The sequence below is a fragment of the Pseudoalteromonas sp. S4492 genome (assembly GCF_005886115.1).
GTDB lineage: Bacteria > Pseudomonadota > Gammaproteobacteria > Enterobacterales > Alteromonadaceae > Pseudoalteromonas > Pseudoalteromonas gelatinilytica.
This window is the reverse complement of the sequence record NZ_PNCP01000043.1, coordinates 57,672-115,342: the sequence shown is the minus strand read 5'-3', so window position 1 is coordinate 115,342 and position 57,671 is coordinate 57,672. Positions and strand designations below refer to the sequence as shown.

The 57,671-nt window shown below is 40.9% G+C and carries 53 protein-coding genes and 2 pseudogenes (2 of these 55 cut by a window edge); 30 read left to right on the top strand and 25 right to left on the bottom strand.

Going from position 1 to position 57,671, the window contains the following annotated elements:
• The 3 genes in view from CWC28_RS14885 to CWC28_RS14875 are tightly spaced (at most 9 nt apart) and all read right to left on the bottom strand, a layout consistent with a single transcriptional unit that may run on beyond the window.
• Positions 1-449 carry the 5' portion of a metallophosphoesterase gene (locus CWC28_RS14885; RefSeq protein WP_063702122.1) on the bottom strand. Its footprint begins 334 nt before the window's first position, so the window shows 449 of its 783 coding nt (coding positions 1-449); its start codon is at positions 447-449; its stop codon lies beyond the left edge, outside the window.
• Complete coding sequence (locus CWC28_RS14880) at positions 436-894, bottom strand: DUF1249 domain-containing protein (protein WP_063702119.1); 459 nt, start codon at positions 892-894, stop codon at positions 436-438. The genes CWC28_RS14885 and CWC28_RS14880 overlap by 14 nt, the downstream gene beginning before the upstream one ends.
• A 9-nt stretch (positions 895-903) precedes the next feature.
• Positions 904-1,536, bottom strand: coding sequence for an NUDIX domain-containing protein (locus CWC28_RS14875; RefSeq protein WP_138625349.1), 633 nt, complete (start codon positions 1,534-1,536; stop codon positions 904-906).
• Positions 1,537-1,686: 150 nt separating this feature from the next.
• On the opposite strand from CWC28_RS14875, the gene tolC reads away from it, so the two are divergent.
• From tolC to CWC28_RS14860, 3 genes are all read left to right on the top strand, one after another.
• Positions 1,687-3,027, top strand: a complete 1,341-nt coding sequence (gene tolC / locus CWC28_RS14870; protein ID WP_063702115.1) for an outer membrane channel protein TolC — start codon at positions 1,687-1,689, stop codon at positions 3,025-3,027.
• Between the two features lie 107 nt (positions 3,028-3,134).
• A complete protein-coding gene (lpxL, locus tag CWC28_RS14865) occupies positions 3,135-4,061 on the top strand; it encodes an LpxL/LpxP family Kdo(2)-lipid IV(A) lauroyl/palmitoleoyl acyltransferase (RefSeq protein WP_138625348.1) in 927 nt (308 codons plus the stop codon).
• A gap of 59 nt (positions 4,062-4,120) precedes the next feature.
• Positions 4,121-4,696 carry a TcpQ domain-containing protein gene (locus CWC28_RS14860; RefSeq protein ID WP_063702111.1) on the top strand — a complete coding sequence of 192 codons (576 nt, stop codon included), beginning with the start codon at positions 4,121-4,123 and terminating at the stop codon, positions 4,694-4,696.
• 7 nt (positions 4,697-4,703) lie between these two features.
• Here the strand turns inward: CWC28_RS14860 and glnE are convergent, their stop codons facing one another.
• A complete protein-coding gene (gene glnE / locus CWC28_RS14855; protein ID WP_063702108.1) occupies positions 4,704-7,490 on the bottom strand; it encodes a bifunctional [glutamate--ammonia ligase]-adenylyl-L-tyrosine phosphorylase/[glutamate--ammonia-ligase] adenylyltransferase in 2,787 nt (928 codons plus the stop codon).
• A 72-nt stretch (positions 7,491-7,562) separates the two neighbouring features.
• On the opposite strand from glnE, the gene CWC28_RS14850 reads away from it, so the two are divergent.
• From CWC28_RS14850 to ruvX, 6 genes are all read left to right on the top strand, one after another.
• Positions 7,563-8,456: a DUF350 domain-containing protein gene (locus CWC28_RS14850; protein ID WP_063702105.1), complete on the top strand. Its 894-nt coding sequence runs from the start codon at positions 7,563-7,565 to the stop codon at positions 8,454-8,456.
• Between the two features lie 28 nt (positions 8,457-8,484).
• The gene (locus CWC28_RS14845) at positions 8,485-8,946 is read left to right on the top strand and encodes a hypothetical protein (RefSeq protein WP_063702102.1); all 462 of its coding nucleotides are present in this window, start codon (positions 8,485-8,487) and stop codon (positions 8,944-8,946) included.
• 69 nt (positions 8,947-9,015) lie between these two features.
• Complete coding sequence (gene rsmE / locus CWC28_RS14840) at positions 9,016-9,750, top strand: 16S rRNA (uracil(1498)-N(3))-methyltransferase (RefSeq protein ID WP_063702100.1); 735 nt, start codon at positions 9,016-9,018, stop codon at positions 9,748-9,750.
• 68 nt (positions 9,751-9,818) lie between these two features.
• Complete coding sequence (gene gshB / locus CWC28_RS14835; RefSeq protein WP_063702098.1) at positions 9,819-10,772, top strand: glutathione synthase; 954 nt, start codon at positions 9,819-9,821, stop codon at positions 10,770-10,772.
• A gap of 24 nt (positions 10,773-10,796) precedes the next feature.
• Complete coding sequence (locus CWC28_RS14830; protein WP_063702096.1) at positions 10,797-11,354, top strand: YqgE/AlgH family protein; 558 nt, start codon at positions 10,797-10,799, stop codon at positions 11,352-11,354.
• A gap of 20 nt (positions 11,355-11,374) precedes the next feature.
• Positions 11,375-11,824 carry a Holliday junction resolvase RuvX gene (gene ruvX / locus CWC28_RS14825; RefSeq protein ID WP_063702093.1) on the top strand — a complete coding sequence of 150 codons (450 nt, stop codon included), beginning with the start codon at positions 11,375-11,377 and terminating at the stop codon, positions 11,822-11,824.
• Here the strand turns inward: ruvX and CWC28_RS14820 are convergent.
• Genes CWC28_RS14820 through CWC28_RS14810 form a run of 3 tightly spaced genes read right to left on the bottom strand, consistent with a single transcriptional unit; the run spans position 11,821 to position 14,882 of the window.
• Positions 11,821-12,693 (bottom strand): hypothetical protein, encoded by an 873-nt coding sequence (locus tag CWC28_RS14820; RefSeq protein WP_240494356.1) that lies wholly within the window; start codon positions 12,691-12,693, stop codon positions 11,821-11,823. The two genes, ruvX and CWC28_RS14820, sit on opposite strands and share 4 nt — an antisense overlap.
• Positions 12,694-13,827: a PilT/PilU family type 4a pilus ATPase gene (locus CWC28_RS14815; RefSeq protein WP_063702090.1), complete on the bottom strand. Its 1,134-nt coding sequence runs from the start codon at positions 13,825-13,827 to the stop codon at positions 12,694-12,696.
• Between the two features lie 14 nt (positions 13,828-13,841).
• Positions 13,842-14,882 (bottom strand): type IV pilus twitching motility protein PilT, encoded by a 1,041-nt coding sequence (locus CWC28_RS14810; protein ID WP_063702088.1) that lies wholly within the window; start codon positions 14,880-14,882, stop codon positions 13,842-13,844.
• Between the two features lie 2 nt (positions 14,883-14,884).
• On the opposite strand from CWC28_RS14810, the gene CWC28_RS14805 reads away from it, so the two are divergent.
• The 9 genes from CWC28_RS14805 (at position 14,885) to CWC28_RS14765 (ending at position 23,144) form a co-directional block, all read left to right on the top strand.
• The gene (locus CWC28_RS14805) at positions 14,885-15,598 is read left to right on the top strand and encodes a YggS family pyridoxal phosphate-dependent enzyme (RefSeq protein ID WP_063702086.1); all 714 of its coding nucleotides are present in this window, start codon (positions 14,885-14,887) and stop codon (positions 15,596-15,598) included.
• Positions 15,599-15,615: 17 nt separating this feature from the next.
• Complete coding sequence (gene proC, locus CWC28_RS14800) at positions 15,616-16,437, top strand: pyrroline-5-carboxylate reductase (RefSeq protein ID WP_063702084.1); 822 nt, start codon at positions 15,616-15,618, stop codon at positions 16,435-16,437.
• A gap of 23 nt (positions 16,438-16,460) precedes the next feature.
• Positions 16,461-16,994: a YggT family protein gene (locus tag CWC28_RS14795; RefSeq protein WP_063702082.1), complete on the top strand. Its 534-nt coding sequence runs from the start codon at positions 16,461-16,463 to the stop codon at positions 16,992-16,994.
• A gap of 58 nt (positions 16,995-17,052) precedes the next feature.
• Positions 17,053-17,493, top strand: a complete 441-nt coding sequence (locus CWC28_RS14790) for a DUF4426 domain-containing protein (protein ID WP_063702078.1) — start codon at positions 17,053-17,055, stop codon at positions 17,491-17,493.
• 7 nt (positions 17,494-17,500) lie between these two features.
• On the top strand, positions 17,501-18,100 hold the full coding sequence (locus CWC28_RS14785; protein WP_063702076.1) for an XTP/dITP diphosphatase: 600 nt from the start codon (positions 17,501-17,503) through the stop codon (positions 18,098-18,100).
• Positions 18,097-19,230 carry a radical SAM family heme chaperone HemW gene (hemW, locus tag CWC28_RS14780; RefSeq protein WP_063702074.1) on the top strand — a complete coding sequence of 378 codons (1,134 nt, stop codon included), beginning with the start codon at positions 18,097-18,099 and terminating at the stop codon, positions 19,228-19,230. Before CWC28_RS14785 ends, hemW begins: the two co-directional genes overlap by 4 nt.
• 34 nt (positions 19,231-19,264) lie before the next feature.
• Positions 19,265-21,100, top strand: a complete 1,836-nt coding sequence (locus CWC28_RS14775; RefSeq protein WP_063702072.1) for a DUF885 domain-containing protein — start codon at positions 19,265-19,267, stop codon at positions 21,098-21,100.
• 99 nt (positions 21,101-21,199) lie between these two features.
• On the top strand, positions 21,200-21,883 hold the full coding sequence (locus CWC28_RS14770; protein ID WP_105174527.1) for a hypothetical protein: 684 nt from the start codon (positions 21,200-21,202) through the stop codon (positions 21,881-21,883).
• A gap of 4 nt (positions 21,884-21,887) precedes the next feature.
• Positions 21,888-23,144, top strand: coding sequence for a lipopolysaccharide biosynthesis protein (locus tag CWC28_RS14765; RefSeq protein ID WP_105174526.1), 1,257 nt, complete (start codon positions 21,888-21,890; stop codon positions 23,142-23,144).
• Here CWC28_RS14765 and CWC28_RS14760 read toward each other — a convergent pair.
• Positions 23,133-23,849 carry an SIMPL domain-containing protein gene (locus CWC28_RS14760; RefSeq protein ID WP_063702066.1) on the bottom strand — a complete coding sequence of 239 codons (717 nt, stop codon included), beginning with the start codon at positions 23,847-23,849 and terminating at the stop codon, positions 23,133-23,135. The genes CWC28_RS14765 and CWC28_RS14760 overlap by 12 nt on opposite strands.
• Positions 23,850-24,018: 169 nt before the next feature.
• On the opposite strand from CWC28_RS14760, the gene CWC28_RS14755 reads away from it, so the two are divergent.
• Together CWC28_RS14755 and CWC28_RS14750 are read left to right on the top strand one after the other, a co-directional pair.
• Positions 24,019-26,688 carry a bifunctional acetate--CoA ligase family protein/GNAT family N-acetyltransferase gene (locus tag CWC28_RS14755; protein ID WP_058586644.1) on the top strand — a complete coding sequence of 890 codons (2,670 nt, stop codon included), beginning with the start codon at positions 24,019-24,021 and terminating at the stop codon, positions 26,686-26,688.
• A gap of 15 nt (positions 26,689-26,703) precedes the next feature.
• Positions 26,704-27,651: an ion transporter gene (locus CWC28_RS14750; protein ID WP_063702064.1), complete on the top strand. Its 948-nt coding sequence runs from the start codon at positions 26,704-26,706 to the stop codon at positions 27,649-27,651.
• Between the two features lie 22 nt (positions 27,652-27,673).
• Here the strand turns inward: CWC28_RS14750 and CWC28_RS14745 are convergent, their stop codons facing one another.
• The 3 genes from CWC28_RS14745 to CWC28_RS14735 are packed head-to-tail and all read right to left on the bottom strand — an operon-like array spanning position 27,674 to position 32,823.
• Entirely contained in the window at positions 27,674-32,179 is a 4,506-nt protein-coding gene (locus CWC28_RS14745; protein WP_138625347.1) for an EAL domain-containing protein, read from the bottom strand.
• Positions 32,180-32,194: 15 nt separating this feature from the next.
• Positions 32,195-32,620 (bottom strand): GNAT family N-acetyltransferase, encoded by a 426-nt coding sequence (locus CWC28_RS14740; protein ID WP_063702060.1) that lies wholly within the window; start codon positions 32,618-32,620, stop codon positions 32,195-32,197.
• A gap of 2 nt (positions 32,621-32,622) precedes the next feature.
• Entirely contained in the window at positions 32,623-32,823 is a 201-nt protein-coding gene (locus tag CWC28_RS14735; RefSeq protein WP_054562754.1) for a DUF3283 family protein, read from the bottom strand.
• 149 nt (positions 32,824-32,972) lie between these two features.
• Here CWC28_RS14735 and CWC28_RS14730 point away from each other — a divergent pair, with 149 nt between their 5' ends.
• Positions 32,973-33,677, top strand: coding sequence for a transporter substrate-binding domain-containing protein (locus tag CWC28_RS14730; RefSeq protein ID WP_063702058.1), 705 nt, complete (start codon positions 32,973-32,975; stop codon positions 33,675-33,677).
• On the opposite strand, the gene CWC28_RS14725 is transcribed toward CWC28_RS14730, so the two are convergent.
• The 4 genes from CWC28_RS14725 to zntR form a co-directional block, all read right to left on the bottom strand.
• Positions 33,674-33,919, bottom strand: a complete 246-nt coding sequence (locus tag CWC28_RS14725; protein WP_063702055.1) for a DUF1289 domain-containing protein — start codon at positions 33,917-33,919, stop codon at positions 33,674-33,676. The genes CWC28_RS14730 and CWC28_RS14725 overlap by 4 nt on opposite strands.
• A gap of 99 nt (positions 33,920-34,018) precedes the next feature.
• The gene (locus CWC28_RS14720) at positions 34,019-35,149 is read right to left on the bottom strand and encodes a 1-acyl-sn-glycerol-3-phosphate acyltransferase (RefSeq protein ID WP_063702052.1); all 1,131 of its coding nucleotides are present in this window, start codon (positions 35,147-35,149) and stop codon (positions 34,019-34,021) included.
• 154 nt (positions 35,150-35,303) lie between these two features.
• Complete coding sequence (locus CWC28_RS14715; protein ID WP_063702050.1) at positions 35,304-36,584, bottom strand: SO_0444 family Cu/Zn efflux transporter; 1,281 nt, start codon at positions 36,582-36,584, stop codon at positions 35,304-35,306.
• On the bottom strand, positions 36,568-36,981 hold the full coding sequence (gene zntR / locus CWC28_RS14710) for a Zn(2+)-responsive transcriptional regulator (RefSeq protein ID WP_082874003.1): 414 nt from the start codon (positions 36,979-36,981) through the stop codon (positions 36,568-36,570). Before zntR ends, CWC28_RS14715 begins: the two co-directional genes overlap by 17 nt.
• A 94-nt stretch (positions 36,982-37,075) precedes the next feature.
• On the opposite strand from zntR, the gene CWC28_RS14705 reads away from it, so the two are divergent.
• Positions 37,076-38,020: a D-2-hydroxyacid dehydrogenase gene (locus tag CWC28_RS14705; RefSeq protein WP_063702048.1), complete on the top strand. Its 945-nt coding sequence runs from the start codon at positions 37,076-37,078 to the stop codon at positions 38,018-38,020.
• Between the two features lie 163 nt (positions 38,021-38,183).
• The gene (locus CWC28_RS14700) at positions 38,184-38,564 is read left to right on the top strand and encodes a DUF3192 domain-containing protein (RefSeq protein WP_063702046.1); all 381 of its coding nucleotides are present in this window, start codon (positions 38,184-38,186) and stop codon (positions 38,562-38,564) included.
• A gap of 33 nt (positions 38,565-38,597) precedes the next feature.
• Here CWC28_RS14700 and CWC28_RS14695 read toward each other — a convergent pair whose 3' ends face one another.
• The 3 genes and pseudogenes from CWC28_RS14695 to CWC28_RS14685 all read right to left on the bottom strand — a co-directional run.
• Positions 38,598-39,521: a diguanylate cyclase gene (locus tag CWC28_RS14695; RefSeq protein WP_063702044.1), complete on the bottom strand. Its 924-nt coding sequence runs from the start codon at positions 39,519-39,521 to the stop codon at positions 38,598-38,600.
• Positions 39,490-42,918, bottom strand: coding sequence for a response regulator (locus CWC28_RS14690; RefSeq protein ID WP_063702042.1), 3,429 nt, complete (start codon positions 42,916-42,918; stop codon positions 39,490-39,492). Before CWC28_RS14690 ends, CWC28_RS14695 begins: the two co-directional genes overlap by 32 nt.
• A 62-nt stretch (positions 42,919-42,980) precedes the next feature.
• Positions 42,981-43,238 (bottom strand): annotated as a pseudogene (locus CWC28_RS14685) (PhoH family protein); the annotation flags it as partial.
• 85 nt (positions 43,239-43,323) lie between these two features.
• Between CWC28_RS14685 and CWC28_RS14680 the strand changes: the two are divergent.
• The 7 genes from CWC28_RS14680 to CWC28_RS14650 all read left to right on the top strand — a co-directional run bounded on the left by CWC28_RS14680 (position 43,324) and on the right by CWC28_RS14650 (position 51,367).
• Entirely contained in the window at positions 43,324-44,814 is a 1,491-nt protein-coding gene (locus CWC28_RS14680) for a tyrosine-type recombinase/integrase (RefSeq protein ID WP_075594024.1), read from the top strand.
• A complete protein-coding gene (locus CWC28_RS14675; protein ID WP_075594023.1) occupies positions 44,798-47,569 on the top strand; it encodes a hypothetical protein in 2,772 nt (923 codons plus the stop codon). Before CWC28_RS14680 ends, CWC28_RS14675 begins: the two co-directional genes overlap by 17 nt.
• Entirely contained in the window at positions 47,566-49,650 is a 2,085-nt protein-coding gene (locus CWC28_RS14670) for a site-specific integrase (RefSeq protein WP_075594022.1), read from the top strand. The genes CWC28_RS14675 and CWC28_RS14670 overlap by 4 nt, the downstream gene beginning before the upstream one ends.
• Positions 49,647-50,111, top strand: a complete 465-nt coding sequence (locus CWC28_RS14665; protein WP_075594021.1) for a hypothetical protein — start codon at positions 49,647-49,649, stop codon at positions 50,109-50,111. The genes CWC28_RS14670 and CWC28_RS14665 overlap by 4 nt, the downstream gene beginning before the upstream one ends.
• A gap of 222 nt (positions 50,112-50,333) precedes the next feature.
• Positions 50,334-50,711 carry a MerR family transcriptional regulator gene (locus CWC28_RS14660; protein WP_016708221.1) on the top strand — a complete coding sequence of 126 codons (378 nt, stop codon included), beginning with the start codon at positions 50,334-50,336 and terminating at the stop codon, positions 50,709-50,711.
• 60 nt (positions 50,712-50,771) lie between these two features.
• Complete coding sequence (gene merC, locus CWC28_RS14655) at positions 50,772-51,161, top strand: organomercurial transporter MerC (RefSeq protein WP_016708222.1); 390 nt, start codon at positions 50,772-50,774, stop codon at positions 51,159-51,161.
• Complete coding sequence (locus CWC28_RS14650; protein ID WP_062566147.1) at positions 51,149-51,367, top strand: GDCCVxC domain-containing (seleno)protein; 219 nt, start codon at positions 51,149-51,151, stop codon at positions 51,365-51,367. Before merC ends, CWC28_RS14650 begins: the two co-directional genes overlap by 13 nt.
• A gap of 1 nt (position 51,368) precedes the next feature.
• On the opposite strand, the pseudogene CWC28_RS14645 reads toward CWC28_RS14650, so the two are convergent.
• From CWC28_RS14645 to cadR, 7 genes and pseudogenes are all read right to left on the bottom strand, one after another.
• Positions 51,369-51,930 (bottom strand): annotated as a pseudogene (locus CWC28_RS14645) (manganese efflux pump MntP).
• A 51-nt stretch (positions 51,931-51,981) separates the two neighbouring features.
• Positions 51,982-52,713, bottom strand: coding sequence for a Qat anti-phage system TatD family nuclease QatD (gene qatD / locus CWC28_RS14640; protein ID WP_045979591.1), 732 nt, complete (start codon positions 52,711-52,713; stop codon positions 51,982-51,984).
• On the bottom strand, positions 52,710-54,044 hold the full coding sequence (qatC, locus tag CWC28_RS14635; RefSeq protein ID WP_045979592.1) for a Qat anti-phage system QueC-like protein QatC: 1,335 nt from the start codon (positions 54,042-54,044) through the stop codon (positions 52,710-52,712). The genes qatD and qatC overlap by 4 nt, the downstream gene beginning before the upstream one ends.
• The gene (locus CWC28_RS14630; protein WP_130244328.1) at positions 54,037-54,924 is read right to left on the bottom strand and encodes a Qat anti-phage system associated protein QatB; all 888 of its coding nucleotides are present in this window, start codon (positions 54,922-54,924) and stop codon (positions 54,037-54,039) included. Before CWC28_RS14630 ends, qatC begins: the two co-directional genes overlap by 8 nt.
• 1 nt (position 54,925) lies before the next feature.
• Positions 54,926-56,686 (bottom strand): KAP family P-loop NTPase fold protein, encoded by a 1,761-nt coding sequence (locus CWC28_RS14625; protein ID WP_138625346.1) that lies wholly within the window; start codon positions 56,684-56,686, stop codon positions 54,926-54,928.
• A gap of 18 nt (positions 56,687-56,704) precedes the next feature.
• Positions 56,705-57,274 carry a recombinase family protein gene (locus CWC28_RS14620; protein ID WP_138625345.1) on the bottom strand — a complete coding sequence of 190 codons (570 nt, stop codon included), beginning with the start codon at positions 57,272-57,274 and terminating at the stop codon, positions 56,705-56,707.
• Positions 57,275-57,405: 131 nt separating this feature from the next.
• A protein-coding gene (cadR, locus tag CWC28_RS14615; protein WP_138625344.1) for a Cd(II)/Pb(II)-responsive transcriptional regulator crosses the window boundary here: on the bottom strand, positions 57,406-57,671 show its 3' portion. The gene runs 124 nt beyond the window's last position; only the last 266 of its 390 coding nucleotides appear in the window; the start codon falls outside the window, past its right edge; the stop codon is at positions 57,406-57,408.

Here is a 57,671-nt window from a genome sequence, read left to right as displayed (position 1 = left end):
TGCCCTACCGTTTGGCTTAATTCATCTAAATGCGTGTGTGTTACCCAACCTGCTGGCGTCGGGCCTTTTGAGTTTGCCAACAGCAACTGCCCACCTAAAAAGGTAATGCGTTTATTGTTTAAAATTTGCGGGCTTGTAAGCTTTTCATATTCGGCAAGTTCATCATGATTGCCTGGCAGCCAAAACACCGGACAACTGAGCGCTGAGTTATCAATTAATTTAGCAAAAAGCTGGTAAGACTCAGTGCTGTGATCTTGTGTTAAATCACCACCAAACACCACACAATCCACATTTAGCTTAGCAATAGCTTGTAAGCAACGCGCAAAATACGCTGCCGTATTCACGCTAAAGTATTCACCCGTTGTGTCTTTTGATAAATGGCAGTCTGTGATGTGGGCAACTTTCAATGCTGTTTTATCAAAATGGTAGGCGTAACTAAACCAAGCCATTATTTACATCCCAATTTAAAACTGCACGGCCGTTTTCAACACAGGCCACCAGCCAGTCATATAAAAAGGCGTTAAGCTGATATTTTTCATCTTTTTGATGCATATTCGGATTGGGGTAAGCATAGGAAGGCTTGATGCGCTGATGAAAATCATGATGCACAATTTCAGCGACTTTCGCATCATGATACATGCGCACAGTTAAATACAATGGCTTAACCGAAGGTAAATTACCCGTCTCTTGGCTGATAGAAATATCTGTGGTGTATTTTGCTGTATCGTCAACTTTAACCGTAAAAGTACTGTGACCTAATTGCACTTTACGCTCCTGACCGACGCGGCGTTCATGAGGTAAGAGCTTAAGCGCACGCACGTAATTATGCTCACACAAAGTTAAGTACTTAGGTAAGCTTTGAATATAACGCTGCTGGGCACTGACGTACGACAAAATAATCCCCTATGAGTTTTTCCAATCAGACAGTATACGTTGCTTATTCAGTGCTAACCACTGTAATGAGATAACTGTCGCTGCATTGTCTATTTCACCCTGTTCTAAGCGCAGCATAGCTTCATCGTATGGCATTACATGGGTTTTGATATCTTCATCTTCATTATCTAAGCCAAAAATACCGCCTTGATACCCTGCTAAGTCAGTACGTGCTAAATATAAATACAAACGCTCAGTGGTGCCGCCGGGGCTTGAAAGATATGACATCATAAATTCCAGCTCATCAAGCTCAATACCCGCTTCTTCAAATGCTTCGCGCTTAGCAACCTCTTCGTAATCAGTGCTGCCATCTGCCATACCAGCAATACACTCAAGTAACCAAGGTGACTGCTTTGATGCGAGCGCCCCGATTCTAATTTGTTCGATTAACAAAACTTGGTCAGTCGCAGGGTCATAAGGAAGTACAGCAACAGCATGGCCGCGCTCTAAAATTTCGCGTTTAACTTCAACCGATTTACCACCTGCAAACAACGCATGATGAAAGCGATAGGTGTTAATTTTAAAGAAACCATCATAAACACGCTCAATTGGCTTTAACTCTATGTCATCATGGCTAAATTGTGAGATTGCTGATATTTTCATTCACTATTTCCTTCACGTTTTAAGTAAATGTTACGGCCAATTATATTCTGTTACACTTGGACATGCAGATTTACGTAATTTTTTTTTGGTTATTCATTAAAAAAGAGTACCATGGTCACAGTACAAAATTGTCTAAGGACTGAACGAACAATGAAAAAAACACTACTCGCTGCGCTGATTGGGTTTTCAAGCGCACTGACTGCAACAGCAAGTTACGCTGAAGACTTACTACAAGTTTACGAGATTGCGACAGCAAACGATCCTACCGTACTTAAAGCAAAAGCCCAAGCAGATGCGCAAGCCTTTGAGAGCGATCGCGCGTTAAGTGCACTATTACCACAAATTGGTTTAAGCCTTGGTTACCAATCAACCAAATCAGATCTTTATGACGGTACTGATGCAACGGGTTATACCGGTTATGACTATGACCCTGATGAATTCAGCCGTGGTATTAGCTTAAATCAAACACTGTTTGATTTAGGTGCATGGAATTCACTGGGTATTGCAGATAAACAAGCATTACAAGCAAATGCACAATATGATTATGCTCGCCAAGACCTAATTGTTCGTGTTGCTGATGGTTACTTCAACGTACTCAGTGCAATCGATAACCTTGAGTTTGTTCAAGCTGAAAAACGCGCTATCGAGCGTCAATTACAACAAACTAAAGAGCGTTATGCGGTAGGTTTAACTGCAATCACTGACGTACATGAAGCGCAAGCGCAGTACGATAACTCAGTAGCACAAGAAATCGTTGCTAAGAACAGCGTTGAAACAGCCCGTGAGCAACTTCGTGAAATCACAGGCAAATACCACGCAAAACTAGACATGTTGAATACAGATACGTTTTCAACGGTTGCACCTAACAAACAATCAACTGACTACATTGAAATTGCAAAAGACAACAACTTAAACCTGCAAGTTTCAAAAGTAACGGTTGATATTGCTAAAGATCAAATCGACTTAGCAAAAGCTGGCCACTATCCGAAGTTAACGTTAAGCGCTTCATACGGTGACAGCCTTACTGATCTAAACAGCAACTCACATCAGCCACGTGAAGACAGTGCGAGTATTGGTGTTAACTTCAGCCTACCTATCTACTCAGGTGGCGCGACTACAGCAGCGACTGATCAAGCTCGCGCATACTATGTTGCGGCAAGTGAAGATTTAGAAGCAAGCTTACGTGCAGTAACTCGCTCAGTGATCACATCGTATAACCAAGTGGTATCTGACATCGCGACTTATAAAGCGCTGCAACAAGCTGTTGTTTCTGCTGAAAGTGCACTTAAAGCAACTGAAGCTGGCTTTGAAGTTGGTACACGTACTATCGTTGACGTATTGATCAGCACGCAAAACCTTTACAATGCAAAAAGTAACTTAGCAAACGTTCGCTACCGCTATGTTGTTTCAACATTACGCTTGAAACAAGCTGCTGGTACGCTTACTAGCGAAGACCTTGTTGCAATTAACCAAGGTTTAAAAGAAATCTAAGTATTTCTTCTATATAGTCCTTACTCGAAAGCCAGCCTCGTGCTGGCTTTTTTGTATTTTTAAGGACATACAGTTAAACTAGCTTTTTTATTTTTAGAGATTTTTTTGTGGTTAGTTCATCTCCTTTTAAAGCGTCTTTTTTAGGCCCTCGTTACTGGTTAACTTGGATTGGCGTGTTCTTTTTATACCTTATCTCTTGGTTACCACATAAATTACAACTTGCACTTGGAAAACTGCTGGGCCGTTTAGTACATCGCTTTATGAAGCGCCGCCGTCATATTGCAGAGGTCAACATTCGCTTATGTTTTCCTGATATGCCTGAACATGAACAGCGCGAATTAGTTCGTAAAAATATGGAAAACACCGGTATTGCAATGATGGAAACCGGCATGGCTTGGTGGTGGCCAAATTGGCGTATCAATAAAGTATTTGGTTCTGTTAAAGGCTTGGAGCACTTTGAAAAAGCTCAGCAATCAGGTAAAGGCGTGCTGTTACTTGTGCCACACTTTTTACACTTAGAAATGGCGAGCCGTATTATGGGTGTAAAACACCAAGGCATTGGCTTTTATCGTCCTCATAACAACCCTTTGATGGAATATTTCACGACTAACGGTCGCCTTCGTTCAAACGAATATTTAATTGGCAAAAAGGATGTCAAAGGCTTATTGCAAGCACTTAAAAATAAAAAGGTTTGTTATTACCTGCCAGATCAAGATTACGGTCGTAACCGCTGTGAATTTGCCCCTTTTTATGCGGTAAAAGAAGCAGCCACAACAACGGGAACGCTGTTGTTTTCAAGTAGCCGTAACTGTGAAACGGTGAGCCTAACCAGTCGTCGTGATGAAGAGGGCCGCTACCACTTAGAAGTGTTACCTGCTCTTGAAAACTTCCCAAGTGGCGATGACCTTGCTGACGTGACCCGAGTAAATCAACGCATGGAACAAGCCATCGATTTAGCACCTGAGCAATATATGTGGCTTCACCGTCGCTTTAAAACTCGCCCTGACAAGAACGCACCTTCTTATTACAAGTAGAGTGACATTTTGCTGTTTATATGGTTTTATTAAGCTAATTAACAACAAGAGTATTAGAAATGTGGTTTTGGGTTAAGCATTTATCATTAGCTTTTATTTTGATTGCTGCTGCTATTTACTTTTTATTTGGTAGTGGTCCTGTATTGGACATGAAAGATACCAAAAATGCTGCAGCACAAGGTTTATCGCGCTTTTATGCAGCGCTACGTAACCAAGTGAATGACAAAAATAATGAGCGCGATAAATACGTTCTAAAATTGCCTACGCCTGAAACCAGCTTAGATGTCGCGCTTTTTGAACGCGAAAAAGTCGTCGAGCCTTCATCACCAAACTGGACTGGTGACATACAACCTCGCCGCTTTGAAAATGGCAATACTTTAAAAGATGTACTGTCTGACTATGCCCGTCACGAAGACATCGTGTTGTACTGGTATTTAAGCAAAGACTATGTTGTAAAAGATCATTTTCGCGTTGATAGTAACTTTGTTTCAACACTTTACCAAGTTGGTCGCGCCATCAACGATGATTTCGAAAATGAGGTTTACACCTATTTTTGCTTTAAGCAAAGAGCAGCGGTTATCACCGAGCTGCCCTCTGCTTATGTGCGCGAAAACTGCCGTCGCTTAAAAAGCTAGCTAATATCTAAAACACCTCTTGCCACGCCAGACTTACTAAGTCGATGTGCTGAGTTAACTCAGCACGTGGCGCACAACGTCCCTGCTGATTCAAACTCATTACGTGATAACGTGAACGATAGGCAATATACGCAGCCACTAACTCTTGCTGCATTTGCACAGTAATACAGCCTAAACGGGCAGCATCAGCTAAAATGCGCACATTATCAGACCATGTCGTTAGCTCAGGGTACTGCACTGCATTGTTCAACACCAAATATTGAGTGATAAATTCAATATCTGTGATACCACCTCTATCTTGTTTTAAATCAAACAGCTCATCATCACCTTTAGCAAGGTGTGCACGCATTTTTTCTCGCATTTCAACGACATCGGTTTTCAACTTTTCGTTATCGCGAGCTTGGCATAAAACGTCTTTGCGAATTTGAGCAAAGCGCTCACTCAACGAGTCTTGTCCGTAAATCATGCGCGAGCGAACCAAGGCTTGATGCTCCCAGGTCCATGCTTGAGTTTGCTGATAGTGGTAGTAACTTTCTAAATTAATAGCCAATAAGCCCGACGCCCCTTCAGGACGCAAGCGAGTATCAAGCTCATACAAAATACCTGACGCAGTACGGGTATTGAATAAGTGCATTAAACGCTGCGCAAGCTTTAAATAAAACTGCCTAGAATCAATCGACTTATCACCATCGGTATAACTACTGCCATCGTGGTTATGCACAAATACCAGATCAAGATCTGAATCATAACCTACTTCAAAGCCACCCGTTTTCCCGTAAGCAATAACCGCAAAGCCCTTTTCTTGCTCTGTCGTATTGGCAGGTTGACCAAAGCGCTCAACACACGCATGCCATGCAATATTGACCGCTTGCTCTACAATAGCCTCAGCAAGTGCAGTGAGGTGATCGCTTACCTTCATCACACTCAACACACCGGTTGCATCGGCTGCGGCAATGCGTAACTGATGCGTTTGTTTAAACTGACGAAGTGCTTCCATTTGCAGCTCTAAATCGCCATGTTCGATACGCAAGAAATACTGCCTGATTTCATCTTTGTAAGCGGATAAAGGTGTCGGTTTATAGAGCACCTGCGGATCAATCAGCTCATCAAGTAAAATTGGGTAACGAGAGATATGCTCGCCTATCCATTTACTATGACAACAAAGTGCAACCAGTTGATTTAAGGCCCCAGGATTTTCGTATAACAGCTCTAGGTAGGCGGTACGTGAAATGATTTTATTCAACACTTGGCAAATCATCGTAAAGGCATCACTGCTCGCTTTCGTCACGGTTAACTGTTTAAGTAAAAGTGGCATTAATTTATCGAGGATATCACGACCGCGGCTGCCAATTTTCGCTTTTGTTAGACGCGCTTTAAAGTCTTCAAGCGCCACTTGCCAATCAAGGTTAGGTTCACACATCAGGCTCACATCAGTCATTTCCCAAGCGCTAATGTACTCACTTTCACACGGATCCGCCGTTTCACTTTCAAAGCCAATCACTTGCTCGAATTCACCATGCACTTGCGCCATGGTCTGCTCAATACTTGTTAAACACTGTTTAAAGTCATCTTTGTTAAGCAAATAACATAAGCGTTGTTGGTTTAACTCATCATCAGGTAGGGTTTGCGTTTGTTTATCTGCAAAAATTTGTAAGTATTGCTCTATTTTACGAAGGTCTAAATAGTTCTGTGTTAATAAATCGGCCTCTTTACTCGACATCACTTGATTATTAACCAGCTCTTTTAAAGCAATTAGCAGTGACTGAGTTTGCAAGTTAGCTTCACGGCCGCCTCGAACCATTTGTAGCGCTTGCACCACAAACTCTACTTCTCGAATGCCACCTGCCCCTAATTTAATATTGTTTGTGAGGCGTTTTCGGCGTACCTCTTGGGCGATCATTTGCTTCATCTTACGTAGCGATTCAATCACCGAAAAATCAATATAACGTCGGTAAACAAACGGGCGTAGCAATTCATAAAACTCCTTCCAGTAAGGGTTTTCAGTGCCAATTAAGCGCCCTTTGAGCATCGCATAACGTTCCCATTCACGCCCTTGCTCTTGGTAATAATCTTCCATTGCATGAAAACTCATTACCAAGGGTCCGCTTTCACCAAACGGGCGCAAACGCATATCAACGCGAAATACTTGGCCATTCACTGTGGTTTGGTTAAGCGCCATTATGAGCTTTTGCGCCACTTTGGTATAAAACACTTGGGCTTCAACTGAGCGACGACCGCCTTGCGTTGCAACATCGCGAGGATAAGAAAAAATTAAATCAATGTCTGATGAGTAATTGAGCTCTCCCCCACCAAGTTTACCCATCCCTAGCACTAACATGGCAATTGCATTGCCTTCATTATCAAGTGGCATACCACTGACTTTTGCGACCTGCGCAAACGCCCACTGGTTTGCACTATCAATGAGCTGGCTTGCGAGGGCAGAGATATAAGCAATGCTATCGGCAATTGGGTTTGCACAACACAAGTCAAGGTAAGCCACTTTCAACCAATACTTTTCTCGATACAAGCGCAACTTTGCCATTGCGGCACTATCGTCCAGCTCGTTAATCTCAGTACTGTTTAGAGGCAGTTCAACAGTCCGATTAGCAAGTTCATTGTCATCAAGTAGCCAGTCTTTTAAGTCAGGTTGAGATTGTAAGCAATTCCACGCAAAGTCACTTAAAGACAACAAGTTAATAATTTTATGTTGTTCAGCTTGCCCCTCATACAAGCTCGCAAAGCGGGTTTGCCCTAATTGATAAAGGGACTCGGGAAGCGCGTGTAAATTACTCATTAAATACTCTCTTTTAACTTGCCAATAACCGTACTAGAATGATTATCAAAGAATTATTTAGCAGGGACCTGCATGTCATATTTATCATTATCTAACACTAGTTTAGTCGCGATTGCTATTAGTTTCGCTGTAATTTGCGTCACCATAGTGCTGCTACGTATTCTAACGCAAATTAAAGCAAAACAAGCGCTTAAAGAAGAGCTTGCGCAACATGATAATTTTGCCATGGGGATCAGCTTTGCTAGCGAAATCCTGGTGGTCATTACCACCATCGCCTATATTTTTGATGAAATCAGCTTAAGCGCCGCACAGTCTAATCCACTCAAAGTTCTTTTACTCATTGTACTTTTGTTTACCTTTATCAAGGTCGGTCACTTAATTCACCGTAAATGGATTTTGCATCGCTTTAACGAAGAAGCAGCCATACTCAAGCAAAATGTGTGTGCCGCTTTGGTCGATTCAGGTATGTTAATCGCGAACTGCATAATATCTTTAGGTCTTTATAACTGGTGTCATACCCAAGGCTACAGTAGCTTACTTATCGCCACAGTGAGCTTCTTTGTACTGCAAGGAATGTTTGCTCTTGATAGTAAAATTCGTGAGTATCGTTTTGCAAAAGCCAACCAAGGCGCATCACTGCAAAGTAATTTTAATCTCGAAAATACTTCTATTGGGATTCGCTATGCAGGTAAGTCTATTGGCCTAGCACTTGCGGGCTACGCTGGTCTTGCCAGTGCATCATTTATTAGTGGTAAGATGGTAGAAAATTTATTCACTCTCGTATCTCATTGCGGGGCGATGTGGGTATTGTTGTATGTTTTGAGCTACATTATTAAATATATCTCGCTACCTAATATAGACACATCCTTAGAAGTAGATCACCAAGATAACATTGGTATAGCTTGTATTGAGTTTGCCGTTTTCGGTGCAATAGGCTATTTACTAATAAGTATGTTTTCAATTTGATACGGAAGTATTTGAATCGTGAGGCATTATGCCCTTTAAAGTTAATAATTATTTATTAGTTGATATAGATGATGAGTTTAGCCGCGCATTTGCTCAGCACTACTTTACAAATGCCGAAAATTCGACTCTAGTAGTGGCTGGCGCTAATAGCCGCCACATGGTTAAACTCATGTTCGATCAACTCGTTAAAGATTATTGCTATTGCGATTTTAGTAACGAAATTAGCGTTTCAGAGCTCGCCAGTTATCTACACGAACATCATGATATTCAAGGTGTGCTGATCAATCAGACCGACTATCAACTGGCGAATGATGCACAAAAGTTTATTTATAATTCGCTGCATAAAATACGTTACTTAGTGCAACAAGATGGGCATAGCTTTAGTTTTATTCCCTGCCCTGATCCTGCTCATATTAATCACCTTTCGTGTCAATCTGAGATTGCTGAAACCACCGCTCATGCTTTAACTGCTAAAGACGAATTTAAATAACAAATAAATAATTGCACCTAAGCCGCTGTATACTTACCATATTGCTAAAATTATTGAAAAGTGACAGCCATGCGAGTTCCTCATATTTACCAACCTTCAGCGATTTCTTTAAACACCCCGATAGCACTTGATGATGATGCCGCAGGTCATGTGGGCCGTGTGTTGCGTATGCAAGTCGGTGATAAAGTTTCCATTTTTAATGGTGAAGGAGGTGAATACCTCAGTGAAATTATTGAAGTAAGCAAAAAAAATGTGCTGGTTGAGCCACAAGAGTTTATTGATCATGATGTGGAATCACCGTTAAAAATTCACTTAGGACAAGGTATATCACGCGGCGATAAAATGGATTTTACAATTCAGAAGTCAGTCGAGCTTGGTATCACTGAAATCACACCTATTTTTAGTCAGCGCTGTGGTGTCAAACTAAGCGGTGATCGATTACAGAAAAAACACCAACAATGGCAAAAAATTGCGATTGCAGCTGCAGAGCAATCAGGCCGTAACTTTGTGCCTGTTGTGCACCCGCCTATCGATATAAAAGAGTGGCTAGAGCAAGCAAGTGATGCGATTAAGCTTACTCTGCATCCACGTGCTGAGCACAGCATTAAAACGATTCAAGTACCCAGCGAAGGCGTGCGCTTTTTAGTTGGTCCTGAAGGTGGCTTTACCGATGAAGAAATTGACATTGCTAAACAGCAACACTTTGTTGATATTCGCTTAGGACCACGTGTTCTGCGAACAGAAACAGCCGCTCTAACAGTATTAAGTGCATTGCAATTGCAGTTTGGCGATTTAGCGAATTGAAAACCGTAAAAACACCCATATATCAAAGTAACAAAACACAGTATGGCATACGACTCTAAGGCAAAAACATGGCAATTAAGTTAGGCATAATCTCTGATCCAATTAGTGGCTTTAATATTAAAAAAGACACTGGTTTTGCAATGATGATGGAAGCACAAAAACGCGGCTACGAAATTTACTACATGGAAATGGATGACCTGTCTCTGCGTCAAGGTCAAAGCTATGCAACAGCTGCCAAAGCCCGTGTATTTGATGATGTAAATCACTGGTATGAATTAGAAGAAAAAGCCACCATTGCTTTAGCTGATTTAGACGTTATTTTAATGCGTAAAGATCCGCCTTTCGATACTGAGTATATCTACGCAACCTACATTTTAGAGCGAGCTGAGCAAGCAGGCACACTGGTAATCAATAAGCCACAGAGCTTACGTGATGCGAACGAAAAACTATTCACCGCTTGGTTTAGTGAACATACACCCGATACTTTGGTAACGCGCAGCCAAGCAGACATTCGTGCATTTTTAGCTGAGCATAAAGATATTATCTTAAAGCCGCTTGATGGTATGGGTGGAGCATCAATTTTCCGCATTAAAGAAGACGACGCAAATATCGGTGTGATCTGCGAAACATTAACCGAGCATGGTAGCCGCTTTGCGATGGCACAAAATTATATTCCTGAAATCAAACAAGGCGATAAACGCGTACTTGTGGTTGATGGTGAAGTAATGCCATATTGCCTAGCGCGTATCCCACAAAATGGCGAAACACGCGGTAACTTAGCAGCAGGTGGTCGTGGTGAAGCACGCCCAATTAGCGATTCAGACCGTAAAATTGCAGAGGCTGTTGCACCAACCCTTAAAGAAAAAGGCCTGATTTTTGTTGGCCTAGATATCATTGGTGACCGCTTAACTGAAATCAATGTGACTGCACCAACCTGCGTAAAAGAAATTGAAGCGGCATACGACATTTCAATCACTGGCCACTTATTTGATGCCATTGAAAGAAAACTGAGCCATACTTAATTTAAACAGTAAAAGGGGCGACCTATGCAGTCATTAGAGAATCATTTCTTAATCGCAATGCCGAGCATGCAAGACCCTTTTTTTAAACGTGCAGTCACTTATATTTGTGAGCACAATCAAGATGGTGCGATGGGCTTGGTGATCAACCAGCCTATCAACATCACTGTGGGCGAGCTACTCGATAAAATCGAAATTGATAACGACAAAAGCAAGCAAGCCGCGGGCTTTGCTGTGTATGCCGGCGGACCTGTAAAAACCGATCGTGGGTTTGTATTGCATTCGCCTAAGCCAGGTTATGCGTCAAGCCAAAAACTCAGCAGTGACATCATGATCACGACCTCAAAAGATGTGTTAGCAAGCCTAACCACTAATGAGGCGCCAGATCAGTTTATTATCACACTGGGCTATGCAGGTTGGGATCAAGGTCAATTAGAGCAAGAACTGTTAGAGAATTCGTGGTTAATTATTAAAGCAGACCCTGAGATCATCTTTAACACTCCCGTTGAAAAACGCTGGGAAAAAGCAGTCTCTATGCTGGGCTTTGATGTTAGCCAATTAAGCTCTGAAGCAGGCCACGCCTAACTTTATATATTTTTAAGACTATGACAAAACGTACTTTTAAGCCGCTCGGTGAACGCACCGTTATGGGCTTTGACTTTGGCACCAAAAGCATTGGTATTGCCATTGGTCAAGAACTCACAGGAACGGCTTCAAGCTTACACGCAGTGAAAGCGAAAGATGGTATTCCTGATTGGCAGCTGATTAAAAAGCAAGTTGACGAGTGGCAACCAGATTTAATGGTGGTTGGCTTACCGCTCAATATGGATGGCACCAATCAAGAAGTCACTTTCAAAGCCAAAAAATTCGCTAATCGCTTACACAATCACTTTGGTATCCCGGTTGAAACACAAGATGAGCGTTTGACGACTGCTGATGCCAAAGCTCGTTTATTCGAACAAGGTGGTTATCGAAACCTTGGCAAAGGTAACGTTGATAACATGTCTGCAGTAATCATTTTAGAAAGTTTCTTTGAGCAGTTTTATGGTGACTAACGGGCTTTGTTAATCACAGTATTGCTGTTTAAATCTGGAATAAAGCCTGCCTCTCGGTAGGCTTTTTCAATTGCGCCTGTTTTACGTAGTTGCGAAAGCCCCTTTTGAATTGCAGCAAAAGCCGCTTTGCCATCGGGGTGACTCTTCGAAATAATAAAATGACGGCTATCATTGAGCTGGAGTACAAGGTTTGGCACTGCAACCAGTTCAATATTTTCTAAACTATAACGGTTATTGAGACTCGGCATCAGGGGCATCATCATAAAATCAACCCACTGCATCGATACAGTGCGGACTTGCCCAAGCCACTCATCTTCTCTGAGCAGCTCTTTTAGTGGCAGAGCCGATAACGTTTGCCAATCAGTTTGCCAGCGTGGCGTTGATACCGCAGTTAATTGTTTAAAGTCAGCAAGCTGTTTTACTTTAAGCACTTTTTTATTGTTCGGCGAAGTAAATATGCCCGCAAAATACTCACCATTTCTAATGACTGGATCTGAGATATACACTGACTCTGCAAGCTGCTTTGCATCAACAGACCAAACACTATCGAAGCTTAATAGTAATTGGCCATCCTCTAACAACTTGGTATTACGGTAATTAACATTCCCTTTGTGGTAGCGAAATGGCTTAGTAAAACCACCTAAACTCAACGCTTGTTGAGCGATGATCATATCAACGACGTCGCGGCGAATGTAAGCACCACTAAAGTCTTTAACTTCAATGGGCTTACGACCATTCAAAAAGCGACTGTAATCGTCATAAACATCATCGCGAATAAAAATAACCACGCTTTTATTGTCATTACCGTATACGTGAAACGTACTCAATAATAAAAATAACCAGCCGATTAAATTTACTCGCAGCAGCATTTATATATCACTCTTACCATCAAGGCCATCGATAGTCACACCTTGTAAGAAACCAGCACCACTTTGTTCATTGTTTTGCAGCTTAATCATTAGGCGTAAGTCATTTGGCGAGTCAGCATGGTGCAGCGCATCAGCGTAGTTAATACGACGCTGTTTATAAAGCTCAAATAACGCTTGGTCAAAGGTCTGCATGCCCATTTCTTTCGATTTAGCCATGGTTTCTTTGATAGAGCCGATATCGCCACGCTTGATGAGCTCTGCCACCATCGGTGAATTTAGTAGAATTTCGATAGCAGCGACACGCCCTTCCCCATCAGCAGTTGGCACCAACTGCTGCGCAACAATGGCGCGAAGGTTCAGTGCAAGGTCGTACTTTAACTTATCGTGCTTTTCTTTAGGTACTAAGTGCATGATACGGTCAATAGCTTGGTTGGCATTATTTGCATGCAGTGTTGCCACACACAAGTGACCGGTTTCAGCAAAGCTAAGTGCGTATTCCATGGTCTCTTGTGAACGGATCTCACCAATTAAGATCACATCAGGTGCTTGACGCAGTGAACTTTTCAGGGCTGATTCAAAGCTTTCTGTATCTAAACCAACCTCGCGTTGAGTGATGATACTTTTACGATGTTCGTGGACAAACTCGATAGGATCTTCAATGGTAAGAATATGACCACGTTGATTGCGATTACGATAACCCAAAAGCGCTGCTAATGACGTAGATTTACCTGTGCCTGTACCACCCACAAACAGCACTAAACCACGTTTTGCCATGATCACATCGGTTAATGTTGATGGCAAACCAAGTTCATTCACATCAGGAATTTGCGTAACGATACGGCGAATAACCATACCCGCTCTATCACGTTGCCAAAAGGCTGAAACACGGAAACGGCCTTCATCGGTTGCAATCGCAAAGTTACATTCTTTAGTGTCATGAAACTCTTTGCGCTGTTTATCGTTCATTGCAGACTCAACTAAAGCGAGTGAATCTTCATCAGAGAGTTTTTCATCACTTAAAGGCAACAGTTCGCCGTTTACTTTTGCACTGACAGGAAGCTGGCTAGAAACAAACAAGTCAGAGCCTTTTTTGTCGATCATGACTTGTAAAAAATGATTTAAAGGTAAAGACATTTTAAATAGCTCCGTTAACCACCAAACTGGGTTTTATCTTGCGCTTTAGCTCGTGCATCATTGGTTGTAATAATGCCGTAGTTAACTAAGTTTGCTAAGCATTGATCCATGGTCTGCATACCATGCGATGCACCGGTTTGAATTGATGAATACATTTGTGCAATTTTATCTTCACGGATCAGATTTCGGATAGCCGGCACACCAATCATAATTTCGTGTGCTGCAACTCGCCCACCGCCCACTTTTTTAAGTAAGGTTTGCGAGATTACAGCGCGTAATGATTCAGATAACATTGAACGTACCATGTCTTTTTCTTCACCTGGGAAAACGTCAATAATACGGTCAATGGTTTTTGGTGCTGATGTGGTATGCAAGGTACCAAACACTAAGTGACCTGTTTCTGCTGCAGTCATCGCAAGACGGATTGTTTCAAGGTCACGAAGCTCACCTACTAAGATAACATCAGGGTCTTCACGAAGAGCGCTTCGAAGTGCATTGGAGAAGCTGTGCGTGTCACGATGAACTTCACGTTGGTTAATAAGGCTGAGCTTATTATCGTGCACGAATTCGATTGGATCTTCGATAGTTAAAATATGGTGATGTTTGGTTTGATTAATATAATCAACCATCGCCGCTAAGGTGGTTGATTTACCCGAACCCGTAGGGCCTGTAACCAACACTAAACCACGTGGGTTGTCGGCAATGGTTTTAAAAATATCTGGGGCACCTAAATCATCCAGTGTTAATACATCGCTTGGGATAGTACGAAACACCGCAGCCGGGCCACGGTTTGAGTTAAATGCATTAACACGGAAACGCGCAAGGTTTGGTACTTCAAATGAAAAATCCACTTCAAGATTTTGTTCGTAGTCCTTACGCTGATTATCGTTCATAATATCGTATACCAGACTATTTACATCTTTTTGTTCTAATGCTGGAATATTAATACGACGCACATCACCATCAACACGTATCATAGGTGATACGCCCGATGACAAGTGTAAATCCGAGGCTTTGTGTTGCACACTAAAGGCCAATAATTCGGTAATATCCATTTATGACTCCACAACCAACTGATAATTATATGGTTACAATAGCAGAACGACTTACATCCGCCTACGCAAGAATTGCTCAAGCTGCAAAAAATAATCATCGCGATGAGCAATCAATCAGCCTATTGGCTGTTTCAAAAACAAAACCTGCAGACGATGTGATTGCCGCCTATACGCATGGTCAACGCCAGTTTGGCGAATCATACGTTCAAGAAGCAGTCACAAAGGTCACAGCATTGGCTGATTACACAGACATTATTTGGCACTTTATTGGCCCTATTCAATCAAATAAAAGTGCACAAGTAGCCACACATTTCGATTGGGTACAAAGTGTTGACCGCACTAAAATTGCAAAACGTCTTAATGAGCAACGACCAGCCGACAAAGCCCCGCTCAATGTATTAATTCAAGTTAATATTAGTTTAGAAGAGGCGAAGTCAGGCTGCCACCCAGACGAGCTAATGGCATTGGCCGAATTCGTCAATCAATGCCCTAATTTGTGCCTGCGTGGTGTGATGGCGATTCCTGCCAAAACCGACGATGCCCAGCTACAATTACAATATTTTGAGCAATTAAGCGCTTGCTTTGATAAACTAAAGGCCCAATATCCCCAAGTAGACACCTTGTCGATGGGTATGAGTAACGATGTTGAAGCGGCGATTGCAGCAGGTTCAACCATGGTACGCATTGGCACGGATATATTTGGCCAACGAAATTAAAAGGTGATAACAGACATATGTCAGACAAAAAAATCGCATTTATAGGCACGGGTAACATGAGCTACGCCATCATTGGCGGCATGGTAAAGAACGGTTTTGCAGCTAAAAACATCATTGCAACCAATCGCAACCAAGACAAATTAGCTAAGGTTGCTGCTGATTTCGGGGTGCAAACTACCGCGGATAACAACGCGGCACTTCGCGATGCAGATGTGATTGTCTTATCTGTTAAACCACAAATGATGGGCGAGCTTTGTCAATCATTCCAAGATTCTGGCGTTGATTTTAGCAACAAACTATTTATTTCAGTGGCTGCCGGTCTTACCGTTAAACGATTACGTGAAATGCTAGGCCAAGATGTAAAAATGGTACGTTGCATGCCAAATACCCCTTCACTACTCGGTCGCGGTGTTTCTGGCCTTTATGGCGCGGGTGAAACCGCTGAAGAACACGAGTTTGTGCAACAAGTTTTTGAGTGTACAGGCATTGTTGTGTGGGTTGAGCAAGAGTCACAAATCAACGATATCATTGCTGTAACAGGCTCATCACCTGCTTACTTCTTCTTATTTATGGAAGCTATTGAAGAAAAAGCCAAAGCACTTGGTTTTAGCGATGAAGATGCACGCCGTTTAGTACAACAAACCGCACTGGGTGCAGCCGAAATGGCGCTGTCGCAACAAGACATCAGTATTTCTCAGCTACGTGCAAACGTAACCTCTAAAGGGGGTACAACTCACGAAGCGGTAGAACATCTGAAATCACAAGGTTTAGTCGGTACTGTTGCAGATGCAATGGATGCCTGTATTGCTCGCGCTGAAGCGATGGAAAAAGAACTTTAAGCTTACTTTTTGAAGGTAAAACTATGCAAGCCATGCACTTTTTAGTTGGGATTATTTTTGATCTCTTTTTAATGGTGGTCCTTTTACGCTTTTGGTTACAAGCGGCAAAAGCTGACTTTTACAATCCTATGAGCCAGTTTGTGGTGAAAGCCACTTCGTTCGCAGTGAACCCTCTACGTAAAATCATCCCTGGAGTGGGTGGCTTTGATATTGCTTCATTAGTGCTTGCTTATTTAGTTGCTGTAGCAAAACTCAGTGTTATTTTTCTGATGTTTTATAATGCTTGGGCGCCGGGTCCAGTATTCATTCAAGCATTTATGACAGTGATCAAAGAAGGTTTAAACTTATTATTTTGGGTATTAATTATTCGTGCTTTACTTAGTTGGGTAAGCCAAGGCTACAACCCAATTGAAGCTGTATTCCACCAGCTAACTGAGCCAATGTTACGCCCAATTCGTAAGGTTATTCCGCCACTCGGTGGTCTGGACTTATCAATCTTAGTGTTGATTATTGGTCTACAGTTTTTACAAATTCTATTAATGGATTTTATTGGCTAAGCGTTTAACGTGAAGCAGTAAGGGGCCGAAAGGCCTCTTTTGTTAAGTGAGATATACCATGAAGCAATTTATTTATTTTTCTTTGATTTTATTAAGTTTATTTACAAGCTATGCCAAAGCAGATGAACAAGCAGGCGCTCAGTACAAGGTACTTGGTCCTTGGGAAGTTCACTACATTGCATTTCCATCGACCTTCATTCAGCCAAATATCGCCAAAAACTACGACTTAGACCGTAGCCCTAATAAAGGGATTATCAATATTTCGGTATTAAAAAATAGCGACAAATCAGCACAAACAGCTAGCTTAACAGGCACAGCTCGTAACCTGCTTGGCAATAAAAAACAGCTTACATTTAAAGAAGTTGTTGAAGGTGATGCAATTTATTACCTTGCACAAATCGATTACAGCAACGAAGAAATTTACCGTTTTGATATCGAAATTAATCAAAATGGCCAAGTACAGACGCTGAAATTTCAGCAAAAATTTTACGTAGATTAATAGACCTATGAACAACACCTTGGTTTTAGCCACGGGTAATCCTGGCAAAGTAAAAGAGCTGGCAAGTATGCTCAGCCCACTTAATATTAACGTGGTTCCACAAAGTGATTTTCAAGTACCTGACGTACCAGAAACAGGCACCACATTTGTTGAAAACGCCATTATTAAAGCGCGTCATGCGGCAAAGATCACAGGTTTACCTGCGATTGCCGATGACTCAGGTCTGGAAGTCGACGGCCTAAATGGTGCGCCGGGTGTGTACTCTGCACGCTTTGCCGGAGCGGATGCGAGTGATCAAGATAATATCGACAAGCTATTAAAAGAGCTTGCTGATAACCCAGTTCGCAGTGCGCGTTTTTGGTGTGTGTTAGTACTAATGCGCCACGCCGACGACCCGACACCACTTATTTGTAGTGCCAGTTGGGAAGGCGAAATCACCCATAGCCAAGATGGTCAGGGTGGTTTTGGTTATGATCCGGTGTTTTATGTGCCGTCTGAGCAATGTACTAGCGCTCAGTTAACTAAAGAGCAAAAAAATGCCCTTAGCCATCGCGGCCAAGCTTTAAAACAACTACTTGCGCAATTGCAGCAAAAAGGCGGCCTGTGAGTTTACCGCCTTTGAGTTTATATGTGCACGTGCCTTGGTGCGTGCAAAAGTGCCCATACTGTGACTTTAATAGTCATGGCCAAAAAGGCACGATCCCCGAAAAAGAATACGTTCAGCATCTTATTGATGATCTCAAGGCCGATTTACACTTAGTACAAGGGCGTAAAATCCACAGCATCTTTATTGGTGGCGGTACCCCGAGCTTATTAACCGGGGACGCTTATACTCGCCTACTTGGCGAAGTCGACAGATTAATTGGCTTAAGCGATGACTGTGAAATTACCCTAGAGGCAAACCCAGGCACCGTCGAAACTGGTCGCTTTAAAGAATATGTTGCCGCTGGCATTAATCGTATTTCGATTGGTGTGCAAAGCATGCAAAACGACAAGCTAAAAGCCCTTGGCCGCATTCATGGTGCTGATGAAGCAAGCTACGCTGCTAAGCAAGCGCATCAAGCGGGACTAAACAGTTTTAACCTTGATTTAATGCATGGCTTACCCGGACAATCTCTTGAAGATGCCTTGGGTGACCTTGAAAAAATCATTGCCCTTAATCCTCCCCATATCTCTTGGTATCAGCTAACGATTGAGCCAAATACGCAATTTGCTTCAAAGCCACCGACCTTACCTCATGATGACATCCTTTGGGATATTCAAGAACAAGGTCAAGCTTTACTAGCCGCAGCAGGTTATGAGCAATACGAGATTTCAGGCTACGCCAAGCCCGGCTACCAATGCCGTCATAACTTGAATTATTGGCGATTTGGCGATTATCTCGGTATCGGCTGTGGTGCTCATGGTAAAATTACTGATGAAAATAAAGTCATCACCCGCACCGTGAAAGTTAAGCACCCGCGGGGTTATATGGACCTTGCCAAACCTTATTTATACGAACAATGGCAAGTAACCGAAGACGATTTAGCCTTTGAATTCTTTATGAATCGCTTTCGCTTAGTCGAACCTTGTCCGAAAGCAGATTTACCTTTGCTTACAAGTTTGTCACTGCAAAGTCAGGAACAAGCCTTGACCGAAGCAATTACAAAAGGCTTACTAATTGATGACAAAGATAACTGGCAGGTAAGCCAAAAAGGCCATCGTTTTTTGAATGACCTGCTAGAATTATTCGTTTAATAATTATATTTCTAACAACAACAAAGGAATTAAAATGCGTAAATTGACCTTCATCGCTGCGGCGGTAAGCGTTGCATTACTTGGTGGCTGCCAACAAATGCAAGAGCAACCAACGCCTGCGCCAAGCGTACAAAGCCAACCTGTTCAAAGTGAAATCGATAAAGCAAATGCTTTCTTCGAAGATACTTTTAACCGTGACGTAATGAAAAGCCCTGTCTACCAAACATACATGGGTATCAAAAAAGATTACGATAAATGGGATGATGGTAGCGAAGAGCGCGTTTTAGCTGACTTTGAACAAACTAAAGCTGACTTAGTTGCATTGAATGCAATTAATCGTGATTTATTAGATGACGCAACAAAAGTAAGCTACGACCTTAAAAAACAAGACTTAGAAAACGAAATTGCTGATTTCAAATGGCGTCATTACAACTACCCTGTGAACCAAATGTTTGGGGTTCACTCGATGATCCCTGCGTTTTTAATCAACCAACATCAGATTGCTGATGTATCTGATGCAAAAGCGTATATCTCGCGTTTAAATGGTGTACCAGCGGTCATTGATCAATTAATCACTGATTTAGAAGTACGTGCAGATGAAGGTATCATCGCGCCTAAGTTTGTATTCCCACACGTGATTGATTCAAGCAAAAACATCTTACGCGGCGCACCGTTTAATGATGGTGAAGATTCAACATTACTTGCTGACTTTAAACGTAAAGTTAACGCTCTAGAGATTGCAGATAACGAAAAATCAGCACTTATCAGCGATGCTGAAAAAGCCCTAAAAGCGGCTCTTAAACCTTCTTACACTAAGCTAATTAACTTTTTAGCTCAGTTAGAAAAACGCGCAGATGACCGTGACGGTGCTTGGAAATTCCCTGACGGTGAAGCGTTCTATAACAATGCGCTAGCACGTACCACAACAACTGATTTAACAGCGAAAGAAATTCACTCTATCGGGTTAGCTGAAGTTGCGCGTATTCACGACGAAATGCGTGCAATCAAAGACAAAGTTGGCTTTAAAGGTGACCTTAAAGCATTCATGCAATTCATGAAAACTGATAAGCAGTTCTACTACCCGAATACCGCTGAAGGTAAACAACGTTACCTTGATGAAGCTACGGCTCTTATCGATAACATGAAATCTCGCCTAGATGAGTTATTCATTGTTAAGCCCAAAGCTGACCTTAAAGTTAAAGCTGTAGAAGCATTCCGCGAAAAAGCTGCAGGTAAAGCGTTCTACCAACAACCTGCACCAGATGGTTCTCGCCCAGGTATTTATTACGCAAACCTATACGATATGGAAGCAATGCCAACATACCAAATGGAAGCACTTGCATACCACGAAGGTATTCCAGGTCACCACATGCAAATTGCTATCGCGCAAGAACTTGAAGGTGTGCCTAAGTTCCGTAAGTTTGGTGGCTACACCGCGTATGTTGAAGGCTGGGGTTTATACTCTGAGCTAGTACCAAAAGAAATGGGCTTATACGAAGACCCTTATTCAGATTTTGGTCGTCTTTCAATGGAGTTATGGCGTGCATGTCGCTTAGTTGTAGATACCGGTATCCACGCTATGAAGTGGACGCGTCAACAGGGTATCGACTACTACGTAAATAACACACCTAACGCAACCTCTGATGGCGTTAAAATGGTTGAGCGTCACATTGTAATGCCTTCACAAGCGACGGCATACAAAGTAGGTATGTTGAAAATTTTAGAGCTTCGTGAAGCGGCTAAAGAAAAACTAGGTGATAAATTCGATATTCGTGAATTCCACGACGTCGTACTTAAAAATGGTGCTGTACCATTAAACGTACTTGAGAAGTTTGTTGACCAATGGGTTGCTAAGAAACAAGCAGCTTAAACAATAAAGACTTGAAAAAGGCCGCTCAGCGGCCTTTTTTATTTATTTAAACAAGTAGTTGAGCTATAAATGTATAAATAATAAAAAACGAGTATTTTCATGCAAAGCGCTATAGAGCAATTGAACAGCCGACTTCAGCATCACCAATTAAAAGAACTCATTGCCGATTACCAAAGTGTTTCGGGGGTTTTGCAAGCGGCACAATTACAACACATCTATCAATTAGCGTGCAGTAGTGAAGTTAAATACTTGTTTTTACAAAATGTTGCAGCGCATTTACTCGAAGCCAGCCCGCTGCCAAGTGAAGCGGTTGCCTTGATTGATGATATCGATAAACTAAGCTTTTTTACTCCGGGGCTTAAGTTTCAAAATGCCTTTTGTATTACCGACAACCAAGGTAACACCCTACTACATCATTTATTTACGCAGTGCCAAGCAGATAAACTTCCCTTTAATTACTTGCGTTCGTTAATGTTATTTGAAAGCAACGAAAGCTTAGGTGTTGCGTTAAAAACATTAAATAAGCAGCAGCTCTCTCCAATTGGTTGTTTTATAGCACTAAACAGCACGACTCAAATGCTAGCCAAACATGAATTCTCTGCGTTATTAGCCATGATGGAAGTCGACCAAAGTCACAGCCCTAGTGCAGTCAGCGCCTTGGTAAATACCCTTAAGCAATTCTATGGTACCAATCAACCAACGAATGCCGACAGCAAAGTGCTGCTTTGCGCGGCCTATTTGCAAGTGCCAACGGCACAGTTATTAAACGCGCTTAATCAATAACCCGATGAATAAGGATGTTGTTAAAGCGTTTTTATCGCTCAGTAGTTTTACCGCTCTTAATCATGGTAGCCGTATTGTGCTCACCTTGTGCCTTGCAAGGTTATTAAGTAGTGATGAGTTTGGTACTTTTGCGGCGTTACTCGCACTTTGTGAAATTCTTTTGTTACCTGCGAGTATGGGCTTTGCATCGTCTTTAATGCGTATTAGCTATCCGCTCTACAAGGCTCAGCAACATGAGTTATTACGGGGCTTAAAACACGTATATTTAGCTGCATCGTGTTTATTCGGGGTGATTTTTGTCGCTGCGGTGGTGATTAGCTTTCAGGCTATTTCACCGCATCAAAGTGCCAAAGAGCATGTAGTTTATTTACTGTTACTGGTGCCGATTGGCGCTATTATGCAAAGCCAATCGGCTTTTTTAGTGGCGTTAAATAAACCTAAAATAGGCCTAATAACACAGCAATGTATCTTTGAATTATTAACCGCAGGGTTTTGTTTCTTAGTTTATTTGATACGTGGGGACTTATCGTTAGTCGAGATTTGTATCTTGTTGTTTTGTAGTATCTTGTGTGTAGTCAGCTATCAATATTGGCTAATCAAAAAAATGATCGTCGCAGGGACTGCCCGCTACCAAACTAAGCAATGGTGTAAAGACTCCTTGATCATGCTCGCCAGTGGCGCAGGCACCGTATTAGTAGCAAAACTCGATGTATTATTGGTGCATCACTGGTTTGGTGCACAAGGCGTGAGTATCTTCTTTCCTGCGGTAGTGATCGCCGGCTTACTGACGATTTTAGGCAATGCGGCCAACCAATATTTAAAACCCATTTTAATGGCTAACGAAAATACCGAACAGCAACTGAGCGAGTTAATGAAAGTAGTGTGGCGCTTTAACTTTGCCGCTATCTTGCTACTCGCCTTGCTCGCAAAACCACTACTCAGCCTCTATGGCGAAAGCCAATTACAAGAAGGGTTTTGGATTTTAATGCTGCTGTTACTCGGGCAATTGTTACTACCAGCGAGAATTTTAGCGAGTAGCATGATCAAATTAAAAGGCAACCCACTCATCAACTTGTACGTATTACTAGGCGCAACCAGTGTCACCGTATTGATGGCTATAATTTTAAAAGATCAGTTTGGCTTAATGGGCGTGGCTGTTGCGTTTAGTGGTGGCTTTATGCTTGGTGCGCTATGCCGCATGGTGATTGTGTGTACACGCATGCGGCTGCCTTTATCTGTGGTATTGGGTTTAGTCAGATAAATAATATTCGACACTGGTAACAACACGTACTTTTTTCAGCTGAGGTGTATTTGAGTCTCTATCAGAAATTGAAAACTGGCCTTGGTGGGCGGTTTTAATTTTACCCAGCTTAGACTGTGAATCTTTAGCAAATTTCATTGCTACTTCACGGGCTTTTTCGGTTGCCTCTTGAATCATATTTGGCTTGATTTCATTTAAGCCATTAAACAAATACTGAATACGCGTTTCGTAGTTATCTTGCACTATCGCGATACCTTGCTTGGCTAATTGGCTTACTTCGCCTAACGCATGCTGTACTTTTTCAATATCATTCGAATAAACAATCACATTGCTGCGAGCAATATAACGGAACTGCTGATTCTCGCCGCCATATTCACGGGCTTGTTTATCAATAATTGACTGACTACCCAGACTAATTTCTTCGTCGCTAAAGCCATGCAGCTTTAAAAAGGCAACGACTGCATCACTTTTCTCTTCAACCCGCCCCACTAATTTTTCAAGGTTGTTATCGGCATCAGAAAACTGCAGTGGCCAAATAACGGTGTCGGCTGGCACTTCCATTTCGGCTAACCCTTTAACATGAACAGTGCGCTCCATGCCTTTCACATCAAGGGCTGCACTTTTCAAAATAAAACCTAATCCAAGCAAACCAACCGCCAATGCACACGCTGCAATAACGATATTAAATGGTTGCGCTTTATTCATGCTTTTCTCCTTGATGTAGGTCACTGTTTTTGACTCGAAAAGTAGTTATAAACAGGTTATCTTATGAGTATAACTTTTAATACTTTAGAAGCGTGTCGGTTCTAGTTTGGGTGTATTAAACTTAACAGACCCTGAAGTTTTAACAAACAGCGCAAGCGAAGGAAACAGCATGAGCGTTAAACGTATTAGCCAATTTTTTAACCCTAAATCAGTCGCGGTCATTGGCGCCTCAAATTCCCCTAACCGAGCGGGCTTTGTGGTTATGCGCAACCTTTTACAAGGGGGCTTTAAAGGCCCAATCATGCCTGTTAGCTTAAATCACAGCGCTGTACACGGCGTATTAGCCTACCCGAGCATTGCTGCACTACCTAAAGTGCCTGATCTTGCGGTTATTTGTACTAATAAAAACACCTTAATCAACATCATTAATGAGCTTGGAGAGCTTGGCTGTAAACATGCAGTGGTGATTGCTGCGGGTTTAAACGCCGACCAAAAGCACGCACTGAAAGAAGCAGCTGCTGAGGCTAATGTGTCTTTACTTGGGCCTAATTGCTTGGGCTTGCTGATTCCTCACATTGGCTTAAATGCTAGTTTTTCGCACACAGTTGCAAGCCCAGGAAAGCTCGCTTTTGTGTCGCAATCGGCCGCGGTTTGCTCAACGATTCTTGATTGGGCGAAGAACAAAGAGATTGGCTTTTCATATTTTGTGTCTGTAGGTGATTGCCTTGATATCGACTTTGATGAGTTACTCGACTTTTTAGGCCGCGATGCAAAAACCAAGGCTATTTTGTTGTATATCGATAATATAGAAGATATTCGCAGCTTTATTTCTGCAGCGCGAGCCGCTGCGTTTAGTAAACCCGTAATTGCTATTAAAACCGGTAAAACCAGTGCCGGAGCCCTTGCTGCAGAAATACACACTGGTGGCAAACAAAGCTCAGATGCGGTCTATGATGCGCTATTCCAACGAGCGGGTATGTTAAGAGTAAACGACTTACGAGAGCTTTTTGCTGCTACACAAACGCTAGCAATGCACCCCAAACTACTTAAAGTCGAGCAACTGACTATTTTAACCAATGGCGGCGGCCCAGGTGTCATGGCTGTGGATACGCTCTTGCAAAGCTCAGGAAAGTTGGCAGAGCTTAGCGACGAGACCAGAGCTGCGCTTAATAAAGTGATTCCGCAATCAGAAATGACCTCGAATCCGGTGGATATTTTTGGTGACTCAGCGCCAAGACGCTATCAACAAGCGTTAGAAATCTTGCTGCAAGCCAAAGAAGTTAAAAACCTGCTGATCATTCACACCCCTTCTGCGCTTGCACCGAGTGAAGATTATGCAGAGATCATTGTTGAAACCTTAGAGAAAATCCCGAAGATGGCACGCCCTTATGTTATGACGAACTTTATGGGTGAAGATGCCGCGTATGCCGCGCGTAAGGTCTGCGCTAATAATGCCATTCCGACCTACCGTACACCTGAAGGTGCGGTTGGTGCGTTTATGCACTTGGTAAGTTATCGTCGTAACCAAAAACATTTAACGCAAACGCCAGAATCGAACACCGATGATGCAAAAATAAATAAAGACGCAGCACGCACTGTAGTGAATGAGTTTTTAGCCGAAGAGCAAAGCTATTTATCAACCCATGAAGCAAGCCAAATTCTCACTCATTATGGTATTGATTGTATTCAAACTGAGGTTGCTTACACACCAACAGAAGCCAAAGAGCAAGCTATCGAACTGGGTTTTCCGGTAGCGTTAAAATTAATTAGCCCAAGTATTCCTTCAAAATCAGAAGTCGGTGGTGTGGTCCTTAATTTAAATGATGCGCAAGAAGTTGAACAAACAGCCTTTGCCATGCTGCTACGAATCAAAAACACCTACCCTGATGCCCATATAGAAGGTTTTTCACTGCAAAAGATGGCGCCACGAGCGGGTGCTAATGAGCTACGTATCGCTATAAAAACAGAGCCTAATTTTGGCCCAGTGATCTTACTGGGTGAAGCAGGCACCGGACTTGAATTCGCTCAAGCTGCAGTGGCATTACCGCCACTGAATATGAACTTGGCAAAATACCTGATTGCTGCGGCGCACGATAAAGGCGTACTTAAAGACCGCGTACTACCAGAAAAAGTCGATAAATACCGTTTATGTGCCCTACTCACCCGCATTTCGCAGCTGGTTATCGACCAACCTGATATTACTAGTGTTGAGTTAAACCCTATTTTAGCCAGCAACGGTCAGTTTTTGGTACTTGATGCAACCATTGGCCTTAGCCGTTATAAAGCAAAAGCGAACCGTAAGCGCTTGTGTATTCGCCCCTACCCGATTGAATTGGTTAAAGAAGTAACCCTTAAAAACAATACCCAAGCACAGCTAAGACCTATCAAACCGGAAGATGAGCAAGCACACTTAGAGTTTGATCAATCATTGAGTAAAGAAGACAGATATAAGCGCTTCTTCGGTGAATTACCGCAATTCAACCATGATCAGCTCGCGAAAATGACGCAAATTGATTATGACCGAGAAATGGCGTTTATTGTCAGCCAAGAGCAAAATGGTTCAGCCTGTACATTAGGGGTATCTCGTGTATTGATGGATCCAGACAAGCTCGATGCGGAATTTGCAATTGTGGTGCGCTCTGATTGCCAAGGTTTAGGGCTTGGCACAATATTAATGAACGCGGCAATTGAGCATTGTAAAAACCAAGGCGTTAAACAAATTGCAGGTATCACCTTGCCAGAAAACACCGGCATGATTGAACTGGCACGAAAACTCGGGTTTAAGATCACCCGCGACTTTGAAGAAGGCAGCATAAATATGGTGCTAAAACTTAACTAAAACTGGATCACTATTTTGCATCGTTTAAGAAATTACACTGCACGAGTTTTTGAAGGTAACGGTAAATATCGACGTATAGGACGCGCACTCGACGTATTTTTGATGTCGCTGATCATGGTCAATGTGGTGGCAATTGTACTGGAGTCGGTTGGCCCTTTAGCAAAGCAATATCATCACGAATTTTTAATGATTGAGCTGATTTCTGTCGGTATCTTCACCTTAGAATATGTGCTCAGACTTTGGTCTTGTGTAGATAAAAGCGTGCATAAAGAAAGCCCATTAACAAACTCAAAAATTCGCATTAGATATTTCTTTTCGCCGTTGGCGCTGATTGATCTGATCGCGATTTTACCCACCATTCTGATGGTCTTTGTGAGTGTTGATTTACGCTTCTTACGAGTGCTTAGGTTAATGCGTATCTTTAAGCTGACCCGCTATTCAAGGGCGATGCAGCTATTATTAAATTCATTTAAAGAAGAAAGCAGCTCACTGCTTGCGGCATTTTTTATTATGGCTGTGGTCTTGATCATTGCCTCATGCGGTATTTATTTAATTGAACACGATGTGCAGCCCGATAAATTTGGCTCTATTCCTGCTGCGATGTGGTGGGCCATGGTGACATTAACAACCGTTGGTTATGGCGATGTCGTACCTGTGACTCCCCTTGGTCGCTTATTTGGTGGTGCCATCACACTAGTTAGTATGGGCATGGTGGCTATTCCAACTGGTTTGTTGGCCTCAAGCTTTTCTGAGCAGTTACGTAAACGCAGACAAGTGTTTACCGATGCAGTCCACGAAGCCGTTGAAGATGGGCATTTATCGCCGGTTGAAGAAGAACACTTAGAAAACTTACGGTATAAACTGGGTTTAAGTCAGCAAGAGGCGAATAAAGCGATTCATAACGAACTTAAAAACCGCAATCGTAACTTATATTGCCGCCACTGCGGAAAACGCCAAGATTAACGAAAAGGGTAAAGCTTTGGCTTTACCCTAAAAATTCCTCATCCCATTGAGTATCTAAAAGCGCTTTTACTTCATCACCTGCCACAGGTTTGCTAAACAGATAACCTTGGAAATATTCACAACCTAAAGTGCGTAAGAATTGCAATTGCGTGTGGTTTTCAACCCCTTCGGCTACACACTCTTTCCCTAAGCTTTTTGCCAAGGTAAGCGTTGAGTTGATAATCGCTTCATCACCTTTATCGACCCCGATGTCGTTGACAAAACTCTTGTCTATTTTCAGCACATCAACCGGAAAACGTTTCAAATAGGTCAGTGACGCATAGCCTGTACCAAAGTCATCCATATAAATACGACAGCCTAGGGCTTTGAGTTTTTCCATACTTTGCTGCGCTTTATCTGAATCATGCATCATTACTGATTCGGTGATCTCAAACACTAACGCGCTTGCAGGCACTTTAATTGCGCTTATTGATTGATGTATTTTCTCGACTAGATTCTCGCTTTCAAAATCGAGGGCAGAGAGATTTATAGAAACATATAAATCAGGATGCGTGATACGCCACTGGCGTAGCTCAATTAATGCCCTTGAAAGGGTTTGCAACATAATTTTGGTAATTAGCCCTGAGCTCTCCGCAGCATTTGCAAAGTCTTCTGGTTTATATTCATCATTACTAGGCCAACGTAGTAACACTTCAAGTCCTGCAACTTTACCTGTTTGTGCACTCACGATTGGCTGATAATAATTACAAAACTCGTGCTCTTGATAGGCTTTGCTTAGCTGAGATTCAAGATGCAAAGTACGCTGCACTTGCAAGTTCATTTCTTGCTTATAGAATTGATAACAACTCTCGACATGACTTTTCGCGTGATACAGTGCCACATTAGAGGCTTTCAGCAATGCTTTGGTATCCTTTGCATCATCTGGGTAAACAGCAACACCAACGCTAAGGTTCACTTTTACAGCTTGCTGGCTCAGTTCAATATGGGTATCGACACAATCCATTACTTTTGCACATAACAGCAGTAGCTCATCAAGCTGCTTAAAATCTTCAGCAAGGATCACAAACTCGTCACCATCGAAACGAGCCACGCTATCTTGTGGGCGCAATACGAGCTTTAAACGCTTAGCAACACGCTTAATTAATTCATCTGATTCCTCACGTCCGAGCGAATCATTAAAGTGCTTAAAGCGCTTAATATTAACGTTTAATAAGGCGACTTTTGTTTGATGGTAATCAGCTTGTTCAATGGCATGAATAACCCGATCATTGAATAAGGTTTTATTTGGTAGCCCCGTCAAAGCGTCGTAATTGGCCAGTAAATGCAGCTCGCTTTCAGCCAGCTTTTGCGCGCTAATATCGGTAACAATAATGACGTAACTATCAAGCTGGCGATTACTGCCCGCCACCGCGCTAATTTTTATTAATACTTGGCGTTTCTCACCGCTGGCAACTTCAACCACATCTTCGGCAGAGAAATGCTCGCCCGATTTCAACGTTTGCATAATACGCAGATAATGAATACGGGTAGAGATAGGCATACCAAGTGTGAGCGAGCGGCTAGAGCGAGGCTCTGCAGGGAAACCAAAGGCATCTTGGAATGACTTATTGGTAGCACGAATACGCAGGTTTTTATCTAAGATAAACACCCAGTCACGGGTTTGTTCAAATGCCGCACCAAACAAGCGGGCATTTTCTTCAAATACCAGTTCGCGAGTCATATTCGTGTAAGTGCCAGCAACTTTTTCAGGGGCGCTGTCTTGCCACTCAACCACTTTGCCAAAGTCTTTATACCAACGCCAATTGCCATCAGCATGACGTAATCTGTAAGTGCAATTGAAATAGCCTTTTTGCGTTGATAAAAATTCTAACCACTCTAAACGGAAAGTTTGTTTATCATGTGGGTGAATCTTGGCTAAATAATCATCTAAATTAACGCTGTCAGTTTCATAGCCTAACTCATTTTTAAGACGCGGCTGATAAATAATCGGGCTTTGCGATGACCAATCCCAAACCCCTGAATGACTGCCTTCAAGAGCAAGCTTCAATCGCGCTTCACTCTCTTTACTTTCTTTATGGGCAGCTAGCAGTATTTGTTGCATACGGTTACGTCTAAACACCCAAGCAGCAACAAACAGTGCAACCAAAATCACATATAAAACTATAAAGTGTGGCGCACGCCAAGGGGGGTATTTCACTTCGATATTTAAAATAGCGGGCGGCGTTAAATCTCCGGTTAATGGATCTTTTGCCCATACCTTAAGGTGGTATTTCCCTGCACTGAGTTTTGGGAAGAGCACCCGGTTGTTATTGCGGGTATAGGTTTTTTGACCATCACCCAGTTGGTATTCATAAATGATACGTTCTTGATAGTTAAATGCCATCGCCGAAAAGGCAACTTCGAGGCCTATATCATCATGCTCAAGGACAACACTGTCGATTGGCTGTTTTAGCTCAGCGGGTAAATCACGAGACATTAAATCAAGGTTGGTTATATTTACGTGATCAATCAAAGCTTGCTGATAGTGGTTATCCATAGGGTAAAAATAGGTAAATCCTTTTAGCGTACCATAGACAATTTGCCCCGACTCAAGCTTAGTAAATGCCCCACTATTAAACTCGGTTGAGAATAACCCTTCTGAGCCAGTAAATTGCTGAAAATGTAAATTATCTGGGTTCAGTCGCCAAAGTCCTTTGTGGCTACTCATCCAGATCATGCCTGCTTCATCAAGCACCATGTCGTATAACAAAGTACCTAACTTATTCTTCTCAAGGTCGATGGTATAAATATGTTCGTAGGTGCTGGCGTCTAAGCCGATTAATCCAAAGTTTGAAAGCGATAACCACAACACATTGTTGTTATCTATGATGTAAGACATCACATTCACAGCAACATTTTCATGCTGTTCAGGCACTTTGTAAATCGTCGAAAGCTCGTAAGTTTTGGGATCAACTTGATAAAGAATACCCGCATTATAAAATAATGGCGCATCAGGCTTTGAAGATAACGCTGGTAAAAACCCGTAGGCTAAAAACGGCTCAAATTCATCAAATTTACCGCCTAATCTGGTTACTTTTTGGCTATCAATATTATAAACAAACATGCCGTAATCAGGATGAACATAGTAAAGATCGCCCGATGGCATCAACAATATGCCGTGCACCCAATCGTTAATTAAAACCTGATTATCGGGGTTTGCCGCTTTGACAGGCGTGGCCTGCCCGGTTTTCGGATCAAAGCTTAAAATGCCGCGATTAGTATGCAACCATAACTTATCTTTGTAGGGCATAACTTGATAAACACTAAACTCAGTGGTTATTAAGTCAACCTGATAATCTTTCAAAAACACTTCACTTTCGTAGGTTTCTAAATCAACCGCTGTTAAGCCATTATGGGTGGCAAGCCAAAGACGATTTTGAAACTCAGTAATACTCCAAATTGAGTGATGAGATAGCCCATCGCCTTTTAATGAATTGGCGGTCACATTAATAAAATTGTAATTGTCGTATGACTGATAAAACGCCCCATCATTTTTAGTTGCCAGCCACATTCCACCAGAGCGGTCTTTCACAATATCAATAATGCTGGTGTCAGCTAGTGTGTAACCACTTTCTTTTAAGCGCATATTCTTAGCTAACTCACCTGTTTCAAGGTTATATTCAAATAACCCTTTGTCAGTGCCAAGCGTAATAGAGTTAGCCTCTGGAATAATCTTCCAAATATTTAATTCACTGATGAGTGTTTTATTTTTAAAGGCGATGTCTGGGGTATCAAACATTGCTTTTAAATTACTAATATCAACCTGATAAAGGCCTCTAACAGCACCCACTAGCAATGTTTGTTCATTGATAATAGCGAATGATTTGACATAATTTTGATAAATATGAGTTGGCTCATTTTGCAGATGATCAAGCTTACGGACTTTTCCTGATGCCAGCTCATAGACATAAGCACCATTACTGGTACCCATAAAAATATAACCTTGGTACGCGAAAAGCTCACGAATAACACTGCTTTTTACACGTTCAGGTATTTCAAAAATAGAGATGATTTTTTTCGTTTCTAAGTCTAGTTTGGCAAAATCCCAGCCACGCCCTAGCCATAGTGTTTTGTCATCAACAGCCACCATACTAAACACCGACTCAATAAAAATTTGCTCTTCAGTGGTTGGTTTAGCAATAAATTGCTGATAAGTATCAGAAGTGGGATCGTAACGGAATAAACCCGCTTGTAGCGAAGCTATCCAAATATAGCCTTGTGGATCTTGGTAAATACGGTCAATGATGGCATCTTCAAGCTCACCATTAGGGCCTTTAATATGGACCACCTGATAACCATCGTAGCGATTGAGGCCACCTTCAGTCGATAACCACAAGTAGCCACTGTTATCGATAAGCATGGTGTTTACATAACTTTGCGATAAGCCTTCACTGGTTGATAAACGTTTTACCTGCGAGATTGCGGGATGGCTAAACAAGCCACAGGTCAAAATAAAAATTAACGTTATACTGGAGAAGAACTTAGTCATTGACGTTCCAAATTGCTAACTTGGCACTGTGTCACGCGTAAAGTGCATCGCAACTACGTTTCGATGCGCATATACCTCAAACAACGATTGCAAAGAATTGGGTAATGTTAATGCATAGTTAAACCCATTTTGTAGATAAAAATCAATCAGATTTTGGTACACGAAGGTAAAAACCGTCCCTTTTTGTGATGCAGTTAGGGTAGCAAGTAATTGTGAAGCAATTTTTTGACCCCGCCACATTTCATCCACATAAAGGGTTGATAAAAATAACAGCCCAGCTTGGTTTTGAACTCGGCAAGCGGCAATTATTTCTGTCTCTTTGTAGGCAACCCATACTTGGTCAGCTTTGGTCGCTCGACCGCGTGTCTTGTGTTTATCATAAAATTTATTTACTAACGGCGTTTTAATTGGCTCAAGTAAACAAAATCTAAACGCAGTCATGGTTAGCTCATTAGCGAAAGGTAATGCTCAAACTGCTGCTTTAAGAACGCTTGCTCAGATATTGGACGACTATTTATTGCAGTATAAACACCTTCACGGGTGTTTTTACCACGCTTTATTTGGTAAGCCCAAAAAGACGCTTCGTAATCCAGTTGAATTTGATATTTTTGCTCTCGTGGCAATTTACATAGATTGAAACTCATACTTTCTCAGCAATAAAATTTTAATTTAGCAAGTATAACAAAATTAACAGGCTTTAATCCCTTTTATTAGTTTAAAAGCCCGCGTATAAACTTGATTTTGGAAACACATATCAGTAAATTAACGAGCAATTTATGTACGCAAGGAACGCATGTTGTCAAAATATCTGAGTCACAGATTCGCCTTATTTTTGCTGTTTTTTTGCTTCTCAAGTAGTGCCAGCACCAATTTACTGATCTTTAATCGCCCTGCCGATACACCACAAGCTCGCTATGTTATTGATTTAATGAAAATGGCATACAAAGAAATTGGCTATGAAATCCATATAATCGATTTTAATCATCAAAATGCACTGGTTGCCGCAAACCAAGGAGTGCTTGATGGACAGCTAGGCCGTATTGCTGATGTTAAAGATGATTATCCTAATTTATTGAAGGTGGACTACCCACTTTTTGATTTTAATTTAGTGCTACTGAAAAATTGCCGACAATGTCAATATGAAGAACTTAAATCGTTAGCAATTCAGTCAAGCTACCCGGCGGCTCAGAGTTATATCGATAACCACCCATTTGAAGGCGATGTGATCAAGGTTAGAAATGTCACTGCGCAGCTTAACTTACTGACGCAAAAACGTGTTGAAGGGACCATCTTGTTAGACTTTTTATTGTCGACTAAGCACCCTGGCTTTGACCAAACAGCCTTCCATAAACAAGTTTTAATGCCGATGAAGAGCTTTCATTTTGTTCATAAGCGTCATGCGGCAATAATACCGCAACTGACCAAAGTACTTAAAAAGCTTGATGAAAACGGCACGGTGCAATTTTTAAAATCGAAATACAACCTCAGTAAATTTTAAAAATCAAAGCCACCTTGCTCAGGGTTTGTGTGTTGTTGCTCTGCCTGCTGTTTTTTCTGAAGGTAACGTTTATAACGCTGTTGGCATAAGCTAATGACTTTACGTTTTTCTGCATTGGTAAACTTATTCCAATAAAAACGCTCGTCACGACTACGGTAGCAACCTTTACAATAGCCCCGGTTATTAACTTGGCATATCCCTTTGCAAGGGCTTGGAATTTCAAATATTTCAATTTGTTGCATCACAAATGCCGGTTAATAAGTAATAGTAAAAGTATAGCCTGAAAATTAACCATAAAAAAAGCCACTTTAAAAAGTGGCTTCTTAAACTATCTGTTTCGCTTACTCAGATTCGCTTGTGGCAAGTTCTGCTTTACGATGAAAAGGCTTAGCATACATAGCTAATACCAAAGGTTTTAACTCCTCTGGCACTTTCGCGATGCGCTCGTTAAAAGCTGCTGCATCTTTTTCATCAATCACAGCTTGCGTACAACCACCCGCTATATAGTTACCTGGGTGTAAGAAAAACGAATCAACAATTTGCTGATCAATGGTTTTTGCCAGCTCTTCAGGCGATTCACAGCCAGACTCAATTGGCTCACCAAACGCTAAATGTACATGCCCTTTTGCTGTACTAAAACCTTCAACAATACTAGCAATGTCTTCACCCTGCTGTTTCACATACTGACCATGTTGCTGTTTGTGATAAAGCTCTTTCGCTTTAGCAATCGCGCAAGGCTCGTATTGATAAGAAATAGACACTGGTACAATTTTTAACTCGCGAACGTACTCAGCAAATTCTTTCTTCTGCTTGCGACCTTGTAACTGCAACATTTTAAGTAAGGCTGGATCTGTTTGGTCAAAACCGTCTTTTGCTCGGCCTTCTTTTTGCGCTATCCAAATTGAGTGGCCTTCAGCAAGTGAGTCATAGATATAAGCAGACAGCTGCGACAACGCTTTTAACATCTCTTTCGGAGCTTTCGCTGAGCGCTTTACAATAAAGCTTTTGTTTAAACGCATTAACTCAGTGATATAAGGAATTTGCAGTAAGTTATCACCAATTGCGATGCGAACTGTCGGCATGTTGTGCTTGAACAAGCCCCAATTCACCAACGCAGGATCAAGCACGATATCGCGGTGATTAGAGATAAATAAGTAAGCTTGTTTTGGGTCTAGTTTATCGATGCCCGAAAACGTTACTTCTGAAGTCGTACGGGTGATTAGTTTATTTAAATAATCAGCCACTTCATGCTGAACTTGCTCAACCGATGCGGTGTTGCCCCACTTTTTACGCAGCTGACTGCGCACTAATGGGCGAGTAATAAATGGGAAGTTCGATAAAAAGCGCGGTAGGTTATACTTAGCGATTACATCTACAAAGGCATTATCAGCAATCAAACGCGCTACTGAATCAGCTACTTCATCATCATTGTAAGGTCTTATGTCGGCGTATTTATCCACACTTTCACTCATTAAAAACTACTTAAGTTAAAAAACGGCACGCAGAGCGTGCCGTTAAAAATAATTGGCGGATTATAACTCAGGCAATTTTAAATGCGAACCGAGACGCGGTAGTTAACCAAGTTAAATGCCAGTAAATTTAAAAAAATTATTTTACAACAAACAATTACGCAATGCTCTTACCAGTTTGAGACGACTTTTTTAATACCATTTTTAGCAGTAATCTAAGGATTAAAATTGCCAATACAATACCTGCTATCAGGCTTAACCAATGTGGTAGAACTTCATGCTCTTCACCCATCATCGGCGCCACCACAAAACCATATTGCGCCACTAAATAATCGGTTAAAAAGCCAAATGCCAGCGCCGTACCAATCACCCCAATTAGGTAGGCAAATACCGCACGCTTGCCAAGCTCTTTTCCAACCACACCAAGCGTTGCAATGTTGGTTGCCGGCCCTGCCAACATAAACACCAGCACCGCCCCTGGAGACACACCACTGAGTAATAAGCCTGCCGCAATAGGTGTCGATGCAGTCGCACAGATATACATAGGAATACTGATTAAAATAACCACCAGCATCGCAAAAATACCATTACCCCACTGGCTTAAAAAAGATTCTGGAACATAAGTTTGTACCAGAGCAGCAAAGAATAAACCGATCATTAACCAAATCATGGTGTCTTCAAGCAGCTTGTTACAACTAAAGCTCACCGCACGTTTCAGTTTGCTAAAACGACTTTCAACGGCTTTAGTTGACTGCTCACTGCTACAACAGCTTTTCTGCGAAGGTGCTGCTTTTTCAGTTGCGCAACTGTGTTGTGGCTCCTGAATTGGTTGCGATCCCTTGCTACTACAACAACTTGTTGTTTTAACAGGCTCAAGCTCTTGAGGTGTTTGCTTACTACAACAACTTTGTGCGGGCTTAGCAGTTGCCTCTTTACTGCAACAGCTCGTTGTGGTCTTATGCTCAGGTTGTTTACTACTACAACAAGAGTCTTTTTTAGTAGTTTCTTGATCTGATTGTGTACTTTGCGGTTGATGAAGTTCACTGTCTTTGCCCACTAAGACACCGGCCACAATGGCACTGCACACGGCGGCAATAGGACGTATCACCGCCATAAATGGGCCAAGCAACACATAAGATACCGAAACCGAATCGACCCCAGTTTCAGGGGTTGAAACTAAAAATGCCGTGGTGGCACTTTTTGACGCCCCCGCCCTTCTTAAACCAATAGCCGCAGGGATCACACCACATGAACACAAGGGCATTGGAGCACCAATAAAGGCTGCTTTAACTGTGGTCCATAACCCTTCTTTGCCTAAATGCCGATTAAGAAAGTTAGCAGGCAAATACACATTGAGAAGACCCGCTATGAATAAGCCCAGCATTAACCAAGGCGCTGAGAGTAAAAATAGATGCCAAAAATTATTGAGTAAGTCCATCGATATCCTCCAGCGTCGTTAGTATTGAACAGTTTTCAGCAGGCTCTTCGCCGCCACAACATTTATCTGCTAATAATGAAAGTGAGTCATAAAAGCGAGTAAGCTCTGCAATTCGTTGTGCAACGAGATCGCGTTTTTGTAACGTCATTTCTTTAACTTCATGACAAGAATGCTGATCTTTATGAAACTTGATTTGCAATAGCTCTTTGATCTCAGCCAGACTAAAGCCAACATTCTTTGCTCTGAGAATAAACGCCATTTGTTTATAGTCATTCTCAGAATAAAAACGATATCCCACGTCTGAGCGCGAACTTGGCGTTAACAAACCATGCTTTTCGTAGTACCTTAGCGTATCTGTTGAGACACCCAACTGGCGTGCAAACTCACCTATTTTCATCACCGTCTCCATTGTGAAGCGTTTAATTATTATGCTCACTATAAACCTTGGAGTACACCCCAAGGTCAAGCAATAAATTAAAAAAGGAAAGCACATGAATATTACTGTCCTTGATGCAGCAACATTAGCCAACACGTCGTTAGATGCCCTAGCGCAATTAGGTAAATTAACCTGTTACGACTTAACCGCCCAAGAACAGGTTGTTGAGCGCTGCCAAGATGCCGATGTCGTTGTTAGTAATAAAGTGGTGATTGATCAACACGCCATGAGCAAATTACCTAATTTAAAATTAATATGTGTTGCAGCGACAGGGACTAACAACATTGATTTAGGTGCAGCAAAAGAGCATGGCATCGCAGTGACCAATGTCGCAGGTTATTCAACACCGAGTGTAGTGCAGCATACCTTTACCCTCATCACTAATTTACTGGGTAATACTCACAGATTCATTAATGATTGCCAGCAAGGCTTATGGCAACAAAGCCCCATGTTTTGCCGTTTAGATTACAGCTTTAATGAAATTGCCGGCAAAACACTGGCTATTGTTGGTTATGGCTCGCTGGGTAAAGCCGTTGCCGATGTAGCGCGTGCCTTTGGTGCCAATGTCATCATCAGTGAACGAAAAGGCCAAACGCCTCGTGAAGGTCGTGTTAGTTTCAATGATGCCCTGACCACTGCTGATATTATTAGTGTTCACTGCCCGCTTACTGATGAAACACGCAACCAAATCGCTGCGGCAGAATTAAGCATGATGAAACCGTCAGCTATCATCATTAATACTGCTCGTGGTGGGATCATCAATGAGGCCGATTTAGCTGATGCATTAGCTAATAATGTCATTGCCGGAGCCGGTGTTGATGTACTCAGTAAAGAACCCGCAGAGCAAGAAAACCCGCTGGCACAATACAAAGGTGCAAACTTATTACTTACCCCACACATTGCATGGGCCAGCCAAGAATCTATCGTGCGCTTAGTTAACGAAATTGCGTTAAATATCCAAGCATTTAATCAAGGCGAAATGCGTAACAGGTTGGTCTAAATCGCAATTTATTAGTCAATAGAGCTAAGTAGTTAGTAATTTATAACTTAGCCTTTTGACTAAAAACAACATAAACAATTGATTTAGTTATGATTTAAAAGTTTGGCAAGCAGTTTGCTATTAAGTGAATAACTAAAAAACAATTTCTTCGGGATAAAAGAACATGAAAAAAGCACTTCTAATTGCCGCGCTAACTGCACCATTTTTAACTGGTTGTGTCATTGCTGTTTCTGACGGTGAAGCCGATACACATTGGGCGGGAAGCTCATCTAGCTGGCAGCAACAACATAAAAATAATCGTGAAGTGATTTCTAACCTTGCATTAGATACCAGCTACCAAACGGTATTAAACAAACTAAATACACCTAACTTTACCGAGTTATTAAAGCAAGGTGATGATGTGTATCAAGTATTATTCTATGCAACGCATAGCATTCACTCTGATGGCAAGATGACTAAAGACGAGTGTACGCCACTTGTATTTAAAAATGATAAGTTAATTGGCGTGGGTGATACGATTTATAAATCACTTAGCAATGGCTAATAAGAAATTTAAAATGGGTGAGTAGGCAATCGCCTACTCATGTTCATTTACTGCGATCATTCTCGATACTATCTGATCTCGCCCTGCATCCTTAGCCTGATAAAGACCTAAATCAGCCTCCTCTAGTAAGGTTTGCTCAGCATAAACCTGACCATTTTCAGTGGTCGCAATACCAATACTAATTGTGACATGGTCAGCATTTAGCGACGCTTTGTGTGGAATGTTTAACTCATTCACGGCATTGCGCAATTTATTTGCAAACGAGATAGCCTCTTTCACTGAAGTATTGGGTAACACTGCCGCAAACTCTTCACCACCATAACGCGCAACAAAGTCACTGCCTCGTTCACACGCCCCAACTAAGGCATGAGCAATTTGTTTTAAGCAATCATCACCAGCTCGGTGACCATAGCAATCGTTGTAACGTTTAAAGTGATCAACATCCATCAGTAACACCGATAACGGGGTTTGATCCCGACGGCAACGACGCCACTCTCGTGCTAAATTTTCATCCAGATAACGTCGATTTGGGATCTCGGTTAGGCCATCAATTGAGGCGAGCATTTCGAGTAAGTCATTTTTTTGTTTGATCAGCAGCTGGTTACGCACTCTGGCACGCACGATAGCTGCACTAAATGGTTTAGTGATGTAATCCATCGCGCCTAATTCAAGGCCTTTAGCTTCATCATCGTGACTGGTATTGGCAGAAATAAATATTACGGGCAGCATACTGGTGGCCGCGCTTTCTTTTAACTTAGTAAGCACTTCGTAGCCGTCAATGCCTGGCATCACAATATCCAAGATCAACAAATCAACAGTCTGCGTTTTTAAAAACGTCAGAGCTTTTTCGCCACTCTCAACACAAAAAACATCATAGTCTTGCTGCAATGTTTTCTCTAATACCAAGCGGTTTAACGGATCGTCATCAACAATCAGTACCTTGGCTCTTTTCAACATCAGTAGATCCTTGTTCGATGATAAATGCGATGACCTGTTTTATTTGCCATTGCAACTCATCATTTAATTGTTCGGGCAGTTCGCCATCTACCTTAAGCCTAGCTTCACATTGCTGAGCGCACGCTGACAATCGCTTAAAACCGAGATTTCCGGCTGACCCTTTTACATTATGAACCACACGGACCAACTCATCGGTAGTTTTTAATGTACAGATTTGTAATAACTGCTCTGCTGCCATAGTCGCAAACTTTGATAACATAGTTAATACTAACTTAGTATTGTTTGCAAACTGAGACAGTATAAAAGCTTGATCAAAAAAGACTTCTTTTGTGTTATCAAGTTCACTCATTGCTAAAAACAACTTACTAGCAACAATCGGTTTAGTTAGGTGTTTATTCATCCCCGCCGCGATTGAATGCTCAATATCCTCACTTTCACTGTGTGCAGTGAGTGCGTAAATCGGCATTTGCTCTTTGGTGAATGACTGACGAATAATACGCGTTGCTTGGCAACCATCCATCTCTGGCATCTGAATATCCATAAAAATGAGATCGGGCCTTAAGCTATTTGCCAGCTCAATGCCTTTTTCACCATTTTTTGCACACACAACGGTGACATCAATTTGCTCTAGAATACTTTTAATAATGCTTAAATTAAGCGGGTTATCATCCACAGCGAGTACTAAAAGCCCTGATAAGTCAGTACTTGAAGGCAGTGAAACCAGCTCTTTTTTCACAGGCTCTGCGGCTTTATCAAGCTGTAAGCAAAAGCAAAATTCACTGCCTTTGCCTTTTTCGCTTTCAAGTTTAATTTCGCCTCCCATTAACGCAACTTCGTACTTAACAATCGCTAAGCCTAGACCCACCCCCTGATGAGAGCGCGTTAATGATTCATCACCTTGAGTAAATGCATCAAATAAGCGGCTTTGATCTGCCTTGCTAATACCAATGCCCGTGTCTTTAACAGTAAAACAAATGAGTTGCTGCTCAGCTGACTCTTCTACCAACATTAAGTTTAATATTACTGTGCCTTGCTCGGTGAATTTGGCTGCGTTTGTCAGTAAATTAGCTAATACCTGCTGCAAGCAAATCTGATCACCCATCAAGTTATCGCTAATGCTTTTATCGCATTCAACTTTAAATTCGATATCTTTATTTGCACATAAAGGAGCGGTAATCCCCTCACAGTAATCGATTAAGTCAGGCACACTAAAAGGGGCTTTATTAATTTGCACTTGCGAGCTTTCAGCGCGGGCAAAATCGAGCATACGATTCAGTAAAGTAAGTAAGCTATTGGCCGCTGATTTTGCCTGTTCGGCATGGTTGCGCTGCGGCTGTGTTAAACCTTGTAAAGCGATAACATCAATTAAGCCTAATACAGCATTAAGTGGTGTGCGTATTTCATGACTGAGGTTAGCAATAAAGCGGCTTTTAGCTAATGTTGCCCGCTCAGCATCATCTTTTGCTTTTACTAAATCCGTCACATCCTGTACATGAACAACATAGTAATCAGGTGTTTGCTCAGCATTCCAAACTAATGACACACTAATTTGTAGCCAGCGCTGCTGCTCTTGTTGTTCAAGACTAAAGTGATAAACTTTTTTCTTCTCATGCAATAGCTCTGTCAGGATATTTTTTAACGTCTGATAAGACTGTTCAGCAAATAAGTCTATTAATTTAAGATCATTGGCGTTTTCAATTGCAAAGATTTTACGTGCCGCTTTGTTTGCTTGCAGCACCTGATCGTCAAGCGATACCAACAGCACCCCATTTGCAGCATATTCCATGGCACTGCGTAATTTTGCTTCGGAGCTTTGTAATGCATTCAGCGCATTATGCTGCTCGGTAATATCACGACCAATCGCCATGGTGCCAAGAAACTGCTGATGCTCGTTATAAAATGGCACGATGCTAAATAGATAACTGTTATCTTCTGTGGTCAATCTTTTTTGATAAGCTTGGCGGTCTTTGAGTACTTGTTTTTCAAGCTCATTTAACTCGCCGTTATCATCACTAATATCACATAACTGCTGGCCTACAAGCTTCTCTTGTGGCAAACCAATATAGCGCTCATACGCCTTATTACAGCCTAAAAACGAGCCATCAATATTCTTAAAATAAATGAGATCCGGTACGTTATTAAGCATGGTATTTAATAACGCTAAGTGACGCTCTTTCGCATCGATACTACGGCGTAATTGTTTTGACTTTACCTGTACTTGCGAATCAAGCGCTTTATTTGCCTCTTGTAAAGATTGGACGAGCTCTTCATTACGGCTAAACACCTTTTTCACACGGCTGAACCAAGGCTGCCAATCAACTGGAATACGATAATGAACTAACGCTTGTTTGCCTTCATCATGCTGCTCAAGATAATTCATTAAGTGCGTCATTGGTTTTACAAAAATACGCTGACTCAACCAAAAAACAGCGCTGAACATCATCACTAAAAACACACTCAAAAATGCGAATTCTAAAAAAATGTCGTAGCCTACAGGTTCACTCAGGGCTTGCTTTGATTCATAGAAACGAGTGTAAATAGGTAAGTTTGTTGCTTCTTGCACTAAATGACTGTGGTTATTTTTGCGCATATCTACAGCGACATTAGGCCAATGTTCGCTAGCACTGACGGCAGTGTTAAGTTGTGTCTTTGAGCTGGCTATAACTTGGTTATCTTGGTTGATAAAAATATACTCACCATAGTTAGGCGATATTTTTTTTAACCAACTAGAAATTGCTTCAAGGTCATAAATCAACACGATGTAATCACGACTATTGGCTGCTCGTTGCTTACCAATTGCAAAGTAGGCATGGCCATTAATAGTCAACACGGGGCTCGAAGCAAGCTTGTTGCTATTCACTAATAGAGGCCGAAACTTGTTATCTAGCACACTGGTCAAAAATTCACTTTTTGCTGTGTTACGGCGCTTAATATAAACAAAGCCTTGCTCATTAACATAAGCAACCGCTTCTAAAGATTGAATAAGTGACAGCGTGGTATTAAAAGACGGGCCAAGGGCAATTACTCGTCGCCATTGATTAATTGCATAAGCGGTTGAGGCAAACTTACCTTGCCCGACTATCTCGCCCACTCCATCACCAACGGTTTGATAGTAATAATGATCAAACTGGTTCACATTACGTGCCCAACTAGGATCAAAATCATAAGAAAGTGGCTGCTCGTAGAGTTTAAACATGGTGTCAATGAGGCCATCTGCGGCACTCATCGCATGGCTAAGTTGAGCTGAGATATTATTAAAACCGTTTTGCCTGCTTTCTATCGCCCGCTCAAGTTTTAAATTATATAAGTGTAAACACAAAAAAAACGCCACCAGCAGCGGCACAATTAGTGCCACTGCTAAAGAGCGATAGTAATGCTTTAACGGTAAAAAATTCACTGGCTTATAAGTACCTTACCTCGGTAACAGCTAGGTTAACGAGGCATAGGTATACTGGCAAGTTATAAATTTTCTTCAGCAAAGCTGGCTAAACGACTACGTACTACACCGTTTAAGTTAACAGTGGCACTACCCTCAAAATCTTTAAAACGCTCAACAATATAGGTTAAGCCTGAGGTCACAGGCGTGAGGTAGTTACTATCAATTTGCGCTAGGTTACCTGAGCAAATGAGTTTAGTGCCTTCACCGCAGCGAGTAATAATGGTCTTCAGCTGTGATGCGGTTAAGTTTTGACTCTCATCCAAAATCACCCCCGAATTGATATAATACTATCATACCCTTAATAAACTTGAACAAAAAAGTTTTTACACACATACTCTAGCTAAGAATCAAAGGTGAACGAAAATGATACTTCGAAATACAACAAAAACTAAAATAATTAAAACATCAGTCAACTTTGGAAAAGGAATGTCTTTTCACCTCGATAAATCAGGGCAACCTATTAAGACTGAAAAAGGCATCAGAACTCACTCATATAGGCACGATAAAATAGAACCTAATTTTCCAGTGCTATATCACCCGACTCGCTTCACAGAATGCCAAGAAATGAACTTATTTTTAATGCACCGCTTTGAAGGTCATTTCAGTCTCAAAAAGAATCAAATAGACAATGAGGCTTTTAGTGACGCTTATCATGCCAGCCAACCGGGAAAGCCATTAGATGTTAAGTCTGTTCGCAGTATAGCTAAGCACTTAAAAGCTTTCTTAGATTGGTTGGATAAAGATGGTGCATCCTATTTTGAAGTAATAGCCGCGCCACTTTCGAAACAGTCTGTAGATGATGAGATTTCTAGGTTACCTGTGTGGAGATATCACGAGCATTTGTGTGAAAGAATCGAAACCAAAGATAAGTCTAAACGCATAAGCTTTAACAGTGCTCAAGAACGAATTAGAGCGGTTAAAGCATTCTATATATGGAGTCATAAACGCGGGGCTATAGATAGCCTCCCTTTTTCGCTCGAATATAAACAGGTACGTATTAAAACAAAAGCTAAATCAGGTGTCAGTTCGTTGTTTCAATTACCTACCAGCAACAATCGTTCTGGGGGCTTATGGAAATGGGTCAGTAATTTGAGCATTCCAAATACATTGAAACAAAAAGAAGACTCACCAGACAAAGGTCTACAACCATATTCTCCAAAAGAACTTAAACAGTTACTGGAGACGAATACAGCTCAAAAAGAGACTTATAAACTTTATTTGCAATGTGCTTTGCTAGGTGGACTTCGTTCTTTTGAGATTTCAGCCATCGACCAGAAAGACCTTTTTGATCCTGATGAAAAAGAAAACGAGAAACGTATTCCAAAATTGAACATTGTACGAAAAGGACATAAGCCAGTGAGATTAACAATAGCGCGAGTTCTAATGAAGCTTTTGTACAATCACACTTTGACAATTCAAAATATGAAGCGACGTACCAAACATGAGACTAATCATGGTATGGACAATAGTGAACATCCGCTTCCTTTGTTTATGAATAGTTCAGGATCGCGGATAAGCGAAGATACACCGGGGAATACTATTTCCATAGTTAGAAAAGAACAAAGGAAGCAGGGATTAGAAATACTATTACGCACATTCCATGACTTACGCGCTACCTTTGCTACTTATGTCGCTAAATACCTAATTGACAAAGGTGAATCGGAGAGTTCCATCAGACAGACACTAATGACCTTGATGAGTCACGAAAGTTTTAAAACAACCAAACGTTACATCGACTTTGCCAAAAGTGTAGCAGTGGATGCATACGGAGCAATGTCAGAGTGGGTGAAAGATATCTACGGTGATGTTGACGAATTACTGATGCGTGAGGCTGAAGATGCAGCAGCAAGTTAAAACGCGGAAGTCCAATCGTATTCCTGCTAGATTTAAACCTCATTCAATTGTTCTAGCCAAACAGTTAGACGTTTTATTTAACAGGGCATATGACAAAGAAAACAATATTAGCGCAGATGACGACACTGCTATTTCAATGAGTCGCTTGCGGAATGCTTGTGTCAGTTTACAACACACTCTTCCTCTAGCCCTTAATAAGGTTAGTACAGATACTGCGACATCAATTCAAACTTCGGGATTAAATGCTCTATCAGACTTTGAAATTTGGCAAGAACTGGAATACTTTTGCATTAATGAAATAAATGATGTCAAGCTACCTAGTTATGCTACTCGTATAGAAGAAGCCTTAGAAAACTTAGCTAAGTTTCATTTTTATGATAACGCTATCAACGCTCCTTTTAGGCTAGTAAATGGGGCTACTTCAATCGACATAACTAAATTATTCGAACTTGAATTCCATCAAGTAAAAGAGATTCGTAAATTACTAAATAAATATCTGGACTATCTCGTCCTTCCAGAATTAAGCCTCAAAGATTCTTCTATTAGGGACAATATCCTCAAAACTGCGACAGCTATTATAAATCTTTGTCTACATGATACTTTTAAGAATACTGAACGCGTCAAACTGCCATTATTGGCAACATTACAGGATAGGGAATTCGTTTCATCATTTATATGCAATCACAACTTCCGTACTTTTTTAAAATTTATACTACCCGATGTGTGGGGTAAAGCTAGAGTCAATCAATTTAAAACTGAAGCCGAAGTAATAGGGTATGCACAAAGCATATCATCCAAATTTGGCAATGAAGTTGATGCTTTTTTGAAAAATCAGATAGCAAGCGCTTCGGAAGCTAATACAACAAGAGTTAGATCCTCAACTTTATCATTTCCAAGGTGGTTGAATAGTGCTGGTAGCGTAGCATCACCAATAATTAAGCTGCTTAGTGAGCGTGGAATTCAAGGGTTTGCAGAAAATGGCCTTCAGGGATTTAAATACCTTTATAAGCATTACCAAGAAGAAACTCAAAATAACCAGCAGTTTTTACTGCTACTAAACGCTGCATTGGACCTTTACCACTTTGTTACGGGTGAAAAAATCGCAAAGGAAAGTTTATTACCCTACTCATTGGGCTATTACCTTAAAGAAAGTGACACTACCGAATGGCAGAAGCATGAGTGGGTATATGACAATGCCTATAAATTTTATCAAAACCTAGTCGAATACCATAAAGTTTTTACAAAGCGAATTGATGGCGAGAGCATAGGTATCGTCACTCTCAAAGGTTACATAGGTAGTATGGCTAGAGCATTGAAAGAAAATGCATCATCATTAACAGATGAACAAATGAAGCTTATTGCCAGTCATGGGGTTCATGCTTTTGTTGAAAATAACTGTGAGATACTAAAGGCTATAAGAGAGGCAATTCAACTAAAATCAAAACAAGGCGACTTGTCGGTTTTTGTTGGTAATCAATATCAGAGCGCTATCGACAAATTACTATCGTTTTATGGTCTAGATACTATTAAAAGCTTTCCGGTCAACACCGAATTAACTGCACAACATCAAGAGCAACTCTCTCAGAATCAAGATAAGCTCTACTCATATAGAGAAGTAGTAGAATTAGCATATTACATAGAAAAAGGGCTTTCTGAGACCTTACTCACAATTAAAGACAAAGTTACACTTTATGCAGCAAAAGTCATATTGAAAACTGGTTGGAATTCAACTCCTACGCTAGAGCTTGATACTGACGACTTATTTTTCTTTAACACGCCATTACATTCAAGTAAAACTCCTGCTCTTCGTTTATTTAAACGCCGAGCTAATTATCAAACACAATGGCATAAATTTGAAATTCAAGCCGAAGATCTAGAAAAAGAAGGCGTCTTATACGGCGACGTTGTCGAACCAGTAATATTTGATATTAAGGCTGCGACTAAACTTACGTCTATTTACCGCCCTTCTATTGAGAACCTATCAAAAAGAATTTTTGTTTTTCCCAAAGTAAATAGTATTGGAGAAGTAAAGATTCAATTATTAACAGCATCACGTTTCAAGACCACTATAGATAGGATATTGACTGAGCTTGGGTGTGATATCGTATTTAATTCGCAAAAGATCAGAAAATCAGGGCTTAACTACATTTACCGAAAAGTTGCCAAAGAATTTAAGTGGTATCAAAAAGCTGGCAAGCACTCTTATGAAACGTTCTTGCGTCATTATTTAATGCAAGATAACAAAGATGTTGCAATGACAATCAACAGAGCGACAAAAACAATGGCAGACTATTTTGTTCGCGATGTTACCGACAAAGTAATCATTTTGCAGACTCCACCAGAAGACGGTAAAAAAGTCCCGAATGGCACATGCATTAACTCAAAAGATAAATCCGCAGTAGTGGCATTCGAATCACAAAACAGGAAATTATTAGACCAGCGAGATACAAACGAGCATGCATGTGCCGACTTTAACGCATGCTTGTGGTGTCCGTTCTATCGCTGTGTTGCTGACGCATTGCATGTTTGGAAACTTTTGTCATACCGGGATTTTGTTGTTGCTGATATGGAAAACTCAGCCGCAACATTTGACTCTGTAACAGAGCAACTGGAAAACATAGAGCAGTTGAAAAATAGAGTTAACGAAATATTAACTGATATTGCCAAGCTTAATGCTCAAGCTGTGATTGATGGAAAAGAATTATTGAGAACAGAGGGTATTCATCCTCATTGGAAAAACACAGGCTTGCTATGACCAAAGAGATAACTAAAACAAAACTACTTGATATCGCTGTTGTAAAAACACATACAGGTCAAATCACTATAAAACCTTTGGTTCAGGTGTTAGAAGATTTTAAAGTTGATGATACTAGCGCTTTTAATTCGATTGCTTTGTGGGAAAACAGAGCATTGAATATTGCTAAACATGGCACTATTCACTTTGGCGATGACACTTGGATAAGCTATGAAGAAACGCAAAGAAATGTGAATTTTAAAGGTGTTGATGAATTAGCATATCAAATTCGAATTTATTCACTAATTAAACTCACACATGGTGATGTTGTAGGAGGTAAACCTCTAAAAATCTCTACACTTCAAAATGATGTAACGTATCTAAATTTAATTGCAGCCTTCTTAAGACAAAGAGGTTATCACTCATTTCATGAGTTGGAGTTCAAATCTGACTTAGTTGTTAGGAATCTCATAAAAGACTATTTATATGAAGTCGGGAAAATAGCTATTTACAGACAATCACACTCATTTACTAAACTATTTGACGTGCAGCGAAGCTTTCGTCTTTTTGGCCCTAAGGTGTGTAGTGTTTTTATTGATGTGCTTAACCAACTAAACGAGTTACACCATCCGAGACCAGTCACTTATTCGCACCCTGTCATTCCTACTAAAGTAATGAAAAAAATTCTGAAGTTTGCAGAAAAAATAGTTGAAAACTCTAAGGATAAGATAGAACGATGGCTAGAATTAAATGCACGCTTAATAGATAGTTTACATGAAGGCTCCGTTGAACCACCGCCCAAAATGAGTACAGGTGAGCTAATAGAAAAACATGTAAGAAACTTACCCAATGAAGAGGAATTCATTCAATTATCCGAAGAATTAGAAGATTTAAAATTAGCCACATACATTAATATCTTGGCCTATACAGGTATGAGATATAACGAAGTACTTACATGCAAGGTTGGCTGTGCCAATTACAAAGATGATATTTATTACATTACGGCAATTATGACCAAAACCGACAACAGTAAGGTTGAGATGGAATGGTTTTCAAACGCTGAAGTACATGAGTGTGTTGGTATTTACGAAAAATATGTGATCGGTATGCAAGAAAGGGCAAAAGCTGTACTTTCTTCATGCAGAGCCAATATAACAAGTAGTCAAGCACACAATTTGAAAGAAGGGTTAGAAAGAAACCGTCTTTTCGGGGTTTCACATAGTAACTGTAGTGTTAGTTTTAGCGATGCTGGGCGATTCACAAAATTTGAGGTTAAAAACAGTGAAAACATTGAGCTTTTTGACTTAACTCTAGACGATGATGATATAGCAGAGCTTGAACGCCTTGAATCTAACTACAAAGAAGTTAGAGGAGAGAATAGAGGTGTCCCATACGAAGAAGGCGATACGTTTAGATTAACCGCTCACATGTTTCGACATACGTTGGCCTACTTTGTCATTGCCAATAAATTAGGTGAGCTTGATGATATTAGATATCAATTTAAACATTTAACTAGCCTAATGACGTTTGTTTATACTCGAAGAGCATTTTTGGCCTCAACAACTTTAATTAAAACTACTGAAGAGTTTAATGAGATTTTAATTGACCGTGTTGCAGAAGAGTTAATAGATGAAGCCGAGTCACAATCACTTAAAGGTGGTGCTGGTGAGCAAATTAATAAAACATCTAAAGATCTGATAATAGGTATTACTGATAGTCAAAGTAAAGATTCGACTGTGATTAAGCAGATCCATTTCAGTTCAATTGAAGAACTGAAAAAATTTCTCGTCAAAAATATTAAAAACATACGTGGCTTGCCTACGGGGTACTGCACTGCGGGAGAAGCTTGCAAGATAAAAGGAGCAGGAATCCCTAGTGGCTGTGTGTATTGTGGTAGCAAAATCATTACCAAACGCCACAAGGTCAATTGGCAAGTGATAAAAAAAGATGCGACCCAGAAACTAGAGGCATATGCAGCATCAACCACAGAAGAGCAAGAAGATTACGAGCTATTTGCTATTCACTGGAAAAATAATATAGCAGCAGCTGACTATGTATTAGATGAAGGCAAAGCGCATACAAACCAAGGAGAACAAGCATGAGTAGCGCATACGATGATATCAAACGTGCATTTGATGAGATGAAATCTGATGGCAGCAAAATAACCAAAAATGCTGTTGCTAAACGAGCCAAAAGGAATACCTCAAACTTATCAAAAGTGGAGGAAAAGTGGGTAAATTTAAGAGGTGAGATTGAAGAAGCTGAATTAGCTTGGGAAGAAAAGAAGAAGGACGAACTAATTAAAGAGCTTAGAGCCAAGGTCGCAGAACTGAAAATAAAGTTAGCAAAAGAAAAGCAAAAAAACGAGATTGACCCTAAGGAAATCGATAAGGATTTTGAAAAGCTACTGGTGCGATTACAAGAAATGTACGCTGAAATAGATAAGCTCAAACTGATTAATGCTGATTTAAAAAATCAACTTCAGCACTCAGGGCAACATACAGAAATAAGAGTGGATACGTCTACTGGTGAAATTATTGAATTAGTTTCAACGAAACAATAGATTAGATGTAGTAGCTCATATCTCATCTTACAGTTTTGTTGATTAGGTTTAGACTTCACCTGACAGGCAGCAAGAGCGAACAAGAGACGGTCAGAGTGATCTGGATATGTGAACTTAATTCTACAAAGCGGACGCTTAGCGACCCCGTTCATGCAATAAAATTGAGTTTAGGCAATCCGCATTAATTGTATAATGATGTCTCTGCTTCTAAAGAGTATGTTTATGAGAACCATTGGAAAACTGGCAAAAGATTTAGATATCAATGTTGAAACGATCCGCTTTTATGAGCGCCAAGGTTTAATAGAGCAGCCTCCAAAACCCGAATCAGGTTATCGAAAGTATGACGAGACACACGCTAATCAACTCAAATTTATTCTGAAAGCTAAAGCATTAGGGTTTACGCTGAAAGAAATTGAATCACTGATGTCACTAAGTAGCAGTTGCGCTGATATAGAATCGATGGGATTGCAAAAACTTAATCTCATCCGTAATAAAATTGCTGATTTACAGCGGTTAGAGAAAGTAATTCAAGATATGACAGATTCTTGCAAGGCCAATCAAGACCCTCAATCCTGCCCGGTAATAAATTCACTTAAATAGCTATTGACCCCGTACTTATGTACGGAGTTTATACTACCTTAAAAATTGAGGTAGATAGTTATGATCAATAAAATTCTAGATAAAGTAGGTTCTGGTGGCGTTTGGCTAGCCGCCCTTAGTTGCACAGCATGTTTTCCTGCGCTCGGCTCATTGGCATCTGCTCTTGGGTTAGGTTTTCTTTCACATTTTGAAGGGATAGCGGTGAACACCTTATTGCCATTATTTGCTTCACTAGCGTTGTTAGTTAATTTCTATAATTGGTATCAACATCGAGAGTCATTAAGAGGCATTTTAAGTGTCATTGGCCCAATTGCAGTATTGCTGACCCTTTATCCTTTATGGCAATACGACTGGAGCACTTACTTATTTTACTTTGGGATCATTTGGATGGTCGTAATGTCTATTTTAGATATTGTTAAGCCCATTAAGGAACCAGTATGCAAGGTATAGAATTAAAATCTAAGATAACTTGCCCTGAATGTGGATTTAGCAAAGTTGAAACCATGCCTACAAACGCTTGCCAATGGTATTACGAATGCGAAAGCTGTAAAGCACTACTTAAACCGTTCAAAGGTGATTGTTGCGTTTACTGCTCTTATGGAACAGTTAAGTGTCCTCCTATTCAAGAAGGCAATGCATGTTGCTCAGGTAAGTAGCCTAGTATTCGGTGGTTCTGTGCCAACCAAGTAATATCTTAAATGCGATTGCGATTAACACTAAACCACCAAATAGTTCAGCTTTAGACTCCAGCCATACGCCACTTCTTTCGCCGATATTCACACCAATCTAGCTAAAGGCAAACGTCGTGACGCCTATTATCAAGCAAGCTACGGCTATATCTACCTCAAGCAATGTGATTGCATAACCTGCCGCCATTGCATCAATACTGGCGGCAATAGCAAGAACAAATAGCACACGATGAGTAACATTAGCAATATCTTCTTCAATTCCTTCAGATTGGGACTCATAAATCATTTTTGCCACCGATAAATAATAGCAAAATAAAAGCTATCCAAGGTGCATAATCTTCAATCCAAGATGATCATCCTTTACCGCTGTAATAGCCTAAAAGAGGTATAAAGCCTTGGAAAAATCCAAAATAAGCAACGGCTTTAATAAAGAGTTTTTCAGCATTTGCTACTTTTTTAGAACCTAAGCCTATGGATACTGCAAACACGTCCATACTGAGTGCTATAGCTAATACAAATACTTCAAACAAATCGATTAAACCTGAATAAAATTGTTATAAGATTACGTGACGTATAATTAGTTACTTGACTGATGTTAAACACCTAAGGTTTGCTGACAGTTGCTCAATTATCGAAGCCTTATTTTTACACCAAATTTCAGCCAGATATTCAGTAACAGTGCCAACACTTGAAGGAAACAGAATATTCCCCGCCACTTTGGCGAAAGGGCCATCAGTTTCGAGTAAAATCCTATCTTGAGGTATCCACGATATTACTTTTTTAGCTCTGGCTGAAGTAAGCATGGCTGGCCCAATAGAAAAGAAACAGCCTAGCTCGACGGCTTCTAGAACTTGCTTCTTAGTACCTAAAAACCAATGAAGAATGGCAGTACCAGCATTGGGGTATAACTTAAGTTGTTCAAGTACTTCACCTGTCGCGTTGAGACTATGGATAGTTAATATTTTGTTATCAAAGCCTTCACATTTTTTCAAAATATGCGTAAAAACCTCTAATTGATCATCAAAGTAATCAGCATAACCTTTTGAGCCATCCAGCCCAATTTCTCCAATATATCTAGTTCTATCAACTAGCTTATCGAATAGAGGTAGTTCATTTTTCCTTAAATGAGCAAGTTGAGGGTGCAGACCCAAAGCCGTTTTACAGTGTTTTATGTCACTTGTTAACTGGACAGTACCTTCAAAAGCTGACGGCACCGTAGTTACTGATAGCACGTAATAATTACTGCTTTTTATGTCGTTCAATACCTCTTGATAATCTGGATATAAATCAACATGGCAATGAAGATCCATCATGATGATTTATCCGCTTGGAGAAATAATTCAACCTCTGCCAATCCTCGCTTAATAGTTGATTCTAATTTTTCTCGTATATCTTTTTCTTGTGGTATTGGTCCTGACTTTCGAAGCCAAGAACGATAGTTATCGGATTGTTTCAATCTAATAATGGCTGTTTGAACCGCTTGAAGATCATCACGCGTATCTTTTTCTTTCATAAGCCCTTTCAACCTCTTTGTCTTGTATGGCGCATCTTGTGTAAAACCAGCATGAAAAACTGACGCTCTTCGAATAAGACAAGGTACACAATGTCCACACTGTTTATGCTCTCTGTGCCAATGACTACATGAAACACTCAGAGGAACAGCTTTTCTAATTGCGTCTTGATCAACACATTCCGCTAACATTTCACCTTTAGTTTTGAATTGATAGGGGTTTACAAATTTGACATGAAACCCAGTGTCTCTAAGCAAAGATTCAAGCCTGCTTAGAAAATTAGGATGTGTAGTTCTAGTACTATGGCTACCAATCCGTCTTCTGGTAAGCGGTGGATTTATAGAAATATAGCCATTCTCAGGGACGACAATAGTTTCAATACTGCTATCGCAATTAGCATTTCTTAAGGCTGATATGCCAAGTACCGCCATAGCTAGGAAGTTGAAGCTTCTTCCCCTCATGCTAATGTCAGTTTTACCTTCTAACTGCTTGATAATATGAGGAGACATTGAATAGGACAATTCGCCGAATGGCGGGGACAATAATTGCTTAATATCTTCCTGTTTTGCGCCATCACCACGATAAGCGTGACTAATCAAAAGCGGTTTTAAGGCTGACTCTCCGTTTAAAATGTCAATTGCACCAACGGCGCTATCAAGACCTCCTGAAAAAAGGCAGACTGAGTTGAGTCCAATTAATGATTTTGCTTTTGCTTTCGCTTGCTCACTTGTTTTAGGAGTCGGCATCGGCATAGTTGTTTTTTCAAAAGTAAACTGCCATTGATCGCCCGTTAGAAAGTTGAGCAAAGAACTTAGTTCAGGCTCAACAGTATTCCACATATCCTCATCGGTAACAGGAACATGCAAGTGCATTTTTCTAGCCCATGCATTTTCTGCATTATCCCTCAATTCAAATGTATCAGCGGCGGTAACGGCGGTTGCAATTGTTATCAGATCTATTGCATCAGCATCTACATGCAATCCTAAATCACGAACTGTTTGTAGTAGTTGTTTTGACACCAAGCTGTGCTTAGTGATGTCATTTTGATGCGTGTGAAACATTTGGACAGGATGACAGTCTTCAGAAAAATCAGGCAAGTTAGCTGGGTCATGGTTAAAATAAAAATTAGTCATCAAAACTCTCCCATTCATCCACTGTCATTGCAATTGCATCAGCTTGAATTTTAGTAATATTTTCCTTGCTAATAGTACTAGGGTTGCCATTAGTTACTTTGTCTAACTGCTCTTGTGTGATCACTTTTATTAATTCCCTTAATTCTACTTCCATTTGATGATGCTTACTTGCAGGCTCAACATGAAACCAAGCTCTGCCCATGCCTTCAACCACATCCTGAAATATAAGATCTGTTAAATAACAGCCTATGGCTTCTTGGATAACTTCGTCGGTAAAACTGTTAGGATCAAACTCTTCAGTATCGGGTAATGCTTCTTCTAGTGCGTAATCCAACGCAACTCTTACAGCATCCGAATCGGCATTATGAGGCGCTAAATGGCTAGCAATTTTGTCAATTGCTTGGTCAGTCGATAGCCCAGTTAGATCACCTAATGATAAGCTTTGATTATTAACCGTTACTGTGTCGCCACGCATGACACCAAGCAATCCAGAACCAGCAGTTATGCCGCTTGCTAGTCTCCGGCTAGTACTCTTACCTCCACCAGAGCCTTTTCTAGAGTAACTTTTTAATGAACGCCTTAGATCCGAAGTTGATCCACCTGTTTGAGCGTACTTACCAAATGCTCTTCTTGCACTAGCAAACCTATTTGGAGGCGGTGTTGCTGTTGGTGAACCGCCGATTTCTTGTTGAACCTTGTCATTGTCAATATCGTTACTATTGTCATTCTGATCATCTGCTTGACCACTGTCAAAGCCTGTTTGATCATCCCCATCAGTACCTGATGCAGGTTCTATTGTGACGGGGTCTCCTTGCTCTGCCCACGATGGAATTAGCGGACTCTTGTTATTCGGTCCTGTTGACGATGCGGACGTACCCATATTACTTAGTTCCCTCTAGTTCTTTTAAAATTGGATTAAGCCACCTTTGTCGGGGCAAGCTTTTCAAGAATGTAAGAAGACTTAAACAACATTTATCATCCTGCTTGGCAAGTAGCACCGCTCCATAAATGCCTGTAGGTCTTTCAGTCCAATCACCAATCAACTTAAAGTTTTCAATCAAACCATCCATGACTGACATGTATTCTTCCTTCGGTGTTGTGGTAATAGCTGTAGAGTTAACGCCACTGACCCTAACCTTTTGCTTCATTAATTCTTCTACAAGTTTTTGAGCGGCTCCAGACATTACCGCATTTACAGCGCCCATTGGAATGCTTTCTCGACTCAGATATGCCGCTGGAGTCAAATCCATCTCAGTAAACATTGGAGGTAATTTTGACCATTTATCAATAAAAGCTAGGTCTAGCTTCCACTCTTCAGGTAACTTAATTTCGTCAAATTCAACTTCTGAATTTTCGAGATCCGCCAATACTTTTGGGAATCCCTTTTCCTTATCAATTAATTCATAAAGCTTATTGGTAGCCTGAGTACCTAAGCACCTCTCAAAAATGACCAGCTTAGTGATAGTTTTTTCATCAAGCTGCATTCCTCGACGGTGAGCGGTTTTCTTTCTCATCTTCACTTGATTGAGTAATCGCTTAACAATGCGAGGGTTGCCGTTAATGTTTGTGGATTCAGCTAATAGTGGAGCTAACTGCTCAGCAACTACAAATTTACTTCTGAGTTCTGAATGCTTTTCGATAGCGTGATCTTGAAGTAGCTCATCAATGGTTATTTGTGGTTGTTTCCACGACAGCCTTAATGATTCTTCAAGGGCACATCTTATCGTTTCTAATTGAGCATCGGTAACGCCGTGGTCTTGAGCAGTAAGCATCATTAAATATGCCCTTATCTCCAGAACGCCGGGTCTTGGTACATGCACAGGAATTTGAATAAGCTTGTCTAAATAATCAGTTTGATGTCGTTGAGATGCACCTTTGTGATATTCCGGCACAGCCAAGCGGATCATGTCTTCATCGGCGGCAATAACAAATGCGGTATTTGGTAGAAATAGAAATAATCTGATCGCCTCAAGTGTTGAAATGGCATTAAATGGAGAGCAGCGATCTAAATTATCGACATAGACAATAAGTGGTTTATCAAACTCCTTTAGCAGATCTGAATATGCTTTTCGGAATTCTTTAATTTCTTTAGGAGGTGAGAATGATTTCTTATCTTTGATCAAACCTTTGTTTTTCTTCGCGACATCCTTAGCGCCATCGACAGCACCTTTTACATCATCAACATCCAGTTCACCATCGTCACCACCACTGAATAGTCCCATGATCTTCTGTATACCACCTATAGTTGGTATACCAGCTAATGCTGCACCACCATCCATAAGTAGTCCCATCAGTCTGATCTTATCTATTCGTCCAGCAAACTCTTTTGCTTTTGCACTTAGGTTTTTATCGTCTGCTGCTTTTTTAACTAAAGTAGATGCGATTGTTTCTAATAGCGCAGCTTTAGCATCATCGTACCCTTGGAAAGTCCATGCATCAAAATGTACTTGGATATATTCTTGTTCATCAGTTTCCAAAGATGCTTTGGTAAGTTCAAGAATAGTAGATTTTCCTGCGCCCCAATCACCAAAGACACCGACGCTAATAGGCATTAATTCCTTTTCAGTGATAAGATCTTTAATCGACTCAGCCGTTTCATTAAAATTTAAGAAGTCAATTTTTGATTCTTTATCAGACCACATAACATCTCCTTTTATTTATTATTTCTTTTGTTCCATTCTTTCAATAGTTCGATGAACCGTAGGGCGGCTAACAGAATATTTCTTCGCTAATGCAGAGATCGATTCACCATTTAATTTATCTTTATATAATTCTTTCGCTTGTTTGTCTGACAAAGCAGGCAATCTGCCCATGTGTTTGCCTTTAGCTTTAGCTTCTTCACGACCTTCTGTGGTTCTGGCTTTTATAAGATCCCGCTCAAGTTGAGCGAATACTCCACATAGGTTGATCATGGCGGTGGCAAACGGGTTATCATTTTTAGTATTGAGAGAACCGTCAATAATATTTAAGCAAGCCCCCTTTTTGTGGATACTTTCAATAGCCTCAAGAATAGACTTTAATGATCGGCCTAGCCGATCAAGGCGAGTAACAATTACCTCATCACCTTCCCTGATGAAATCGATGAGTTCCTTTAGCTTTTCTTCATTTCTAACCGAAGCACCAGACTGTTTGCCTTGAAATATTTTTTCACAGCCATGAGCGTCCAACTTGGACAGTTGAATATTTAAATCTTGCTCTTTAGTTGAGACTCTTGCAAAACCAACTTTCATATGTACGAAACCTGTAACTTTCGTACACCTTAACAATTAAGTGAACGAAAGTACATTAAATAAATTTCGTACATGAACGTAATAAAATACAGTTATTCGTACACAACATGGATAGAAAATGAATGACAATTCTAACTATCAAGTGACTTCATTATTCCACACACTTCAACGGTGTTTTCAGTTGTACACAAACTTGCCATTTGTTGAAGCTCAGCTTTTAGTGCTTTGAGTTCTCTCATTCGATTGTTAACTAAGGCCAATTGTTGAGCAATGAGCTTATTAACACTTGCACAGCTTTCTTCTGGCTTATTTTTCAGTTCCATAAGGCGTTTAACATCTGTTAGAGGGATATCCAAACTTCGGCAATGCTTTATAAACTCTAATTCTTTTAAAGCCC

Bases quoted from the DNA above. Each gene is read 5' to 3' on its own strand.
- CWC28_RS14875 (WP_138625349.1), bottom strand. From the start codon at position 1,536: ATGAAAATATCAGCAATCTCACAATTTAGCCATGATGACATAGAGTTA.
- tolC (WP_063702115.1), top strand. From the start codon at position 1,687: ATGAAAAAAACACTACTCGCTGCGCTGATTGGGTTTTCAAGCGCACTG.
- CWC28_RS14860 (WP_063702111.1), top strand. From the start codon at position 4,121: ATGTGGTTTTGGGTTAAGCATTTATCATTAGCTTTTATTTTGATTGCT.
- glnE (WP_063702108.1), bottom strand. From the start codon at position 7,490: ATGAGTAATTTACACGCGCTTCCCGAGTCCCTTTATCAATTAGGGCAA.
- CWC28_RS14850 (WP_063702105.1), top strand. From the start codon at position 7,563: ATGTCATATTTATCATTATCTAACACTAGTTTAGTCGCGATTGCTATT.
- CWC28_RS14845 (WP_063702102.1), top strand. From the start codon at position 8,485: ATGCCCTTTAAAGTTAATAATTATTTATTAGTTGATATAGATGATGAG.
- rsmE (WP_063702100.1), top strand. From the start codon at position 9,016: ATGCGAGTTCCTCATATTTACCAACCTTCAGCGATTTCTTTAAACACC.
- gshB (WP_063702098.1), top strand. From the start codon at position 9,819: ATGGCAATTAAGTTAGGCATAATCTCTGATCCAATTAGTGGCTTTAAT.
- CWC28_RS14830 (WP_063702096.1), top strand. From the start codon at position 10,797: ATGCAGTCATTAGAGAATCATTTCTTAATCGCAATGCCGAGCATGCAA.
- ruvX (WP_063702093.1), top strand. From the start codon at position 11,375: ATGACAAAACGTACTTTTAAGCCGCTCGGTGAACGCACCGTTATGGGC.
- CWC28_RS14820 (WP_240494356.1), bottom strand. From the start codon at position 12,693: ATGCTGCTGCGAGTAAATTTAATCGGCTGGTTATTTTTATTATTGAGT.
- CWC28_RS14815 (WP_063702090.1), bottom strand. From the start codon at position 13,827: ATGTCTTTACCTTTAAATCATTTTTTACAAGTCATGATCGACAAAAAA.
- CWC28_RS14810 (WP_063702088.1), bottom strand. From the start codon at position 14,882: ATGGATATTACCGAATTATTGGCCTTTAGTGTGCAACACAAAGCCTCG.
- CWC28_RS14805 (WP_063702086.1), top strand. From the start codon at position 14,885: ATGACTCCACAACCAACTGATAATTATATGGTTACAATAGCAGAACGA.
- proC (WP_063702084.1), top strand. From the start codon at position 15,616: ATGTCAGACAAAAAAATCGCATTTATAGGCACGGGTAACATGAGCTAC.
- CWC28_RS14795 (WP_063702082.1), top strand. From the start codon at position 16,461: ATGCAAGCCATGCACTTTTTAGTTGGGATTATTTTTGATCTCTTTTTA.
- CWC28_RS14790 (WP_063702078.1), top strand. From the start codon at position 17,053: ATGAAGCAATTTATTTATTTTTCTTTGATTTTATTAAGTTTATTTACA.
- CWC28_RS14785 (WP_063702076.1), top strand. From the start codon at position 17,501: ATGAACAACACCTTGGTTTTAGCCACGGGTAATCCTGGCAAAGTAAAA.
- CWC28_RS14775 (WP_063702072.1), top strand. From the start codon at position 19,265: ATGCGTAAATTGACCTTCATCGCTGCGGCGGTAAGCGTTGCATTACTT.
- CWC28_RS14770 (WP_105174527.1), top strand. From the start codon at position 21,200: ATGCAAAGCGCTATAGAGCAATTGAACAGCCGACTTCAGCATCACCAA.
- CWC28_RS14765 (WP_105174526.1), top strand. From the start codon at position 21,888: ATGAATAAGGATGTTGTTAAAGCGTTTTTATCGCTCAGTAGTTTTACC.
- CWC28_RS14760 (WP_063702066.1), bottom strand. From the start codon at position 23,849: ATGAATAAAGCGCAACCATTTAATATCGTTATTGCAGCGTGTGCATTG.
- CWC28_RS14755 (WP_058586644.1), top strand. From the start codon at position 24,019: ATGAGCGTTAAACGTATTAGCCAATTTTTTAACCCTAAATCAGTCGCG.
- CWC28_RS14745 (WP_138625347.1), bottom strand. From the start codon at position 32,179: ATGACTAAGTTCTTCTCCAGTATAACGTTAATTTTTATTTTGACCTGT.
- CWC28_RS14740 (WP_063702060.1), bottom strand. From the start codon at position 32,620: ATGACTGCGTTTAGATTTTGTTTACTTGAGCCAATTAAAACGCCGTTA.
- CWC28_RS14735 (WP_054562754.1), bottom strand. From the start codon at position 32,823: ATGAGTTTCAATCTATGTAAATTGCCACGAGAGCAAAAATATCAAATT.
- CWC28_RS14730 (WP_063702058.1), top strand. From the start codon at position 32,973: ATGTTGTCAAAATATCTGAGTCACAGATTCGCCTTATTTTTGCTGTTT.
- CWC28_RS14725 (WP_063702055.1), bottom strand. From the start codon at position 33,919: ATGCAACAAATTGAAATATTTGAAATTCCAAGCCCTTGCAAAGGGATA.
- CWC28_RS14720 (WP_063702052.1), bottom strand. From the start codon at position 35,149: ATGAGTGAAAGTGTGGATAAATACGCCGACATAAGACCTTACAATGAT.
- CWC28_RS14715 (WP_063702050.1), bottom strand. From the start codon at position 36,584: ATGGACTTACTCAATAATTTTTGGCATCTATTTTTACTCTCAGCGCCT.
- zntR (WP_082874003.1), bottom strand. From the start codon at position 36,981: ATGAAAATAGGTGAGTTTGCACGCCAGTTGGGTGTCTCAACAGATACG.
- CWC28_RS14705 (WP_063702048.1), top strand. From the start codon at position 37,076: ATGAATATTACTGTCCTTGATGCAGCAACATTAGCCAACACGTCGTTA.
- CWC28_RS14700 (WP_063702046.1), top strand. From the start codon at position 38,184: ATGAAAAAAGCACTTCTAATTGCCGCGCTAACTGCACCATTTTTAACT.
- CWC28_RS14695 (WP_063702044.1), bottom strand. From the start codon at position 39,521: ATGTTGAAAAGAGCCAAGGTACTGATTGTTGATGACGATCCGTTAAAC.
- CWC28_RS14680 (WP_075594024.1), top strand. From the start codon at position 43,324: ATGATACTTCGAAATACAACAAAAACTAAAATAATTAAAACATCAGTC.
- CWC28_RS14675 (WP_075594023.1), top strand. From the start codon at position 44,798: ATGCAGCAGCAAGTTAAAACGCGGAAGTCCAATCGTATTCCTGCTAGA.
- CWC28_RS14670 (WP_075594022.1), top strand. From the start codon at position 47,566: ATGACCAAAGAGATAACTAAAACAAAACTACTTGATATCGCTGTTGTA.
- CWC28_RS14665 (WP_075594021.1), top strand. From the start codon at position 49,647: ATGAGTAGCGCATACGATGATATCAAACGTGCATTTGATGAGATGAAA.
- CWC28_RS14660 (WP_016708221.1), top strand. From the start codon at position 50,334: ATGAGAACCATTGGAAAACTGGCAAAAGATTTAGATATCAATGTTGAA.
- merC (WP_016708222.1), top strand. From the start codon at position 50,772: ATGATCAATAAAATTCTAGATAAAGTAGGTTCTGGTGGCGTTTGGCTA.
- CWC28_RS14650 (WP_062566147.1), top strand. From the start codon at position 51,149: ATGCAAGGTATAGAATTAAAATCTAAGATAACTTGCCCTGAATGTGGA.
- qatD (WP_045979591.1), bottom strand. From the start codon at position 52,713: ATGATGGATCTTCATTGCCATGTTGATTTATATCCAGATTATCAAGAG.
- qatC (WP_045979592.1), bottom strand. From the start codon at position 54,044: ATGACTAATTTTTATTTTAACCATGACCCAGCTAACTTGCCTGATTTT.
- CWC28_RS14630 (WP_130244328.1), bottom strand. From the start codon at position 54,924: ATGGGTACGTCCGCATCGTCAACAGGACCGAATAACAAGAGTCCGCTA.
- CWC28_RS14625 (WP_138625346.1), bottom strand. From the start codon at position 56,686: ATGTGGTCTGATAAAGAATCAAAAATTGACTTCTTAAATTTTAATGAA.
- CWC28_RS14620 (WP_138625345.1), bottom strand. From the start codon at position 57,274: ATGAAAGTTGGTTTTGCAAGAGTCTCAACTAAAGAGCAAGATTTAAAT.